This window comes from Parabacteroides sp. AF27-14, from assembly GCF_003635425.1.
Taxonomy (GTDB): domain Bacteria; phylum Bacteroidota; class Bacteroidia; order Bacteroidales; family Tannerellaceae; genus Parabacteroides; species Parabacteroides distasonis.
Map to the genome: position 1 here is coordinate 146,430 of NZ_QTLZ01000008.1, position 57,671 is coordinate 204,100.

At 47.3% G+C, this 57,671-nt stretch carries 41 protein-coding genes and 1 pseudogene (2 of these 42 cut by a window edge); 17 read left to right on the top strand and 25 right to left on the bottom strand.

Annotated elements, in window-relative coordinates; genetic code table 11:
- Positions 1-774: the 5' portion of a putative transporter gene (locus DWY79_RS10645; protein WP_008778112.1), read on the bottom strand. 903 nt of this gene lie to the left of the window's left edge; 774 of the gene's 1,677 nt are visible here — the first part of the coding sequence; the start codon lies at positions 772-774; its stop codon lies beyond the left edge, outside the window.
- 108 nt (positions 775-882) lie between these two features.
- Here DWY79_RS10645 and DWY79_RS10650 point away from each other — a divergent pair, with 108 nt between their 5' ends.
- Positions 883-1,692 (top strand): peptidylprolyl isomerase, encoded by an 810-nt coding sequence (locus DWY79_RS10650; RefSeq protein WP_005866181.1) that lies wholly within the window; start codon positions 883-885, stop codon positions 1,690-1,692.
- Positions 1,693-1,704: 12 nt separating this feature from the next.
- Complete coding sequence (locus tag DWY79_RS10655; protein WP_005866180.1) at positions 1,705-2,094, top strand: hypothetical protein; 390 nt, start codon at positions 1,705-1,707, stop codon at positions 2,092-2,094.
- Here the strand turns inward: DWY79_RS10655 and DWY79_RS10660 are convergent.
- The 4 genes from DWY79_RS10660 to DWY79_RS10675 are packed head-to-tail and all read right to left on the bottom strand — an operon-like array spanning position 2,088 to position 7,247.
- A complete protein-coding gene (locus DWY79_RS10660; RefSeq protein WP_233563965.1) occupies positions 2,088-3,209 on the bottom strand; it encodes a glycoside hydrolase family 43 protein in 1,122 nt (373 codons plus the stop codon). The genes DWY79_RS10655 and DWY79_RS10660 overlap by 7 nt on opposite strands.
- Before the next feature lie 17 nt (positions 3,210-3,226).
- On the bottom strand, positions 3,227-4,831 hold the full coding sequence (locus tag DWY79_RS10665) for an NAD(P)/FAD-dependent oxidoreductase (RefSeq protein WP_008774174.1): 1,605 nt from the start codon (positions 4,829-4,831) through the stop codon (positions 3,227-3,229).
- 13 nt (positions 4,832-4,844) lie between these two features.
- Complete coding sequence (radA, locus tag DWY79_RS10670; protein ID WP_005858247.1) at positions 4,845-6,215, bottom strand: DNA repair protein RadA; 1,371 nt, start codon at positions 6,213-6,215, stop codon at positions 4,845-4,847.
- Between the two features lie 33 nt (positions 6,216-6,248).
- Positions 6,249-7,247, bottom strand: a complete 999-nt coding sequence (locus DWY79_RS10675; protein ID WP_122369332.1) for an isoaspartyl peptidase/L-asparaginase family protein — start codon at positions 7,245-7,247, stop codon at positions 6,249-6,251.
- A gap of 133 nt (positions 7,248-7,380) precedes the next feature.
- On the opposite strand from DWY79_RS10675, the gene DWY79_RS23300 reads away from it, so the two are divergent.
- Positions 7,381-7,515, top strand: coding sequence for a hypothetical protein (locus DWY79_RS23300; RefSeq protein WP_005858250.1), 135 nt, complete (start codon positions 7,381-7,383; stop codon positions 7,513-7,515).
- Between the two features lie 60 nt (positions 7,516-7,575).
- Here DWY79_RS23300 and DWY79_RS10680 read toward each other — a convergent pair whose 3' ends face one another.
- Entirely contained in the window at positions 7,576-9,882 is a 2,307-nt protein-coding gene (locus DWY79_RS10680) for a GH92 family glycosyl hydrolase (protein WP_121962593.1), read from the bottom strand.
- Between the two features lie 137 nt (positions 9,883-10,019).
- Here DWY79_RS10680 and DWY79_RS10685 point away from each other — a divergent pair.
- A pseudogene (locus DWY79_RS10685) lies at positions 10,020-10,469 on the top strand (arginase family protein); the annotation flags it as partial.
- Here DWY79_RS10685 and DWY79_RS10690 read toward each other — a convergent pair.
- Positions 10,466-11,281, bottom strand: coding sequence for an AraC family transcriptional regulator (locus tag DWY79_RS10690; RefSeq protein ID WP_034532280.1), 816 nt, complete (start codon positions 11,279-11,281; stop codon positions 10,466-10,468). The pseudogene DWY79_RS10685 and the gene DWY79_RS10690 sit on opposite strands and share 4 nt — an antisense overlap.
- 163 nt (positions 11,282-11,444) lie before the next feature.
- On the opposite strand from DWY79_RS10690, the gene DWY79_RS10695 reads away from it, so the two are divergent.
- A complete protein-coding gene (locus DWY79_RS10695; protein ID WP_048928369.1) occupies positions 11,445-12,296 on the top strand; it encodes an aldo/keto reductase in 852 nt (283 codons plus the stop codon).
- 78 nt (positions 12,297-12,374) lie between these two features.
- Here DWY79_RS10695 and tatC read toward each other — a convergent pair whose 3' ends face one another.
- Positions 12,375-13,208, bottom strand: coding sequence for a twin-arginine translocase subunit TatC (gene tatC / locus DWY79_RS10700; protein ID WP_008774168.1), 834 nt, complete (start codon positions 13,206-13,208; stop codon positions 12,375-12,377).
- A gap of 6 nt (positions 13,209-13,214) precedes the next feature.
- A complete protein-coding gene (locus tag DWY79_RS10705) occupies positions 13,215-13,409 on the bottom strand; it encodes a twin-arginine translocase TatA/TatE family subunit (RefSeq protein ID WP_005858259.1) in 195 nt (64 codons plus the stop codon).
- 139 nt (positions 13,410-13,548) lie between these two features.
- Between DWY79_RS10705 and fabD the strand changes: the two genes are divergently transcribed.
- Both fabD and DWY79_RS10715 read left to right on the top strand, forming a co-directional pair.
- Positions 13,549-14,430, top strand: coding sequence for an ACP S-malonyltransferase (fabD, locus tag DWY79_RS10710; protein WP_005866160.1), 882 nt, complete (start codon positions 13,549-13,551; stop codon positions 14,428-14,430).
- Between the two features lie 168 nt (positions 14,431-14,598).
- Entirely contained in the window at positions 14,599-15,405 is an 807-nt protein-coding gene (locus tag DWY79_RS10715) for an alpha/beta hydrolase (protein ID WP_044545812.1), read from the top strand.
- A gap of 10 nt (positions 15,406-15,415) precedes the next feature.
- Here the strand turns inward: DWY79_RS10715 and DWY79_RS10720 are convergent, their stop codons facing one another.
- From DWY79_RS10720 to DWY79_RS10760, 10 genes are all read right to left on the bottom strand, one after another.
- Positions 15,416-16,180, bottom strand: a complete 765-nt coding sequence (locus tag DWY79_RS10720; RefSeq protein ID WP_122369333.1) for a DUF6599 family protein — start codon at positions 16,178-16,180, stop codon at positions 15,416-15,418.
- Positions 16,177-17,325, bottom strand: a complete 1,149-nt coding sequence (locus tag DWY79_RS10725; protein WP_122369334.1) for a DUF362 domain-containing protein — start codon at positions 17,323-17,325, stop codon at positions 16,177-16,179. Before DWY79_RS10725 ends, DWY79_RS10720 begins: the two co-directional genes overlap by 4 nt.
- Positions 17,326-17,447: 122 nt before the next feature.
- Positions 17,448-19,367 carry a SusD/RagB family nutrient-binding outer membrane lipoprotein gene (locus DWY79_RS10730; RefSeq protein WP_122369345.1) on the bottom strand — a complete coding sequence of 640 codons (1,920 nt, stop codon included), beginning with the start codon at positions 19,365-19,367 and terminating at the stop codon, positions 17,448-17,450.
- Between the two features lie 41 nt (positions 19,368-19,408).
- Positions 19,409-22,576, bottom strand: coding sequence for a SusC/RagA family TonB-linked outer membrane protein (locus tag DWY79_RS10735; protein ID WP_044545809.1), 3,168 nt, complete (start codon positions 22,574-22,576; stop codon positions 19,409-19,411).
- 404 nt (positions 22,577-22,980) lie between these two features.
- Entirely contained in the window at positions 22,981-24,912 is a 1,932-nt protein-coding gene (locus DWY79_RS10740) for a SusD/RagB family nutrient-binding outer membrane lipoprotein (protein WP_122369335.1), read from the bottom strand.
- 20 nt (positions 24,913-24,932) lie between these two features.
- Positions 24,933-28,103, bottom strand: coding sequence for a SusC/RagA family TonB-linked outer membrane protein (locus tag DWY79_RS10745; RefSeq protein ID WP_005866145.1), 3,171 nt, complete (start codon positions 28,101-28,103; stop codon positions 24,933-24,935).
- A gap of 526 nt (positions 28,104-28,629) precedes the next feature.
- Positions 28,630-29,634, bottom strand: a complete 1,005-nt coding sequence (locus DWY79_RS10750) for a M28 family metallopeptidase (RefSeq protein ID WP_039848584.1) — start codon at positions 29,632-29,634, stop codon at positions 28,630-28,632.
- Between the two features lie 233 nt (positions 29,635-29,867).
- The gene (locus tag DWY79_RS22750) at positions 29,868-30,029 is read right to left on the bottom strand and encodes a hypothetical protein (RefSeq protein WP_005858277.1); all 162 of its coding nucleotides are present in this window, start codon (positions 30,027-30,029) and stop codon (positions 29,868-29,870) included.
- A 186-nt stretch (positions 30,030-30,215) separates the two neighbouring features.
- The gene (locus DWY79_RS10755; protein ID WP_005858279.1) at positions 30,216-30,758 is read right to left on the bottom strand and encodes a carbonic anhydrase; all 543 of its coding nucleotides are present in this window, start codon (positions 30,756-30,758) and stop codon (positions 30,216-30,218) included.
- Positions 30,759-30,792: 34 nt separating this feature from the next.
- Positions 30,793-31,569, bottom strand: coding sequence for a Cof-type HAD-IIB family hydrolase (locus tag DWY79_RS10760; RefSeq protein WP_036610346.1), 777 nt, complete (start codon positions 31,567-31,569; stop codon positions 30,793-30,795).
- A gap of 96 nt (positions 31,570-31,665) precedes the next feature.
- On the opposite strand from DWY79_RS10760, the gene DWY79_RS10765 reads away from it, so the two are divergent.
- Both DWY79_RS10765 and DWY79_RS10770 read left to right on the top strand, forming a co-directional pair.
- A complete protein-coding gene (locus tag DWY79_RS10765) occupies positions 31,666-32,700 on the top strand; it encodes an aldo/keto reductase (RefSeq protein WP_122144168.1) in 1,035 nt (344 codons plus the stop codon).
- A 147-nt stretch (positions 32,701-32,847) separates the two neighbouring features.
- Complete coding sequence (locus tag DWY79_RS10770; RefSeq protein ID WP_122369336.1) at positions 32,848-34,017, top strand: porin; 1,170 nt, start codon at positions 32,848-32,850, stop codon at positions 34,015-34,017.
- A gap of 328 nt (positions 34,018-34,345) precedes the next feature.
- On the opposite strand, the gene nifJ is transcribed toward DWY79_RS10770, so the two are convergent.
- The 3 genes from nifJ to DWY79_RS10785 all read right to left on the bottom strand — a co-directional run bounded on the left by nifJ (position 34,346) and on the right by DWY79_RS10785 (position 40,314).
- Positions 34,346-37,897: a pyruvate:ferredoxin (flavodoxin) oxidoreductase gene (gene nifJ / locus DWY79_RS10775; RefSeq protein WP_005866134.1), complete on the bottom strand. Its 3,552-nt coding sequence runs from the start codon at positions 37,895-37,897 to the stop codon at positions 34,346-34,348.
- Between the two features lie 38 nt (positions 37,898-37,935).
- Positions 37,936-39,114 (bottom strand): ATP-binding protein, encoded by a 1,179-nt coding sequence (locus DWY79_RS10780; RefSeq protein ID WP_008774157.1) that lies wholly within the window; start codon positions 39,112-39,114, stop codon positions 37,936-37,938.
- 180 nt (positions 39,115-39,294) lie between these two features.
- On the bottom strand, positions 39,295-40,314 hold the full coding sequence (locus DWY79_RS10785; RefSeq protein WP_005858291.1) for a branched-chain amino acid aminotransferase: 1,020 nt from the start codon (positions 40,312-40,314) through the stop codon (positions 39,295-39,297).
- Positions 40,315-40,854: 540 nt separating this feature from the next.
- On the opposite strand from DWY79_RS10785, the gene metF reads away from it, so the two are divergent.
- Together metF and DWY79_RS10795 are read left to right on the top strand one after the other, a co-directional pair.
- Positions 40,855-41,808, top strand: a complete 954-nt coding sequence (gene metF, locus DWY79_RS10790; protein WP_122369337.1) for a methylenetetrahydrofolate reductase [NAD(P)H] — start codon at positions 40,855-40,857, stop codon at positions 41,806-41,808.
- A gap of 254 nt (positions 41,809-42,062) precedes the next feature.
- Positions 42,063-43,187: a DNA polymerase III subunit delta gene (locus DWY79_RS10795; protein ID WP_122369338.1), complete on the top strand. Its 1,125-nt coding sequence runs from the start codon at positions 42,063-42,065 to the stop codon at positions 43,185-43,187.
- A 4-nt stretch (positions 43,188-43,191) separates the two neighbouring features.
- Here DWY79_RS10795 and DWY79_RS10800 read toward each other — a convergent pair whose 3' ends face one another.
- Positions 43,192-44,514 (bottom strand): MATE family efflux transporter, encoded by a 1,323-nt coding sequence (locus DWY79_RS10800; RefSeq protein WP_122369339.1) that lies wholly within the window; start codon positions 44,512-44,514, stop codon positions 43,192-43,194.
- Between the two features lie 108 nt (positions 44,515-44,622).
- Between DWY79_RS10800 and DWY79_RS10805 the strand changes: the two genes are divergently transcribed.
- Both DWY79_RS10805 and DWY79_RS10810 read left to right on the top strand, forming a co-directional pair.
- On the top strand, positions 44,623-45,621 hold the full coding sequence (locus DWY79_RS10805) for a hypothetical protein (protein WP_008778107.1): 999 nt from the start codon (positions 44,623-44,625) through the stop codon (positions 45,619-45,621).
- 181 nt (positions 45,622-45,802) lie between these two features.
- Positions 45,803-47,374, top strand: a complete 1,572-nt coding sequence (locus DWY79_RS10810; RefSeq protein ID WP_005866120.1) for a ClC family H(+)/Cl(-) exchange transporter — start codon at positions 45,803-45,805, stop codon at positions 47,372-47,374.
- 81 nt (positions 47,375-47,455) lie between these two features.
- Here DWY79_RS10810 and DWY79_RS10815 read toward each other — a convergent pair whose 3' ends face one another.
- Positions 47,456-48,739 (bottom strand): DcaP family trimeric outer membrane transporter, encoded by a 1,284-nt coding sequence (locus DWY79_RS10815; protein ID WP_005866118.1) that lies wholly within the window; start codon positions 48,737-48,739, stop codon positions 47,456-47,458.
- A 143-nt stretch (positions 48,740-48,882) separates the two neighbouring features.
- Here DWY79_RS10815 and DWY79_RS10820 point away from each other — a divergent pair, with 143 nt between their 5' ends.
- The 4 genes from DWY79_RS10820 to DWY79_RS10835 all read left to right on the top strand — a co-directional run bounded on the left by DWY79_RS10820 (position 48,883) and on the right by DWY79_RS10835 (position 56,369).
- The gene (locus tag DWY79_RS10820) at positions 48,883-49,269 is read left to right on the top strand and encodes a hypothetical protein (protein ID WP_005866116.1); all 387 of its coding nucleotides are present in this window, start codon (positions 48,883-48,885) and stop codon (positions 49,267-49,269) included.
- 237 nt (positions 49,270-49,506) lie between these two features.
- A complete protein-coding gene (locus DWY79_RS10825; protein WP_122369340.1) occupies positions 49,507-53,253 on the top strand; it encodes an efflux RND transporter permease subunit in 3,747 nt (1,248 codons plus the stop codon).
- 19 nt (positions 53,254-53,272) lie between these two features.
- The gene (locus tag DWY79_RS10830; RefSeq protein ID WP_232284059.1) at positions 53,273-54,739 is read left to right on the top strand and encodes a TolC family protein; all 1,467 of its coding nucleotides are present in this window, start codon (positions 53,273-53,275) and stop codon (positions 54,737-54,739) included.
- Between the two features lie 4 nt (positions 54,740-54,743).
- Positions 54,744-56,369: an efflux RND transporter periplasmic adaptor subunit gene (locus DWY79_RS10835; protein ID WP_005866108.1), complete on the top strand. Its 1,626-nt coding sequence runs from the start codon at positions 54,744-54,746 to the stop codon at positions 56,367-56,369.
- 162 nt (positions 56,370-56,531) lie between these two features.
- On the opposite strand, the gene DWY79_RS10840 is transcribed toward DWY79_RS10835, so the two are convergent.
- A protein-coding gene (locus DWY79_RS10840) for a glycoside hydrolase family 30 beta sandwich domain-containing protein (protein WP_005866106.1) crosses the window boundary here: on the bottom strand, positions 56,532-57,671 show its 3' portion. The gene runs 306 nt beyond the window's last position; 1,140 of the gene's 1,446 nt are visible here — the last part of the coding sequence; the start codon falls outside the window, past its right edge — the gene reads right to left on this strand; the stop codon is at positions 56,532-56,534.

Here is a 57,671-nt window from a genome sequence, read left to right on the forward strand (position 1 = left end):
CAAGATCGTACCGGCGGAAGCGATCTCGATCTGCTTGTTATCATTACGCCATACACGGGAAATCACGAAATCCAGATGATCCATCAAACCGGATAACTCCCCTACCGTCTTACCGAAAACCGCAGGGTTCTTTACGACCAGCGAGATCGGTTTCGCCTCATTCGTATGCGAGGCATCCTCCTTATTCAAATCGTCATTCTCCTTATCGAAATTCACACGGAATACGTAACGTACGAAAATGATCGAAAGAATAATACCGATCACGCCCAGCGGATAAGCCACGGCGTAACCCAAGGCGATCGTATTATCAGAAACCCCGTACATATCGGAATAAGCCTGCTGAGCCGCACCTAATCCGGGGGTATTCGTCACCGCCCCCGATAAAATACCCACCATCGTAGGCATCGGAATACCTGTCACGAAATGCAATACCAAAGCCGTAGCCACGCCAAGGAAGACAATTCCACAGGCTAGCATATTCAACGTGATTCCCCCCTGCCTAAAAGACGAGAAGAAACCCGGCCCGACTTGCATACCTACCGAATAAACAAATAAGATCAATCCAAATTCCTTAAAGAAATGAATCACATTGTGGTTAACCGTAAACCCAAAATGCCCTAAAATAATACCTACAAACAACACCAAGGTAATCCCAAGCGAAATCCCAAACACCTTTATCTTTCCCAACTGAATGCCGGCGGCAATCACGAAAGATAGTAAAAGGATAGAATGCCCGATACCTTCTCCCCATAATAAATCGTTTATCCAATCCATGCTAAAATCTTTAAAAATCTTATTACCTATTAATAAAGACGCGAAGTTAGGCATTTACTTTGTGTTTTACAACATAACACCTATATTTACCTTTTAAATTAAAATCTCATGAAAAAGATATATTACATTTTATCAGCATTGTTCCTTTGCGTGGTAGCCACCTCGGCGCAAGAAGCTGGAAAAACGGTAGTTATTAAAACCAATGTAGGTACTATGAAGGCCATCCTGTACGATGATGTGCCTAATCACACCCGTACTTTTATCGAACGGGCGAAACGGGGGGATTTCAACGGGACCTTATTCACCCGTGTCCTGCCGGAGTTTATGATCCAAGGAGGAGCCCCGGATTCCAAGAACGCTCCCGCCGGTGCCAAATGCGGCTTTGGCGATCCTTCCGCCGAGATCCTGCCCGAGATCAACGAGAAATATTTCCATAAGAAAGGAGCCTTGGCCGCTCCCCGCCAACCGGACGATGTCAACCCGCAAAAGAAATCGGACATGTCGCAATTCTTTATCGTGCAGGGGAAGGTCTATAGGGAAACCGAACTGGATACGTTAGAGCGTACCGCCAACTATCCGGCCCGGCAAAAGGCCCTGAAGGAGTTTTACGCGCCGGTCCGTGCCGAGTTGAATATGATAAAGATGAGTAACAAACGGGAATACCAGAAGCGATTGAGAATGATCAACGCCCAGATAGACTCCGTTATTCAAGCAACTCCCGGGCATTTGCTATTTACGGACGAGCAACGGAAGGCTTATACCACCGTAGGCGGTTGCCATCATCTGGACGGCACTTATACGATCTTCGGGGAGCTGACGGAGGGGTTCGACGTTCTGGATCAGATCGCCACCCAGCCGAAAGACCAGAATGACCGTCCGAAGAAAGACATCCGCATCCAAAATATAACGATCGAATAATTCACCACTCCTATGTTAAAGAGAGATTTCATCATGGTACAGATCGAGGAACTGGGCAAAGTGATCGCCCAGATCATCTTCAATCGTAATTCCAACGATGGGGCACGCAAGAACCCCGAGTTAATCCAATCCGTCTACACATCCTTAAAACTGGATAACGATTTCTTGCTGAACACGCCTATCGACGGCATCCGCACTTATCTGGACGGTGATGACTCGTGTGGCCTCCAACGCATGGAACTGGCGACCAAGACCTTGCTGGAAGAAAGTTTCCTTTTGCCGGAGGCGCAAGGTAAAAAACTCCGGGCAAGAGCGAAAGAGCTATTGGAATATATCCAACGCAACGACACTACGTTCTCATTGGAACGAGTGGCGTTGCTGGAAGAGATAAATAACTATTGAATTGATTGCGGATCGGTGGTAGGGCCTTCCACGACTAGAAGGCCCTTCTCATCGATTCGCATTTTATCGATGAATACGACCCGCTCATCCCCTGTCTTCTGGGTACGCCCGTGATAAACGCAATACATTTGTTTTCCGTCCTTCGACCAAGTAACGCTATTATGTCCGGTACCCGTGACGATACCGCCTTTTTCCACGTTCTTCTCCAGCACCGGATTATTAGATGCCTTCTCAAACGGTCCTAACGGATGTTCGGACACGGCATATCCCACCGCATAATTTGCCCCGCCAAAATAATTAGCGGAATACATCATATAATACAAGCCGTTGTGACGTAGCATGAAAGAGCCTTCCGTCCAACGACGTCCGACCTCCCCTTTGGTAACCGAGCGACTTTCCCATTCACTTTGCGCATCATCCAATTTTACGGGTGGACGCAGCAGAAGTACGGGTTCCCCAATCACGTGCGTAAGATCCGGAGCGACCTCCACCCCGTAAATCCAGCTTTCCTCAACGGAGTCGAACATGCCTTTCTTCTTTGCCTCATCGGCGATCTCGCTTTCTACCGGATGCTTATAGCAACAACGGGAATAATAGAGATAGGTACGGCCATCCTCATCCTCGATCAAGTTTCCGTCGATTACAGGATATCCCGGATCGAACAAAGGAGCATCGGCCAATTCCTTAAATGGTCCGGTCGGCTTATCCGACACAGCTACGCCGATACGGAAATTTTCCTCCTCGTTGGTCGGATTCTTCCGCCAATCCGCGCTGAAGAACATATAGAACTTCCCGTCACGCTCGTACACTTCCGGCGCCCAGAAATTAGCGATTGCCCAAGAATCGGGCGTATTGCCCCGATAAACCTGCCCTTCCGACTTCCAATGGATCAAATCATCGGAAGAATAGGCGCAAAAACCGTCTACAGCCCCGGCACCGGTACCATACATATAATAACGTCCGTCCGAGGCCAACAATACGTATGGATCGCCAAACTGGACCGACAAAGGATTACTGTACGTTAATTCCGGCTCTTCCGCAGCAGACTTCTTTCCCGTACAACCCGCATTCAAACACATAAGAACTCCCAGACAAAGGGATATTCCTATTTTCATACCACTTTTCATTTTTCTTATTTATTGGATTCTAAATTATACACTCCTTCCGCACAACGTTCCCCGTCGATGGCGGCGGATACGATTCCTCCCGCATACCCCGCTCCCTCACCGCAAGGGAAAAGACCTTTTACCGTGACGTGTTGATAGGTATCCCGATCACGGAGGATACGAACCGGAGCGGATGTACGGGTCTCTACGCCGATCATGGTTGCCTCGTTGGTCAAGAAGCCTCTAGAGACCTTACCGAAATAACGGAAACCTTCCCGCAGGCGACTGGTCACGAATTCCGGCATCCAAAAATGCAACGGAGAGGCCAGCAGACCCGGCGTATACGAGGAAACCGGTAAATCGAAAGAGTTCTTCTTCCGCATGAAATCATCCATGCGCTGGGCAGGAGCCGTTTGCTTCATGCCTCCGTTTAGCCAGCAGACCTCTTCCAGACGTTCCTGAAAGGCCATCAACGCTAATGGGGAATCCGCATCCACCTTCTCGCCATTCCGAAGATAAAGCTCCTCCTGCCCTACCAGTTCGGAATAATCTTCCGGACGGATCTCTACCACCATCCCTGAGTTAGACCAGCGGGAACCCCGGTTGGAAGGCGACATTCCATTTACCACGACCTGCTTAGGTCCGCTCGCCGCAGGAACCACGAAACCTCCCGGACACATACAGAAGGAATAGACGCCCCGGTTATTCGCTTGCGTCACAAAACTATACTCTGCCGCAGGAAGATATTTCCCACGACCTTCTTTCCGATGATACTGGATTTGGTCGATCAATTCCTGAGGATGTTCCAGACGAACACCGACCGCGATCCCTTTCGCCTCGATCTGGATCTGGCGTTCGTATAAATAGTTATAGACATCACGGGCGGAATGGCCGGTAGCTAAGATAACAGGCCCGTAAAAGCTCTTTCCCGTATTCGTCTCGATGCCGATCACCTCGTTCTCTTTCATGATAAAAGCATCCATACGGGTCTCGAAATGTACCTCACCTCCGCATCGCTTGATTTGCTCCCGGATATTCTCGATCACACGGGGGAGCTTATCCGTTCCGATATGCGGATGGGCATCCGCCAAGATAGAGGGACTGGCCCCAAACTGGCAAAAGATATTCAGTATCTTATCTACCGAGCCTCTTTTCTTGCTACGGGTATACAGCTTTCCATCAGAATAAGCGCCGGCACCGCCCTCACCGAAACTATAATTTGATTCTCCGTTCACCTTATGCTCACGACTGATCAAGGCGATATCTTTCTTGCGTTCCCGCACGTCCTTACCTCGCTCGACGATGATGGGGCGCAAACCTAACTCTATCAAGCGCAAGGCAGCGAACAGACCTCCCGGACCGGCTCCTACGACGATCACAGGTTTCCCTGCCGAGACATCTTTATACTCTATCGATTGATATTCCGGCTCGCTGGGCATCTCGTTCATGAAAACACGCAGTTTCACGTTGACAAATATCGTTCGCTGGCGTGCGTCTATCGAACGTTTCAATACACGTACGGCCCGGATATTTTTCGGAGCCTCACCCGTCTCACGGGCTACAACTTGCCTTAGCGATTGCTCATTAACAGCCTCTTCCGGCAATATCCGGAGTTGTAATTCTTTTATCATTGTTTATTATATATTAACCGAATAGTTGCCGAAAGGCTTCCTCCACTTTCTTTACCTGTACGATTTGAATCTTGCTCTTCGCCGTATCGAAACCTTTTAGATTATTATGCGGAATGATAATCCGGGAGAAACCCAGCTTCTCCGCCTCCAAGATACGTTGCTCAATACGGTTGACCGGACGGATCTCTCCGGACAAGCCTACCTCTCCGGCCATACAAACACCCGGCTCGATGCTGATATCCAAGCTAGAGGAAAGGATGGAGCTGATTACCGCCAAATCGATAGCCGGATCATTCACTTTCAAACCTCCGGCGATATTCAGGAAAACATCTTTCTGGATCAACTTAAAACCCGCCCTTTTCTCCAATACCGCCAATAACATATTCATTCGGCGTAAATCGAATCCGGTGGCGCTACGTTGCGGCGTACCGTAAACCGCCGAGCTGACCAAGGCTTGCGTCTCGATCAAGAAAGGACGTACCCCCTCGATAGCGGCGGCGATGGCGACACCGCTCAGTCCCTCATGATTCTGGGTTAATAATAACTCGGATGGATTGCTGACCTCACGAAGCCCGTTCTGGCGCATCTCGTAAATCCCTAGTTCCGCCGTACTGCCAAAACGGTTCTTGATGCTCCGCAGGATACGATACATATAATGCTGATCGCCCTCAAACTGCAACACCGTATCCACGATATGCTCCAATACCTTCGGACCGGCGATACTGCCTTCCTTATTGATATGGCCGATCAATAAGACCGGGACACCGCTTTCCTTGGCGTATTTCAAGATAGCGGCGCTACACTCACGTACTTGGGAAACACTGCCGGGGGAAGATTCCACGACTTCCGTAAAGATGGTTTGTATGGAATCTATGATCATCAAGTCCGGCTGGATATTGGCCGCTTGCGTAAAAATCTGTTCCAGATGTGTCTCGCATAAGATGAAACAGTTCGGATTATCATGCGATAATCGGTCCGCCCGGAGTTTCAACTGGCGACTGCTCTCCTCGCCCGAGACATATAGGGTTTTCAAGCCTGTCAAGCCCAACACGGTTTGCAAGACCAAGGTGGATTTTCCGATTCCCGGCTCTCCCCCGATCAAGACCAAAGAGCCTTTCACCAAGCCTCCGCCGAGGACCCTGTTTAATTCATCATCTTTTAAATCGATACGGGCCTCCTCTTCCGTCGTTATATCACGCAATAACACCGGACGGATCTTATTGCCCTCCATAATACCGGGAACTGGCCGCTTCACGGCAGGCTCCTTCGTTACGATCTCCTCCACATAGGTGTTCCACTCCCCACAATTCGGGCATTTACCCAGCCATTTCGGGGAATCAGCGCCACAGTTAGAGCAGACATATACGGTTTTTGTTTTCGCCATTCTATCTTGAATTTGGCGTAAAGATACAAAAAACTACTTTTCCCCTACTACAACGATCTTCTTTCCGATACCGCAGCCCTTCTTAATTTCCGGGCTACCTTTCTCCTTATACAAGAATCCGCGGAACATACCGCCACTGTTATAAGGCATGGCGATATTTCCTAGTTTATCCACGGCGATCAAGCCGCCGTTGCCGGCGTTCGTATTCAATTCCGTATGGATGATATAATCTGCCGCTTTCTCTACGCTTTCCTTAAGGTATTTATAGCGGGCACACACATCGAACGCTACCGCATGACGGATAAAATACTCGCCATGCCCCGTACAGGAGACGGCGCAACTGTTATTATCCGCATACGTTCCCGCCCCGATCACGGGCGAATCACCGATACGCCCCCAACGTTTCTTGAACATACCGCCGGTACTGGTCCCGGCCGTTAAGTTTCCTTGTTTATCCAGAACGACACAGCCTACCGTACCGTTCTTCTTACTTTCTTGCTTTAACTTATCGATCCACCCCATCGTCTTGGGCGTAGCGAAATACATATTGTCTTCTACCATTTCCAAGCCTTGTTCCTTGGCGAACTCCTCGGCACCGGCTCCGCTCAGCATGACATGCGGAGATTTTGTCTTTACGGCATAGGCTGCATTGATCGGATGCTTCACGTGTTTTAGGCCAGCTACAGCGCCTGCGCTTAAATCCTTGCCTTCCATGATGGAAGCGTCCAACTCAAAAGTTCCCTCCGCCGTACAAGTAGCACCAATTCCGGCGTTAAACAACGGATTTCCCTCGAAGTAATTGATTACGGCCATCACCGCTTCCGGCCCCTCGCCTCCCGCAGAAAGGACCTTATCTCCAATCATTAAAGCGGAGTCCAATGCGGCGTAATATTGAGCCGACTTAACCGGATCTTCCTCCAATCCGGCCATCGCCCCCGCACCACCATGTACCACGATTACATACTCCCGGTCTTGCGCAAAAGCAATGGATGACACCATCAAAGCCGTCAAGGCTATCATTTGTTTTAACATGCTATTATATTTAATCATTTATACAATGTTCAAAAATAGAACAAATATCTGAATTATCTTAGAGACATAGACTTATTTCCCGATTTTTATCCGTACATTTACTTCGAACGGTAATCTCTTAAATAATAACATTATGGAAGAATACATCGATTCTATCATAAGAGTGGGAAAGATATTGATCGGAAGCATAATGGTCGTGTTCGTACTCTGGTACATCGTAAAGGATATTGTCAAGGCTTATGGGAAAGATTCCCATGAGCCGGATTAAAAAAAGTGCCGTGGCAATATGACCACGGCACTTCTCTTTATTATATCATAGAGAGCTATTTCATTCGTTCGTATACCATACCGGTCCCGGCTGGCTGCCCATGACGAACTCCAATGTCGCCCCGCTCATGATTTGCTCGTGGGTGATATAACTCTTATCATAAGGTTGTCCGTTCAGCTTCACGGATTGGATATAAATATTCTCCGCAGAGACCTCGGGAGCCAAAACCGTAAAGGTCTTGCCATTACCTACATGCATCTTCACTTCCGGGAACAACGGGGAGCCGATCTCATATTGGCCACTGATCGGATCAACCGGGTAGAATCCCATGGCGCTAAACACAAACCAAGCGGACATCTGCCCACAGTCCTCATTACCGCAAATACCGTCCGGGGTATTCAGATACAAATCATGTAATACCTGAGCCACGTATTTCTGAGTCTTCCAAGGCTGGCCGACCTTATTATATAAGTAGATCACATGATGGCTCGGCTCATTTCCATGCGCATATTGACCGATCATGCCTGTACTAAAGATAGGCAATTCCTCATCCGATTTGGGGACATAGGTAAACATACTATCCAATTTCTCGGCGAAACGTTCCTTACTTCCTACCAATCCGATCAAACCGTCCAGATCTTGCGGCACGGACCAGAAATATTGCCAACCATTGCTCTCGCAAATATCTTCCGTATAATCATCGGGGCTGAAATTAGCGGCAAAGTTTCCTTTCTCATCACGAGGCTGCATAAAGGAAGTTGCCGGATTGTACACATTATGATAATTCTGTGAACGTTTAAAGAATTCGTCGGCAATCTCTTTCTTACCCATCTTCTCGGCCATCTTAGCGATGCAATAATCATCGTAGGCATACTCCAAGGTCTTCGATAAAGACCAGTTCTCCCATTTTTTCGGATCGCTATAAGCCGGTACGTAGCCCAACTTCTTATAATCGCCGATACCCCGATAGTCATCCCGGTTGGCTGTCGCTATACAAGCCTCCAGCGCTTTCTCGGCATTGAAATCACCGATACCTTTCAGATAAGCGTCTACGATAACGGGCACCGCATGATAACCGATCATCATATTCGTTTCCCAGCCATAAAGGTTCCATAAAGGCAAAGCCCCGTTCTGCTCATAGAACTTCAAGAAACCCTTGATCATATCATTCGCCCGTTCCGGCTCCGTATACGTAAACAACGGATGGGAGGCACGGTAGGTATCCCATAAAGAGAAAGTAGAGTAATTCGTCCATCCGTCCGCTTTATGGATTTGCTGATCCGGGCCGTAATAAGAACCATCCACGTCGCTATAGATCGTCGGGGCGATCATGGAATGATACAAGGCCGTATAGAATTTCACCATATCGTCCGTATTCCGGCTTTTCACCTCAATCTTGGAAAGCTGTCGGTTCCAATTCGCGCTAGCCTGCGCTTGATAGTAATCGAAATCATCCTTCGGGGCTTCCGCACGCAAATTCTTTCCCGCTCCCTCCATGCTGACGCCAGAGATTCCGGTCGTGACAAGGATTTCCTCATCCTTCTTCGTATTGAAATCGAAACGGGCCACATAGGCCGTACCGATCCAACCTTTTTCCTTGGTCACGATAGAAGTCGTATCCATATGACAAGCCACGAAAGGCTTAGAGAAACGGGTCTCGAAATAAACATGCTGCAAGGGAGACCAGCCTTGGGATAGGCGGTATCCACGAATCGTCGTAGAGTCTACCACCTCGATCTTGGAATCCAAGGTAAAGTCCCAATTCATCGCCTTCTTCAAGTTCAAGAATACCGAAGCCTCGGCCTCCGGGAAGGTATACCGCTGGATACCGCAACGCTCGGTAGCCGTAAGCTCCACGTTAATGTTATAATCCTTCAGCAATACCCGGTAATATCCTGCGGAAGCCGCCTCGTCATTATGCGAGAACGTGGAGTAAATGCCTAACGGCGCAGGGGCCTCTTTATAAGGACGGGTCACGGGCATAAAAGAGATATCGTATAAATCGCCTGCCCCCGTACCGGAAAGGTGCGTATGGCTAAAGCCGGCGATCGTCGTATCCGGATAGAAATACCCCGAGATGCGATCCCAACCCGGCAAACCGTTATCCGGGCTCAATTGTACCATACCAAAAGGAACTTGGGCTCCCGGGTAGGTATTGCCGGTAAAATCCGTACCGATCATGGGGTTCACATACTGCGAGTAATCCGCCTCCTGTTTCTTTTCAGGCGTGCAGGCCACGAGTGCCAGCAAAGAGACCGCCAATATAGACATGTGCTTCATGTTATGCAATTCGTTTTGAGTTTGAGCAAACATACATAAATTATTTCGAAAGAGAAACAGTTTACGGGGAAAACTTTCTATTTTCATCGGGGTGAAAATCTTTTTTCATTATGATGAGAATCTTTTTTCATCAAGGAGAAAATCTTTTTTCATCAAGACGAGAATTCGGTGGAATCCTTTAACTTTGTACAAAAACTACGATAACATGGAAGATAAAACATCAATACCACGCTATGACTCTTACAGCTTGTCTAGGAATGGGTGATGAGGAGATCATCCATCTATTACCCGGAACATTCAAGCCCTCAAATGCGTTGATCGTAGGTCTGCGCTCATAGGACGAGGGTATGAAGGAACGGCAGAAAGAATTAGGTATAAAAGGTTTATCTCCGGAAGAAGTGGCGGCTGATAGTTCGCTTATCCTCGAATGGCTGAAAGGGACAGGTGCTTCCAAGGTTGTCATCCATTTCGATATGGATGTCATTGATCCGGCGGATATGATAGCCGGGGTCGGCGTAGAACCGAACGGGATGAAAATAAACGAGGTAGTACGTGTCATCAATGACATTGCGTCCGAATGCGATCTAGTAGGACTTACCGTCGCCGAACCTATGCCACGGATAGCGATTAAGCTTAGGAATATGTTGAGTCAATTACCACTGTTAAAAGCTTAAGTAATCAGATTGCCGTTCCGGTATTCTGATGGTGAGACTTTCAGCAATCGTTGCACGTAACGGCTGAAAAAAGACAAAGAAGAGAAATTCATATTGTCTGAGATTTCTTTCAATGTCAGGTTCTTGTCTGAAAGCAAGTGGGTAATCCGGGAGATGGTGAAACGGTCTATCCAGTAATTAGCTGTAAATCCGCTTGCTTTCTTACAAACTTCCGTAAGGTATTTAGGCGTAATGCAGAGCCGTGAAGCGTAATAGGATACTTCCCTGTGGTTTCGATAATCCCCCGCTTTTAGCAGATTTATAAATCGCTCCATCAACACGGCATTTTGTTCCGATACAGAAGGAGATTCATAAATTCGTGCATGGAAATCGTAAAGGTCGAGCACGAAAGTTTTAGCCAAACAACCGATTAGTTCGTCATGAAAACGATGCGTATGGTCCGTCAACCGTCTGCGGATAAGTTCAATATCTTCCATAAATATCCGCTGTTCTCGCTCTGTAAGCGACATGATCGGGTTACGGAGTAGTGTCAACTTTCCTATCACGTCATAATCATTTCGAGGGATATTCTTGAATGAAAAACTGTTCGAGATATAAAGTACCGTTACCTGAAAATCGTCGCTTATCTCTATCTTAGATATAAGTTCATTATGAGTAAATATAACGCAATCCCCTTTCCTCATCCGAAACCATTCGCCCGTCATCAGGAATGAAGCTTCACCCTCACGACAAAGCGCATGTGTACAATACCGGTCAAAACTCCCGGAAATCATATCATCGAGGTTGTCAGCAAATAGGATATCCGTATTCATAATCAGTTCTCTTGTTTATAGAGTAAAGATACAGAAAAACACGATATAAAAATAAAATCGAGACTCTACAACCGAAAAAAATGAAAATAGCACCGACTTTTATTTATCGTCATATCCGCTTATCAGACATAACTTTGCGACCACAATTTAAAATAACATTACGATGAACAAAACAGTAAAATTGAACAACGGCGTAGAAATGCCGATCTTGGGTTATGGTGTATATCAAATAGCCCCCGAGGAATGTGAACGTTGCGTATTGGATGCTATCAGCGTAGGCTATCGCTCCATCGACACGGCACAAGCGTACTATAACGAGGAAGGTGTAGGCAAAGCCATAAGTAAATGTGGCGTACCTCGCGATGAATTGTTCATCACCACAAAAATATGGGTGACCAACGCCGGAGAGGAAAAGGCGAAAGCCTCCATCGATGAGTCTCTGCGCAAATTACAGACCGAATATGTTGATCTTCTGCTCATTCACCAGCCTTTTGGCGACTATTATGGAACATATCGTGCCATGGAAGAGGCTTACCGTGCAGGAAAAGCCCGGGCCATCGGCGTAAGTAACTTTTACCCGGACCGTTTTATCGACCTAGCGGAACATGTAAAAATAAAACCCGCAGTGAATCAAGTGGAAACACACGTCTTCAATCAGCAAGTGAAAGCAGAGGAAATCATGCGGGAATATGGTACACAAATCATGTCATGGGCCTCTTTCGCAGAAGGGCGCAATAACTTTTTCACGAACGGGATATTGACGGGAATCGGACAGAAATATAATAAATCCGTGGCGCAAGTCGCCTTGCGCTTCCTCATCCAACGCAACATAGTCGTTATCCCCAAATCCACGCATAAAGAACGGATGGCAGAGAACTTCGACGTATTCAGTTTTGAACTTTCGGAACAGGACATGAATGAAATCGCGAAGTTAGACAAAGCCCAAAGCCTGTTTTTCTCACATTATGATCCGGAATTGGTACGGTTCATATTGAGCCTAGAGAAAAACAGATAAACAAGGCCTACACAAAAAGAGGCGTAATCCATATGGGATCACGCCCCTTTTATATTACATTATTATAACTTTCGGGATTTATTCCTCATTATTATCTTCCTCATTCTCATTCTCCTCGTCTTCTTCCTTTGGGGCTTTCTTCACGAAGAACGCACTCAACTCATACAAACCGTAGAGCGGTAAGAATACGATACTTAACGTAAACGGATCACTACTTGGAGTGATGAACGCCGCACCAACTAACAAGCCGACAACAGCATGCCGTCTGTATTTATGAAAGAACGAGCGGTTTAGCAGCCCTATCTGAGATAATAGCCAAGATACCAATGGCATCTCAAATACGATTCCCATCACGAATATCAACATCAAGAAGTTATCCATGTAAGAATCAAGGGATACCTGTTCCGTAATGGCGGCACTCAACTCGTAAGTCGCCAAGAAACGTAGTGTCATCGGGAACACCAAGAAATAACCCACTGAGCATCCGATAAAGAACATTATCGTTCCGAACAAGAATACCCAACGTACATTTTTCTTCTCATTCTCGTAGAGAGCCGGACTTACGAACTTCCAGATCTCCCACATCAAATAGGGGAAAGTCAATAATAACGCCAGCCAGAAAGAACTTGTCATATGCGTGAAGAACTGGGAAGCCAGTTTGATATTGACAATGTTCACATGGAACGTATCATTACAAAAGTCCGGGAGAAAAGAAAAATGAGAACTAATCTTACACATTTCCCGATAGACGATGAAATCGGAGCTACACGGGGCCATCACGACATTATCGAACAGCCACGGCATTACCGAGAACCCGGCTATAGCAAAAACAAAGAGCGCTAAAACAGAACGAAATAAAGTCCAACGAAGTTCTTCTAGGTGATCCCAGAATGACATTTCTTCTTGTTGCATCTTCCTTTACTTCTTTTCCGTATCGTCTAATTTGATATCGTCTTCCAAACCTTTTACACCGTCCTTGAAATTCTTCACACCCTTACCGATACCTTTCATCAGCTCAGGAATTTTCTTTCCACCGAAAAGTAACAACACAACAATGGCGATGATCACGATCTCGCCAGTACCTAAGTTTCCTAAAAATAGTAATTCATTCATGATATTATAATATTAGTCATTAATATTCTCGTTTCTATGGGGGCAAAGATACAATTTGTAATGAATAGTAGCCTCATTATTCCAAATTTATTACCTTTGCACCGTCTTAAAAAACTGAAATTAGAAAAAAATTAGAAAGATGAAAGCGTACGTATTTCCCGGTCAGGGGGCACAGTTCGTAGGTATGGGCAAAGACCTCTACGATAATAATCCTCTTGCTAAAGAGATGTTTGAGAAGGCTAACGAGATCCTTGGTTTCCGTATCACGGATTTAATGTTTGCCGGAACAGACGAGGATCTGAGACAAACCAAGGTTACTCAACCAGCGATCTTCTTACACTCTGTCATTCTCGCGAAAACATTAGGTGATCAATTCCAGCCGGATATGACCGCAGGTCACTCATTAGGAGAATTCTCTGCCTTGGTAGCTGCCGGAGCATTGTCTTTCGAGGACGGCTTGGTATTAGTTTCCAAACGTGCCATGGCTATGCAAAAGGCTTGCGAGGCAACTCCCTCTACAATGGCCGCCGTATTAGCCTTGCCGGACGCAACGGTTGAGGAAATTTGTGCAAGCATCAAGGACGAGGTAGTGGTTTGCGCTAACTATAATTGCCCGGGCCAATTGGTAATCTCCGGTTCTATCCCCGGTATCGATCAGGCTTGCGAGAAGTTATTGGCCGCAGGCGCTAAGCGTGCCTTGAAGTTGAAAGTAGGTGGAGCGTTCCATTCTCCATTGATGGAACCGGCTCGTACGGAGTTGGCTGCCGCTATCGAGGCTACGACGATCAATAAACCTTCTTGCCCGGTTTACCAGAACGTAAGCACGAAAGCCGAGACTTGCCCGGAAACAATTAAGGCTAACTTGATCGCACAGTTAACCGCCCCGGTACGTTGGACCCAAAGCGTACAAAACATGATCGCCGACGGTGCCACTCATTTCATCGAGTTAGGCCCGGGTGCCGTTCTTCAGGGATTGGTTAAAAAGATTAATAAGGAAATGACTACGGAAGGTATGCAATAATTTACCTTTCAATGTAATAGGATAAAAGTCCGAAAAGGATGGAGAGTGATTTCCCTCGTCTTTTCCGGACTTTTTTATATACGATGATGATTCGAAAAGATCTTGAATGCTAAACTAATCAAAGGCCAACGTTGTTTTATACTATAAACACAATTCAGAATATAGAAAATGGAAACAGTACAACAGAAAAATAGGATTATCCTACTTTGGCCGGATGGAGCGCCCACTAGTAATGGATTGGCCGGCGTAGAATTGGAAGATGCCCCGAATGCCATATCCAATATATCGAATCCTTCCTTATTGGTTTATCCGGCGACGAAGCCGAATGGCAAGGCGATCTTGATGTGTCCGGGTGGCGGACTTTCCAAGATTTCGATCGGACATGAGGGGCGTGATATGGCCGCATGGTTTAATGCGCAAGGTATTACTTATGCCGTATTGAAATACCGGATGCCGAACGGACATAGGGAAGTCCCTCTGGACGATGTTCGCCAAGGTCTCCGCATCCTCCGTAATTACTCGGAAGAGTGGAAGATTACGAAGGTCGGTGTCATGGGTGCCTCCATTGGCGGTTATATCGCCGGGCATGCCGCAATATTCGGGGTAGACGACGCACGTCCGGATTTCCAAATACTCCTTTATCCGGTTATCAGTATGCTACCTCATTTAACGCACCTTAAATCGAGGGAACGGCTATTAGGAGCGAATCCCACGCATGAGGAAGAGGAAGCTTTCTCTCTGGAATTACACGTAAACTCACTGACACCTCCCGCTTTTATAGCGTTGGCTTCGGATGACGAGGCGATTAGCCCGGAGAATAGCGTGCTTTATTATCTCGCTTTGCTAAAGAACAAGGTGTCCGCCTCCTTGCATATTTACCCAAAGGGCGGCCATAGTTTTGGGTTCCGGGACAACTTCGTATACAAACGTCAATGGACTGACGAACTGGAGAAATGGCTAAGCACGATTGAATAAGAGACTCGGGTTAAAACCCGAAGTCTCCGTGATCCTCGTCCGCTGCTTCCTCCTCCGTTCCTTTTATATAAATAAAGTCATCTCCCTGACGGATGCAAGAAGAGACTGGTATTTTCTCACTTAAACGTTTCAAGGCTTCTTGATCTTTCACGTAAATCAAGGCTTGATAATCATCGGCCTTCCTATCTCCGACGAACCAGACTCCCGTGAACGGGCAATCTTCCAGCAATTCAGCCAAAGACGTACTGGCGCTTGAGACAGAGATTGGACCTCGCAAATATTTCACCGCACCCGAATAAGGGGAACGAATCCCAAGTATCTCCGGAATTTGAGGAGCCTCCTTACCATCCATCGGTAAATAAAGACGGATCAATTCGTCTACCGCATCCTTAGCGGCCGAGGAATCGGAAGAGAAAACCACCGATACATACTTATTCCCTACCACGGCTTGTAACTGATAGGGAGATAAACAATCAATACATCCCAAGGCATCAGTCCGTTCGCATTTAAATATATGCAAAGAGTAAATACCAAACGCATCCTCGGGGCTAGGCATCTCGTAAATCTCTAGGGTATAATCCTCTCCTTTGTAAACGACATCTCTTGCCGTTAACCGGGAAACGCCATACTCCAAAAACTGCTCGGCCCCTCCATTCATGAAACCATAAAGCCCGGAACCGGTAAATACACGCTCCCGCTTTACCTGTACCCCATCCTGTGCCCATAACAGAACCGGAAAGCAAAGAAAGAGACAACAACGTATCAAACCTCTCATAAATCAATCTCCTTTAAATCCACTTTACTTCGGTCGGCAATCCCGAGCTTTATCTCTTCCGCCAATTCCAAGAAACGCCGGCTACCGGGCTTTTCCTGTTTTTGTATCCCCTCCTCGATCCGCTTAGCGAGTACCATATCGAAACCGACACTATCCACGGCTACCGCATCCGAGCCGAGCAGCAACGCATTGTATTGGCAAATGAACCGGGGATTGGCCTCCGGGCCACCCTCAAAACAGCCTTTCAGCGCATCCACGATGTTCAATACCACCTTATCACGAAGAGGCGGGAAAGCACAAGCATAAGCGCAGGTCTCATGCCATAATTCTTTATGAAGCCTGCTCGTATTCGAGATAGATCCGAACGCTAGGTTCTTCATGCAGGAAGTGATCGAGACTCCGGCGTTTTTCAATACAGGGATATTGATGATCTTAGTCACCATTTCCGTACAGATCTTAGAGAAATAAGACTCCTCTCCCGAGTTAATCATATAGGGCATCGTGTAGGCATCGTATTCCTCCACTATAGCCGCCCGGAAATATTGGCTGCGGTCGATACGGTTCTCTCCGTAATACTTTCCATCGGCATCGATATAACTACCGTTCTCGTCTTGATATTCCGTTCCAAGTATACGGATACCGGGATAATTCTCCTCCGTAAAGCCGGACTCTTTTAAATCGACCTCACGACGGTCCCAAATAATAAGATTCTTCCGGGGAATACCTGCCTCCTCCAATTGCTTGATAACGGATTGGGTGACCGCATGTGAAGTAGACAAGAGCTTTCCCGCTATCGGATTTACTTTCAAGCCAATGACATCTTCCGGCCCGACGAAGCGCAGCCAAGCCGCTTTCAGATCACTCTCGCCGGTCAGATATAACATTCCGGATTTAAGCATCTCGTAGGCTACAGCCTCAGATGGTTTACCATCCACGACACAATGGGCGGAATTCATCTTGACTACTTTTCCGGGGTATTTACCCGGCATAGAATATTCGTTACGAGGAATAGCCAATGCCTGTTTCACATTGGTTTGGGGCTTCATTTTCTCCGAAGCCAAAGAAGAGGCCGCTTTCGCCACGGGAGTAAGCGCCGCCCCTACACCGCCTAAAGCGATAGATCGAAAGAAGTTACGTCTTTTCATGGGGATATAGGTTCACATTATATTCGTACCAAAGATAGTGAAATATATCCATAAAAAACGGTGCCACACAAGTAAATGCGTGACACCGAAAAAGTATATATAAAACAGACCAAGCAGGTTCGCTATTTAGCGTTCCACCAAAGTGGAGTAGTCGTCAAGTCCGGGCCGCCCAAAAGCTGGAGAGCTTGCGCATAACCCGCTTGATTATTCGTTTGGATATTCGCCGGATAACGATAACGTTTCGGGTAGAAATCCCAACGGCATTCCTTAGAGGTAGCGACCGTCAAAGGAACTTGATTCAATGGATTGTAATCCTTCTCTACCGCTTGGTTCTCGAAGAAAGGAAGACCTAAACGACGATGATCGCTCCAAGCCTCTTCCGGCAACCAAGGAACTTGCGCTATATATTTCTGGGTGATAATCTTCGTCAGAGCGTCATTATTATAAGCGCCATTCCGGTAGATCGAGTTATGGGGATATTCATACGTACGGCTTTTTACCTCCTTCGTATATGGGTCCGTATAACGGATCGTATACGATTTCGCCTCTGTCGTATGGTCGAAAGCGACGGAAGTACCTACACGGTTGTATTTCTGAGACGATAGGTAATCACCGACTTGGCTCAATAAGCCATGATACTCAAAACTAGCCGTAACACCAGACTCATAATTGGATTTAGCCGTTCCCGGAACTTTCCAGCCTTTCACCGCAGCCTCCGCCAATAAGAAGTAACTTTCCCACGGGCCGAAGAAGACACGCTTATTGGTGCTCATTCGATATTGTTTCGATATAGAGGGATAATTATAATTCTTACCTGTCAGCTCACTTACCAGACCGGCTTTCACGTCCCATTCTCCGGCGACCCAAGTGCCCCACGTATATTTCGGATCGATCGTCAACATATTCTGGGTATTATCCGCCGGATTCTTCAAGTGAACCGGCTTCACCTCGCTGGCCGCACCGATATAATCGGAATAAACCACACCATCATCCCAGCCCACTACACTAAACAACTTCGGGGCACGGGGATCTACATATTGAGGTATACCGTCGAAATAGAAACCGGCGCACGGATCATTCGTCGTCAGCGGGAAGTGCTGGTTCAAATATAAACCTTGATAATCGTATGGATTCTTCAAATGGCTTTTTAAGGAGTCCGGCAACGGAAATTCCTGTCCACCCAAACCAACTACCAAGTTCTTAAACGTCACGGACATCGCCTGCCCATTCCAAGGACGAGACATCACGCTCGTCAGCTCATCCCAACCCTCTTTCTCCTGCACGGAAGCGATATCGGTTGGCTCGGAAATAAATGTCTTAGAGGCGGCATCCTCAAATTCCGCTTTCGCTAAGGCAGGATCGACAGCCGAGATACGCATCGCCAAACGCATACGCAAGGAGTTGGCGTACTTCTTCCATTTCGCAACATTTCCCGCATAGAAAGCATCCTCGTTAGCCATAGCGGACATATCCAAGGAGGGGTCTAACGCAGACTCAGCTTCCCGTAATTCTTTCAATATAAATTGATAGATAGCCTCTACACTATCGTACTCAGCCGGTACACCGGAGAAAGCGGCCAACGCAGGGATCGGCCCGAAACCGTCAGCTACTTCCGAGTTCAAATAAGCACGCCAGATACGGGACATCTGGATCACGTTCTTATAATAAGGATAGGTATCCGCCTCGCCATTGGCAACCATCTGCTCTCCTAACTGGATCGCTTTGGTCACTTGATTCAGCCAACCTACGGCGTAATCATTACTCAAGTAGATCGTACTATAATCATTGTTATCCGTACCGATCGTAAAACCACTTCCCCTATTGAAACGGGAAGCACGGTCCCAGTACAAGATAAAGATACGCTCGGCTATCTCTGGGTTCATCTGGTCTCCCATGATAGAGGCATTCAGGAACCATTGGGGCTTCACCTTATCCTCTCCCACAAGATTCGGGTCCTCATTGATCTCCTGAAAGTCATTACAGGAAGAAAGAAGAGCAGCCACCGATACCAATCCGGTAAAAAGTATATTTCTTGTTTTCATCTTCATCATTTTTATCGTAATTCAAATTATCATGTATTCCATTAGAATCCCACGGTTACGTTAAACGTATAGGAACGGCTGGTCGGCGCGGCTCCATTCTCGAATCCGGTAGCGTTGGTATTCGTGGCGGCAACGGACTCGGGGTCGATACCCGGCAAGTTATAATGGATCATCCAAACATTGTTACAAGTAGCGGATAGACGTACACGCTGGAAAGGCGTTTTCTTCAACATCTGTCGATTGAACTCGTAGCCAAAGGTGATATTACGCAAACGGACATTGGTGGCGCTATAGGTATAAACCTCTGGTAAACCATAATTTCCGGTAGACCCAATACGCTCCCAATAGTTCTGGGGAGTGACGGCGACCGTATTCTCCGCATAACCACTGCCTTGTTGAACCACGGTATTCGGTACCACGAATTCGGCACGATCACCATTCACCACTGTTCCGGCGGCGTTACCCCGGGTATACAGGTTGGAGGCTGTCGCCGAATAGATGCTACCACCGATACGGAAGTCTATCAAGAAGCTCAGGTTAAAACCTTTATAAGAGAAATTATTGGTCCAACCCATCATCCAATCCGGACTCTGGTTTCCTACTTTCGACTTCTCGGTAGAGATCAAAGGCAAACCGTCATCACCTACGACGATCTTTCCATAGTGAGGACTATTCTCATCGGTCACACGCATAAAGGTCTGCCCGTAGATCTCACCATAATAACCACCTACCGGAGCTACGATCTGGATAGCGTCAAACGTCTTTATATCATATAGATTCACGCCCTCGTATAATTCTTTGATCTTATTCCGGTTCAAGGAGAACTGCGCCGTAGAGCTCCAGCTCAATCCGGCGGGATTGTCTAGAATCGTACCGTTCAAGGAGATCTCCAAACCCTCGTTCTGAATGTTACCCGCATTAATCTTACGGGAAGCATAGCCGGAGAACGGGTCCATCGGTAAATCCAGTAACTGGCGGGTAGCGTTGGACTTATACCAAGCGGCATCCAAGCCTAACCGGTTATTAAAGAAACGGATATCGAAACCGGCCTCCCATGATTTAATCAACTCACTACGTACGTCCGAGTCGTAAAGTACCTTACCCGGTTTCGCCGTCGTATTCCCGTTGGGGTCCTTGCCTACAGAGTAGAAGTTATATAATTGATACGGGTCCAAGTCGTTACCTACCTCAGCGAAGGAGGCACGTACCTTAGCGAAAGAGAACCAATCCGGCATGCTTCCGCCAATCTTCGGCAACATATCGGAGATCACCGCGGAGAAGCTGACAGACGGATAGAAATAAGAGCGGTTGGCTTTCGACATCGTAGACGACCAATCGTTACGTGCCGTAACATCCAAGAACAGATAACCATCCCAGTTCAACTGCAACGACCCGTACAAGGAATTCATACGACGGCGGATCAACTCGGAAGTGACTGTTGGCTTATTCACGCCATTATTCAGCGAGAACAAGTTCGGCACCAACAACTCTCCGGCAGAAGCGTTCATCTTATTACGCTGCTGGAGCATCAAGTTACCACCGAAAGTAACGAAGCCTCCCAGCCGATCGATCAAGTTATCCTTCCGGGCCGTAGCCAAGAAACTGAAGTTATTCTCATAGAAGGTCTCCGATCCCTCGGTATACAGACCTCTCGGACTGGTATTACCACCGGCATATACTTTCTCGCTCTTCGTCGTGGTATAATAATCCGTACCACCTCTCAACTCAATATCGAACCAATCGGTCGGGGCATATTTCAAGGAGATATTTCCTAACAAACGGTTACGGGTATCCTCGTTCTGGCGATAACGGGTCACCCAATAAGGGTTCTCCTGCGGATTCTTGGAGGCGTCATACCAAATCATATTGCCTTGCTCATCCACGTCATCCTCAAACTCACGGATATTCAAGGAACGAGGCAGGTTATAGATCGTATTGAAAGCGTTCGAGGGATTCACGCCCTGAATCGGGCGGTTATGTGCGTTTTGATTGATATAATTCACCTTGGCATCTACTTTCCACTTTTCCGCCTCATCTAGGAAAGTAGTGGCACGCAAGGTAATATTCGTCTTGTTTAGTTTTGAGCGTGGGGTGATGCTAGCATCGTCGGAACGGTTTACGGAGGCGAATACCGCCGTACCCTTTATGTTCTGCTGGAAGCTGACACCCTCGTTAAAGGAGGTTCCGGTACGGAAAAAAGCGTCGATATTATCATATGTATGCAGAGGGATTTGGTTGCCTCTCCAATCGGTTACCATTTGTCCCGTGGCTTTCGGTCCCCAGCTAAGGCGGGATTGGTTATCGTAAACGCCCACGGAGCCTTGTCCGAAGTCGTTCTGTAAATCAGGTTTCAGGAAAATCGTCTCGGCGGTGATACCGGCGTTGATCGTAATACCGAGTCCCTCGTTCTTACGTCCGGACTTGGTAGTGATCAAGATCACGCCGTTACCGGCACGTGAGCCATAAAGGGCGGCGGCGGAAGCACCCTTCAATACCGTCATGGACTCGATATCTTCCGGGTTGATATCCGAAAGACCGTTACCCATATCCGCTCCGGAGTTACCCCATACATCATCCACGCCACCGGTGAAGTTATCCATCGGGGTACCGTCTACGACAATCAAGGGCTGGTTGCTACCCGTCAATGAGTTATTACCACGAAGTACGATCTTAGAAGACCCTCCTACGCCATTGCTTGAACGAACGATCTGCAAACCGGAAACCTTACCGGAAAGGGAGTTCGCCAAGTTCGGCTCACGGGAGGCCAAGAGGTCATCCCCTTTCAACTCCTGCATGGCATAACCCAAGGCTTTCTTATCCCGTTTCATACCCAAGGCGGTCACCACCACCTCATCGAGTTTCTGGGTATCTTCCACGAGTTTAACCGTAATCTCGGACTGGCCGGTATACGGGATGTCTTGCGAGGTATAACCGATAAACGATATCTGTATGATATCCCCTTTCTTCACGTTATCCAAAGTAAAATGCCCGTCCAAGTCGGTCATAGTACCATTGGTAGTTCCTTTCACGATTACGGACGCCCCGGTAACGGGTCCTAAGGCATCCTCAACTATTCCCGACACCTTTGCGTTTTGCTGTGAAATGTCAACCCTCGGAATCCCGGACATAGGCGTGGCGTATAAGTTTCCCGAGAACCCAAGCGCCCCTACCAACAGGATTAAGCTGACTGGTCTGAATCTTTTCAACATAACTACTGTTTTTTGTTTATTTTGATAGACAATGTTTTAGTTTTTGCGTCAACGAATGTCATTTATCCTGTATAAACATAAAAAGGGCAGATATGTTTTGAGTTTAACATATACAAGAGTAACCGGAGAGAGATGAGTATCACTCCGGTATCTCAGTAAACCAGGAAGGTCGTGAGTTTAGTGACAAGTGATTTTAGGAATGGACAATATATATACTGCGTTGCCCCAATAATATATACTGCGTTGGTCAAGTAAGATATACTACGTTTATTAGAATGCCCATCATAAGCACCTTTCGACCGCAGTCGGCAGGGGCTTACGATGGGCATTGTTAGATGCTTATAATAGCGGTCGGCACAAATACACAAAAACAGGGGCTTTTGACACACCCTCTTTCATATAAATCAATGTTTAGCCCACCATAGCGGAGTAGAAATTAAATCAGCTCCACCCAATAGCTCAACAGCTTTCATATAACTATCCTTACTATTGATTTCCATATTCGCTGGATAGCGCAGACGTTCTTGATAGAATTCCCACTTACATTCCTTACAGTTAGCACGAGTAAGAGGCAACTCGTTACTAGAAACGTTATAATCTATCTCAACAGCTTGATTCTCAAAGAAAGGCAAACCTAAACGACGATGATCAGACCATGCCTCTAAAGGTAACCAAGGAACCTGTGCCAAGTATTTTTGCGAGATTATCTTTGTCAGCTTATCATTATTGACCGTACCATTCTTATAAATAGAATTTTTCGGATAAGCATAAGTAGTAGTCTTTTTCTCACCAGTATAACCATCTACATATTCAGCCGTATAAGACTTTGCTTCCGCCGTATGATCAAAAGCGACAGAAGTACCTACACGGTTATATTCCGTAGAACTCAAATAATCATTTAAGAACTCAGATACACCGTGATATTCAAAGCTAGCTGCTATACCAGCCTCATAATGAGATTTCGCACTACCAGACACGTTCCAACCATACAACGCAGCTTCAGCCAATAAGAACTCCGTCTCCCACGGCCCAAACCATACACGCTTATTCGTACTTTCACGATATATCTTGGATAAAGAAGGATAAGTCTTACTTGCTCCTGTCAATTCGCTGGTTAGCGCTGAGTATTTATCCCATTTTCCAGCAACCCAAGTATTCCAAGTATATTTCACGTTCAACTCCAAATATGTCTTATTGTTATCCTCAACATTTCCAGTAGCAGGATCCGCTAAACGAGCCTTATCAGCCAAACCGATATTAGAGAAATAAACAGTACCATCATCATATCCCGGAATATGAAACAACTTAGTAGCACGAGGATCAATCTTTGAAGGAAGAGCATCAAAGAAATAGCCTGCAGCCGGATCATTCGTAGAAACCGGTAAGTGTTTTTCTAATCGAAGGCCTAGATAATTACGAGCATCTTTCAATACCACATCCTCTTTTATCGCCGCAGGAACTTGGAAATCGATTCCTCCTAGGCCAATCATCATATTATTAATGGTGACCGAAATGGGTTGGGCATTCCAAGGACGAGACATCACACCATCAAGATCAGTCCAACCGCCTTTTTCTTGCACCTGAGCAATTTCATCTTGCGTAGTAATAAAATTATTCGTCGAAGCGGCATCCTCAAAAGCAGCCTTTGCTTTAGCTTGATCTACAGCAGATAAACGCATAGCGTAGCGCAAGCGTAATGAGTTCGCATACTTTATCCATTTAGAGGCATCACCATCATAGAAAGCATCCGTTTTCTCTGATGTAATAGCGCTCATATCCGCATTTACATCTATCTTGCCAGCGGCATCTTTCAATTCAGAAATAATAAAATCATAAATATCTTCTATACTCTTATATTCTACGATACCATCAAAAGCGTTTGCCGGAGGCACAGGACCAAAGTTATCAGCCAATTCAGAGATGACATAAGCCCGCCAAATACGAGACATCTGTAGCAAATTGTTCTCATAAGGATACTCCGGATTGGCGGCACGTTCCGTACCAATTTTCACGGCCATATTAACATTGTTCAGCCATCCCACTCCATAATCAACGCCAAAGTAGTCCGTATTATAATCATTATAATTCGCACCTGTAGCTAAACCACTACGACGTTCAAAACGAGCCGCACTTTTCCATTGATACACGAACACACGCTCTGCGATATGCGGGTTCTGCTGTGCCCCCATGATTGATTTATTCAGTAGATAAGATACTTTGATCGCACTTTCATCTACGGCATTCGGGTCTTTATTTATTTCCTCAAAGTCGTTACATGCAGTAAATAAAACGGCTAATGAAGCTAACCCTATTATTGTTCTTTTTAATGTTTTCATACTTAAAATCATCTTTCTTATTAGAAACCAACTGTTACATTAAATGTGAAAGAGCGAGAAGTCGGAGCTGCCCCATTCTCAAAACCAGTAGCATTGGAATTTGTAGCCGAAATAGATTCCGGATCAATACCTTCCAAATGATTTACAATCATCCAAACGTTATTCGCCACGAATGATACACGTACTTTCTGTAATGGGGTTTTCTCTAACCATTTTTTCTCAAAATCATAACCAACGGTAATATTACGTAGACGAATATTAGTAGCATCATATAAAAATGCCTCACCCACACCGATATTACCTCCGGCAGCACGTCCCCAGTACAATTCAGGAGTAACAGCATTAGAATTTGCCGTATAACCACCATTTCCATCAGAAGTCACTGAATTCGGAACTACAAATTCCTCACGGGTTCCATTTATAACGGTACCTGCGGCATTACCTGCCTTGTACAAATTAGCAGTGGTCGCTGAGTAAATATTTCCACCAATACGAGCATCAATCAAAAAGCTCAAAGAAATATTTTTATAAGAGAACGAGTTAGTCCATCCCAACATACAATCAGGCTGTTGATTCCCCAGATAATAATCATCTGAAGTAACTAATGGTAAACCTTGAGCATCTACAATAATTTTACCAGCATGTTCCCCACTTTCAACACGTTGGAATTTTTTACCATAAATATCGCCATAATAACTACCCGTACGGGCTACAATCTTTAAATCATCAAAAGTCTTGATGCCATATTCATTTACTCCTTCATACAAATCTATGATTTTATTTTTATTGAAGGAAGCATTCAATGTTGTTTCCCAATTTAAGCCTCTAGGATTCTGCAAAATAGTACCATAAAGCATTAATTCCACACCTGAATTTTGAATATTACCTGCATTGATCTTACGTTTGGAATAACCAGAAAATGGATCCATTGCCAAATCTAGCAATTGGCGGGTAGCATTAGATTTGTACCAAGCCGCATCAATACCTAATCGATTATTGAAAAACTTCAAATCAATACCGGCTTCCCAAGATTTAATCAACTCTGAACGTACAGAAGAATCATATAAAGTAGTTCCTAGAGCTGCAGTTGGGTTACCATTTGGATCTTTATCAACCTTGAATACAGTATACAATTGATATGGATCAAGGTCATTACCTACTTCCGCATAAGAAGCACGAACCTTAGCGAAACTCATCCATTCCGGCATTGTACCGCCAACCTTTTCCACCATATCTGAAATAACACCAGATAAGCTAACCGAAGGATAAAAATAAGATTGGTTTTCTTTACTCATAGTGGAAGACCAGTCATTACGAGCCGTAATATCCATAAACAGCCAGCCATCCCAGTTCATTTGCAAAGAACCGTAAATAGAATTCATCTTGCGCTGTACATCTTCAGATGTATGCGTCATATTATTCTTGTCAGCGGCATTAGACATCGCAAATAGATTCGGGATCAATAAATCACCCGTACCAGCCTCTAATTTCTTACGGCGTTGCATCATCAAGTTTCCACCCACGGTCACAAAACCACCAAACTTGCTAAAAAGGTTATCTTTCTTAAAGGTAGTCAAGAAACTATAGTTGTTCTCATAAAAAGTCTCCGACTTCTCAGAGTAACGCCCTTTCGGATTCACATTACCACCAGAATATACCTTATTTGTAGTCGTAGTCGTATAATAGTCCGTACCGCCTTTTAGCTCGAGGTTCCACCAGTCCGTTATCTTATAAGAAAGAGAAATTGTACCTAACAAACGATTACGAGAGTCTTGATTTGTTCTATAATCTTTAATCCAATACGGATTTTCTTGGGGAGTACTCTCGGTATCCCACCAAATCATATTTCCATTTTCGTCCAAACAGTTCTCCAGATCCCTAATATCCAGCGATCGTGGTAAATTATAGATCGTACTAAAGGCATTCGATTGGTTAATACCTTGGATTGGACGATTCTTTGCGTTATTATTTAAATAGTTGGCTTTTGCATCTAATTTCCATCTTTTATCCGGACCGAACTCGCTTGTTCCACGCAAAGTAAGAGACGTTTTATTTAATGATGCACCCGGAACGATGCCCTTATCATCAGAGCGATTAATTGAGGCGAATACCGCCGTCCCATCATAGCTCTGCTGAAAAGATACACCTTCATTGAATGAAGTTCCTTTCTGGAAATAAGCATCTATATTATCATAAGTATACATCTGGACTTTCTGCCCATCCCAGCGATCAATTGTTACGGAACCATCGGCAACAGGCCCCCAGCTTGAACGGTCTTTCACATTATATATGCCATTTGTACCCTGACCATACGTATTCTGTAATTCTGGTTTCAAAAACATGCTTTCCACTGTAACTCCGGCATTTACAGTAATACCTAATCCACTTTGCTTTTTACCCGATTTCGTCGTAATCAAAATTACGCCATTACCTGCACGAGAACCATATAACGCGGCGGCTGAAGCTCCTTTCAACACGTTCATGGATTCGATATCTTCCGGGTTGATATCTGACAAACCATTACCCATATCCACGCCGCTATTACCCCAAGCATCATCAACTCCTCCAGTAAAGTTATCCATTGGAATACCATCGACAACAATCAACGGCTGATTAGATCCAGTTAATGAATTATTACCACGCAATACAATTTTTGAAGAACCGCCAGGGCCACTACTAGAACGAACTACCTGCAAACCCGATACTTTACCAGATAACGCATTCGCAATATTACTTTCCCGTGCATTTACAAGTTCGTCTCCTTTCAATTCTTGCGTAGCATATCCCAACGCTTTCTTCTCACGCTTGATACCCAAGGCCGTAACCACGACCTCATCCAATTTCTGGGTGTCTTCCGCTAATTTGATAACGCCTACCGGCTTACCGGTATACGTAAGCTCCATGGTGGAGTAACCAATGAATGAGATTTGGATTACATCACCATTCTTGACGCCATCCAAGGTGAAATTACCGTCCATATCGGTAATCGTTCCATTAGACGTTCCTTTCACGACAACTGACGCTCCGGTCACTGGGCCGAAATCATCTTCCACTGTACCTGTTACTTTCCCGTTTTGCTGGGAGATAGAGGTACCTTGCTCAACAGGTGCGATGTTGGCATACATGCTTCCCGAGAAGCATAACGCACCCGCACATAGAATTAAGCTGACAGGTTTAAAGTTTTTCAACATAACTGATGGTTTTATTAATAAATAATTAGACAATGTCTTGGCGAAACATTTGTCTTTTAAAATTATTCACATACATACACTCACTCCTGAGTTCTAGCGTAATTAAGTTCAAATAAAAAATGGGCTAACTATCGGAGTCCTACATGAACTTTTCTTAAGTAGAAGTTGTTTTATTTAGTTGGCGCCAAAATACCTAGCACATTTTATATCGGAGGCAAAGATATGAAATATTCATTACATTGTGTTATTATAATTAAATAAATCCTCCCTTATTTTTTATGTTTTACAATATAAAATTAGAAATATAAACGATTTTAAGTTAAAATCGACTTGAGTTCATGTAGAACTAAGTATCCGCGGTAAGATATGAAATTACAGTAATTCAAGCGTTTTTTCAGAATATAAAAGCAAGCCAGCTTCATCGGCAAAGTAAGTTAATTAAAATGCCAAAGTAAGTTAACTTACTTCGCCGATGAAGTTAACTTACTTTTATTAGATATCTTCTATTGAAAAAGACGTATAATCTCTAAAAATCTTTCTCATTCGCCATATACCACATATTAAGGAACGAGGCCTTCGTGATATTCACCACCTTGTCCCAATTAATCCGGTCGGCATGGTCGCTCGGTTGATGGTAATCCGGATGCCCGTCGGTATGATACCAGATAATAGGGATACCTATCTTAGCGAAGGAACCGTTATCACTCCCTCCTACCGGGTTATCCCACGGACGATAATCCGGTGCCAGATTCAAGTTGTATTTCTTGATATCGTTCTTCAGCCAATCGCCGAAAGCAGGGTGCGCCTCTGTATAGAAATAAACCACATGGGTAGGCTTCGCCTCGTTATTGTTACGGCCGATCATATCGAAATTCAAATATCCTTTCACGTTCTTTATCTCTGGAAAAGACTGAACGAAGGCTTTCGATCCGAGAAGCCCTTTCTCCTCACCGTCCCAGAAAGCGAATATAACGGTTCGCTCCGGTTGCTGGCCCGTGGCAAGGAAAGCCCTCGCTATCTGCAAAACGGCAGAGACTCCGGAGGCGTTATCGTCCGCCCCGTTATAGACCTGGTCGCCATCCAGCATCGGGTCGATACCCAGATGGTCATAGTGAGCGCCGACGATCACGATCTCACTCGGGTTCTTGCCCTCTATCTTACCCAAGATATTATTCAAGGAAAGTTTCTGGAAAACACCAGTTTGCTTGATAGCCGCTATGGAATCCGGCTGCACCTGCCAGCGGGCCCCTCTCTTCTGGCGTTCCATATGGTAAGCCTCAAACGGATGGTAATAAGAGTCTCCTACAGGGTCGATACCCAATGATTTCAAGTTCGCCACGATATAATCGCCCGCTATACGGCCTCCACGGAAACCGGCCTCACGGCCCTCCAGATCATCATCGGCCAAGAAACCGATATGCGCCTCGGCGGTCGATCTATTTATCACGTCCAAACCTTTCTTCTCCGGACTTTCCGCCCAAAGAGCCGTACTTAATGCCAGCGACATTAAGAGTAATCCTGCTTTTTTCATCGTTTTTGTGTTCAAATGATTATTGTTTTAGCTTTTTCATCTACAAATATAAGTAATTTCCCTGATACGCGAAGGAGAAGGAAAAGAAAGGGCACAAAAAAAAGGCTCACCCGGCCGTATCGCCAAAGGTAATCCTCATTTCCTATCTCTCACCATTCCGTTTTGAACGGAGGTAAGAGATGACATCTAATTTATTTCTTACTTTATTCTTTACTTAAAAAAGACGCGGTCTTTTAGTTCTTATCCGCATCTACACTCATTTCGCTCATAAGGCGACGGATCTCAGCGTTTAATCGCTGACTCATGGCACCATTGCCAGCTGACTGGTAACGATCTGCTTGATAACGCAACATCGCTAAAGCACGAAGGCTTTTCTCATTTTCTCTCATCATCATAATCTTTTTGTTTTACGCTTCCCACGCTTGGAAAGCCAGTTAATAAATAATCCTAAAACGATCTTTCTTTCTTAATTCGTTACAAAGATAACCATTTTATCCGAAACAATGTTGTAGAACATAATAAAATATTTCATTTTTTCGATTATTTATGACTTGTGCAAATAAGTCTAAATACGCCGGGGATTACTCCACCGGCGTTAATTCACCTGTAACAGAGTCTATTACAAACCCTCTTACCGTTATATCCGACGGAATCAGCGGATGATTCCGAATTTGCTCCACGGTCTCGTGCACGGAAGCCTCGGAGGTCTCGAATCCCCGCAACCACGACTCGAAGTTTATACCGCAATATCGGATCATATCTATTCGTTCCTGCGGAATTCCCCGCTCTTTCATCTTTTCGATCATCTCGGAGCTATTCATGTGCTTGGCTCCGCAATCGGTATGCCCGATTATCATTACCTCTACAACCCCAAGCTCGTAAATCGCCACCATCAAGCTCCGGATAACGCTTCCGAAGGGGTGGGATATGATCGCCCCCGCGTTCTTTATAATTTTCACGTCTCCATTCTTGATGCCCAAGGAGGCGGGTAGCAACTCGGTCAGCCGGGTATCCATGCAAGACACGATGGCGATCTTCTTATCGGGATATTTATTCGTGATATACTTCTCATACCCCTTGTTCTTTACGAACTCACGATTATAGCTTACCAATTCATCAATCATAGCGTTTGTGATTTAGCGTTATTAAACTGTTTATTTATATAACATCGAAATGTCTTAAAGCGTTCATGACACCATCGTCATCTACGGAGTCGGTCACGTAATCCGCCGCCTCTTTCACCTCGTCGCCGGCGTTACCCATGGCTACCCCGATCCCGGCGTGGCGAAGCATGGCCATATCGTTGCCTCCATCGCCAAAAGCCATCGTCTCGTGGAGCGAGATCCCGTAATGCTCGATGATCTTATCGATCCCTACCGCCTTACTGCTCCCCCGCGGCACGACATCCGCAAATAGCGGGTTCCAGCGAGTAGCCTCGCAATGCGGCAAGACGGACATGATACGTTCTTCATGGCCGGGAGAGAAAAAGGCTATCAGCTGGTATACTTCCTTACCCCCGTTGCCACGCAAAGGACGCAAGGGAGGATGAGGGAAGTCTAGCATGTCGTAAAGCTGTCGCACAGAATCATCCACGTAGTTCTGGTAAATCCCATCTTCCTCCACCAAGGCGCACGGGAACGCCTCCTCATTCTCTTGATAGCGGATCAACGCCTCTATATCCTCCGACGGGATATTATGTTTATAGATAACCTTATCTTTTCCGGCCAAGCAATATCCTCCGTTCAAGGTAACATAGCCATCGAACTCTTGCGTCCCGAGGTTATTGATAGATTGCAACTGGCGGCCGGTAGCGATGAAAACCTTGATTCCCTTTTCTCGCAACAGGTCCAAGGCCCGGACCGTGGAGTCCGGTAGTTTATGCGTCTTGAAACTTACCAACGTACCGTCAATGTCAAAAAATACTGCCTTAATCATACTTATACCTATTATCTTCTTTTAATGACAAAGATACACTTTATTTGTTACATTTGTATTTTCATTTCCTTCATCAAATAATAGATATAGTTTTTTATGGAATACAGACAACTAGGAGGTTCCGGATTATACGTTCCGGCACTTTGTTTAGGTACGGCTACTTTTGGTGGCACGAATGGTTTTGAAGGTTGGGGGCATACCGAGGTGGAAGAGGCTACCCGTATGGTCAATCTTTGCTTGGACGCCGGGGTGAATCTATTCGATACGGCGGATGTCTACTCCAACGGTCTTTCCGAGGAAATCTTGGGAAAGGCGATCCACGGATTGAGGAATCGCCTCTTGATCTCCACGAAGGCGACTTTCAACCTAAGCCCGGAGAGCCGTAACGCCATCGGTTCTTCCCGTTTCCATCTGATACAGGCGTGCGAGGCGAGCCTAAGACGATTGAACACGGATCATATCGACATTTATCATATGCACGGTTTCGACGCAAATACCCCGGTAGAGGAGACACTCCGAGCCTTGGACGACTTGGTGACGAGCGGGAAGGTCCGTTATATCGCTTGCTCGAACTTCTCCGGCTGGCACTTAATGAAGTCGCTTTCCGTATCGGAGCGGTATGGATGGAGCCGGTACGTGGCCCAACAGGTTTATTACTCCTTGTTGAACCGGGATTTTGAGTGGGAACTTATGCCGCTAGGCATCGACCAGAAGGTGGGCGCCATTATCTGGAGCCCTTTATCCGCCGGACGTCTGGGCGGGAAGTACCGCCGGAATAACCCGATCCCGACGGACGGGCGTGTCGCTCGCGGAGGAAGCCCGATACCCGACGAGGCTACTTCTTACGAACGCCTGTACGACATCGTGGAGGTATTGGAACAGGTAGCCGAGGAGACCGGGCATAGCGTAGCCCAATGCGCCTTGAACTGGTTATTGCAACGGCCTACCGTAAGCAGCCTTATCATAGGAGCCCGCACGGAAGAGCAGCTAAGGCAGAACCTAGAGGCCGTAGGCTGGAACCTCAGCCCGGAGCAGGTGAAGCGCCTCGATATGGCAAGCCAGACGACCCCGATCTACCCGTATTGGCATCAAGCGCAGTTCCCGGAATTGAATTCTCAATTGAGATTCTAGACGGACGCTGGCGAAAGCGTATACACCTCGGGATGCGGATAGCACGAAAGTCCGCATCCCCTACCCCCCCATTTTCATCCCCTTAAACGTATCTTGGTTAAGACGTTTTTTATACTTTTGTAGTCTGTTACCAACTAAATCTATCGTATGAAGAAACATTTTCTACTTTTCTTGCTTTGTCTAGCCACGAACGCCAGCCTGACGGCCCAAGAGACCCTTCGGGAGAATAACGGGGAACCTACACTCGTGGAACGATTATCGAACGGAGAGATCAAGATCAATAGCGCCGAGATGAACTTCCAGCTTTTCACCTCGGCCAACGCTGAGTTTGTCGGAAAGGAGCTAGACGGTATGAACTTCAAGCTGAACCGTGTCCGGCTGGAGATCAAGGGGGATGTAGGCAAGTGGCTGGGGTATCATTACCGGCAGTCGTTCAACAAATACTCCGATCCCTATTCGCTCGACAACCTCTCCTCCTCGCTCGAGCTGGCTTACGTGAACCTAAAGGCACGGCATAATCTCAATTTCACGATCGGCAAGCAGTTCGTTAATTTCGGGGGATACGAGTATTACGTCAATTCCATCCGGGTACGAGAGTTTAGCGAGTTCAATAATTTACTGACCGCCTACCAAGCCGGTATCTCGGGCAACTGGCAAGTCAACCCGGACCACGAGCTTTGTTTCCAGATCGTGAATAACCGCAACGGTAACGATGAGGACATCTACCCTACCGGACTTCCCGAGGGTACCGCCAAGGCCAAGATACCCTTTATGTACACGGTCAACTGGAATAGCTATTATCTGGACAAGGCCTTGCAACTGCGTTATGCCACCGCCGTCGGACAGCAGACCCGCAAGCGCTACTCCTACTATTTCACCTGTGGCAATACCTATGAGAAAGGCCCGTTGCTAACGTACCTCGACGTTATGTACACCCGCCAAGGGATCGACCAACATGGGGTCGTCAGCCGTCTGCCCGGCACGCCTCATACCGCCATGAACACCGAATACCTATCGATTATCGGCGACGTGGATTACCGTGTCCACCCCCAATGGAACGTTTACGTGAAAGGGGCGTACGAGACCGCCCGGGTGTATAAGAGCAACGGTGATTTCCGGAAAGGGATGTACCGCCGTTCGTGGAATGCGCAGAGTAGCGTGGAATTCTTCCCCTTCAAGCAACTCGACCTTTTCGTATTCGTCCTATACACCTACCGGGGCGTTATCCTAGAGAAAGCCGCCACGCGAATGGGAGCCATAGAGCCGGATACACACCGTATATCGCTGGGGCTGGTCTATTCGATCCCGGTCTTCTGAGAAACCGCACATACGGTAGCGCAGGCTTGCAGATATGGTAGTACAGACTTGTAGATACGTTCGTGCAAACTCGCAGATACGCTTGTGTAAATTTGCAGATACGTTCGTGCAAACGTGTAGATACGTTAGTACGGACTTGTAGATACGGTAGCGCGGGCTGACACATAAGGAAGTACAGGCCTGCACATACGGTAGTACAGGCCTGCACATACGGTAGTACAGGTCCGTATTGCCTTATGTGCAGCTTCCCCCATCCACCCCATAAAAAAAGCGGTGCCTTCCGTTTCCGGAGACACCGCCCTCATTCTATAATAAAAGACCTGTTATATTAAGCCTCTACATCCCAATTCTCGGCAGCCATACGTTTGTAGCTACGCAGACGCCATTTAGCGTTCTCCTCGGCGGCGGCAAACAACTCAGCGGCCTCAGCCGGATATTGTTTAGCTACGGAAGCGAAACGAACCTCACCCTTCAAGAAGTCTTGGAACTTGCTCCAATCCGGCTCCTTGCTATCCAAGGTGAACGGATTCTTGCCCTCTGCCTCCAAAGCCGGGTTGTAACGCCACAAGTGCCAGTAACCGCATGCTACGGCTTCTTTCTCCTCAGCTTGCGACTTACCCATACCCTTCTTCAAACCGTGGTTGATACAAGGAGCGTAAGCGATGATCAAGGAAGGACCGTCGTAAGCCTCGGCCTCGCGGATCGCCTTCAATGTCTGGGCTTGGTCGGCGCCCATAGCGATCTGAGCCACATATACGTAACCATAAGTAGTAGCCATCAAGCCAAGGTCTTTCTTACGTACCCTCTTACCGGAAGCGGCGAACTTAGCGATAGCGCCCACCGGAGTAGCCTTAGAAGACTGACCACCCGTGTTAGAGTAAACCTCGGTATCCAATACCATGATATTTACGTTCTTGCCGGAAGCGATCACGTGATCCAAACCACCGTAACCGATATCGTAAGAAGCACCGTCACCACCGATAATCCATTGAGAACGTTTTACCAAGAAGTGAGACAATTCCTTGATCTGAGCGCAAACCGGACAACCCTCCTTGATGCCTTGCTCAACGAATGCCATGATTTGCGGAGCCAATTCCTTCGTCTTCTCGGCGTCGTTCTGGTTAGCGATCCAAGCGGCGGCTATTTCCTTGGCCTCAGCCGGAGCATGCTCACCCACGGTGATCTGTTGCAACAAGCCTTCCAAACGTTTACGCATCTTCTCGTTCGCCAATTCCATACCCAAGCCGAACTCGCAGAAGTCCTCGAACAAAGAGTTTGCCCAAGCAGGACCTTGACCCTTCTCGTTCGTTGTATAAGGAGTGGAAGGAACAGAACCGGAGTAGATAGAAGAACATCCGGTAGCGTTAGCCACCATCTCGCGGTCGCCGAACAACTGGGTGATCAACTTCACGTACGGAGTCTCGCCACAACCGGAGCAAGCGCCTGAGAATTCAAACAACGGAGTAGCGAACTGTGAGTTCTTCACGTTAGACTTCACGTCTACCAAGTTTTGCTTAGAAGAAACGTTAGCTACGCAGTAGTTCCAGTTATCGGCCTCAGCCAACTGGCCTTCCAGCGGAACCATAGACAATGCCTTGTTGCCCTTGAATCCCGGACAGATATCGGCGCAGTTACCGCAACCCAGGCAGTCGAGAACGTCTACCTGCATACGGAACTTCATACCTTTCATAGCGGCCGGAGCCTTCACGTCCAACATAGCGAAGCTGGCGCCCTTCTGCTCCTCATCGTTCAATACGAACGGACGGATAGAAGCGTGAGGACAAACATAAGCGCATTGGTTACACTGGATACAGTTCGCCTCATTCCAAACCGGAACGAAAGCGGCCACGCCACGTTTCTCGTATTTAGCGGTTCCTTGCGCCCAAGTACCATCCTCGATGCCCTTGAATGCGGAAACCTTCAATAAGTCGCCATCCTGAGCGTTGATCGGACGAACTACCTCGTTGATGAAAGCGGGATCGTTGTTTACGACAGCCTCATCATCCGGAAGGTTAGCCCAAGCGGGATCAACCGTCAATTGGTTGTACTCGCCACCACGGTCTACAGCCGCATAGTTCTTGTTAACTACGTCCTCGCCCTTCTTACCGTAAGACTTAACGATGAATTTCTTCATCTGCTCGATAGCCAAGTCTACAGGGATAACACCCGTGATACGGAAGAAAGCGGACTGAAGGATCGTATTGGTACGGTTACCTAAACCGATCTCCAAGGCGATCTGTGTGGCGTTGATATAATATACAGTGATATTCTTCTGAGCGAAGTAACGTTTTACCTTATTAGGCAAGTGCTTAGCCAACTCCTCAGCGCCCCAAACGGTATTCAACAAGAAGGTACCGTTCTCACGCAAACCACGAGTCACGTCGTACATGCGCAAATAAGCCTGAACGTGGCAAGCCACGAAGTTCGGGGTATTCACCAAATAAGTAGAACGGATCGGATGATCACCGAAACGCAGGTGAGAACAAGTGAAACCACCGGATTTCTTAGAGTCGTAAGAGAAATAAGCCTGACAGTATTTATCCGTGTTATCACCGATAATCTTCACCGAGTTCTTGTTAGCGCCTACCGTACCGTCGGCACCCAAACCGTAGAACTTAGCCTCGAACATACCCTCACCGCCCAAGGCGATCTCTTCCTTCTGAGGCAGAGAAGTGAAAGTAACGTCATCCACGATACCGATCGTGAATTGGTTCTTCGGCATCGGCAACGCCAAGTTCTCGAATACGGACAGGATCTGAGCCGGAGTCGTATCCTTAGAACCCAGACCATAACGGCCACCTACGATAACCGGAGCGTCCTCCTGACCATAGAAGCAGTCTTTTACGTCCAGATACAACGGCTCACCGTTAGCACCCGGCTCTTTCGTGCGATCCAATACGGCGATACGCTTAGCGGTCTTAGGCACGGCAGCCAAGAAATGCTTAGCGGAGAACGGACGATACAAGTGAACGGATACCAAACCTACCTTCTCGCCCTTAGCGATCAAGTGATCGATAGCCTCACGAGCGGCCTCCGTAACAGAACCCATGGCGATGATCACGCGCTCAGCGTCCTCAGCTCCGTAATAATCGAACAAACCGTATTTACGGCCTGTGATCTTGGAAACCTCGTTCATATATTCTTCTACGATAGCGGGAACTGCCTCGTAGTACGTGTTGGAAGATTCTCTGTGTTGGAAGAAATGATCCGGGTTCTCGGCCATACCGCGAGCGACCGGTCTCTCCGGGTTCAAGGCACGGGCACGGAACTCAGCCAAGGCCTTCTGGTCGATAAGCGGAGCCAAGTCCTCATTCTCCAAAGCCTCGATCTTCTGGATCTCGTGAGAGGTACGGAAACCGTCGAAGAAGTTCACGAACGGCACACGAGACTTGATCGTAGCCAAGTGAGCGACACCGGCTAAGTCCATAACCTCCTGTACGGAACCCTCAGCCAACATAGCGAAACCTGTCTGACGAGCAGACATCACGTCTTGATGGTCACCGAAGATACACAACGCATGAGAAGCCAATGTACGAGCGGATACGTGGAAAACGCAAGGAAGCAATTCACCGGCGATCTTGTACATATTAGGGATCATAAGCAACAAACCTTGAGAAGCAGTGTAGGTTGTTGTCAAGGCACCAGCTTGCAATGAACCGTGAACAGCACCTGCGGCACCACCCTCTGATTGCATTTCCTGTACCATTACAGTCTCGCCGAAAATATTCTTACGTCCGGCTGCAGCCCATTCATCTACATATTCAGCCATTGTAGACGACGGAGTGATGGGGTAAATCGCGGCTACCTCGCTGAACATATACGAGATATGAGCAGCGGCCTGGTTACCATCACAGGTTAAAAATTTCTTCTGTTTTGTCATAGACCTATAAAACTATTAGTATTAAAAAATATCCTTACTTAATATAAAAAACCGAACAACCAAAGCGGGATCATGTTCCCCTCCCCGATCTCGGTCTTATCGACAGCATAGTACATATCCGGATTGTTCTTCACTTTCATGTTTTCCTCGATCCGGAAATTATACATCGTATTCACCAGAAAGTGGGCGTTCTTGATTCCTTCATTCAGCTTATTGTCTTTCAATAGTTGGTTATAAAAGAACGACTCACGCACCGCCCCGGCATTTACCTCCATCGGACGGATGGGGTACATCAGGTTCGAGTTATACATATATACCTTGGAGGGTTTCTTCGGAAAGGATTCGCCCACCGGATACAGCATATTCATCAAACGGGCATCTGTCAAATACTTGATATAGTTCATCACGGTGGCCCGGGATGTCTCGATATCCTTGCTCAACTGACTCACGTTTGGGGTACAAGGAGCGCTCGTAGCCAATAAGTAGAGTAGTTTGCGTAGCTTTGGCAGGTAGCTTTGTTCGATTTGTTTTATGTATAACACGTCCACCTCTAGCATCATGTTCATGGTCTTCAGCAGGTTCTCGGAGAAGTTGCGCTTTTCCAAGAAGAACGGATAAAAACCATGATGTAGATAATCTTGGAAATAAGCCATCGGCCTTACGACCGAGCAAATACGTTTGGCGATTTCCTGATGATTCTCTAATACCTCATCGAACGTGTACGCAGGAAACTGGTTCCCCGACATCAAGTTCAAGAACTCACGGAACGAGAACCCCCTAAGGTTATACGATACCACCTTGCCGGACAGGTCCGGATTCTCCTCTTTCAGACGCATTACCGACGAACCGGAGAAAACGATCTTCAAGTCCTCGAAATTATCATAGCAATACCGCAACTCTCTCGACCAGTTGGAATACTTAAATACTTGGTCTATCAACAACACCTTTCCGCCTTTAGCCCGAAACTCGGCGGCGAAATCAACGAGTGTACGCTCCGTAAAATAGAAATGATTTAAATTAATGTATAAGCATTCCTTATTATCGGCACCAAAATATTCACGGGCATAGTCTAACAAGAAAGTGGTCTTTCCGACTCCTCGCGAACCTTTAACACCGATCAACCGATCCTCCCAATTGATCTCATCCATCAATCCCCTTCGTACCGGAGAATACAGATGCTCTACCAGATATTTATGTGTTTTAAAGAATGCTTCCACCTACATAATTGGTAATTGAAAATTTGGAATTACCGATGCAAAGATAAACATCTTTTCTCATTTGCAATGCGGAGATTGCAATTTTATTGCAAAAAGTAAAGTTCAAACTAACAATTGCCTATCAACGTATTCTGTCTCGTAAAGACGGAGCGCACTCCAGTCCTTACGAAACAAAAGATATTATTCAATGATCGAGATCCATCCGTAAGTATCCGGCTCGTCACCATACTGGATGGCACGTAGCTTATGATATAGTTTCTCGCAAACAGGACCCGGTTTGCCGTCTTTGGCGATAACAAAAGATTTGTTCTCATCCAAATCGTCGATTTGTGAGATCGGGGCGATAACCGCGGCGGTACCACACTCGGCAGCCTCGTCGAACGTAGCGATCTCCTCGAAAGGAACCGGACGACGCTCTACCGTCAAGCCCATATCCTCGGCCAATTGCTGCAAGCTCTTGTTCGTGATCGAGGGCAAGATCGAGTGGGATTGCGGAGTGATATAGCTATTGCCACGGATTCCGAAGAAGTTAGCCGGACCGCACTCATCCAGATATTTCTTTTCTTTCGGATCCAGATACAATACGGCGGCGTATCCCTTGGAATGAGCGATCTCGCCGGCTACCAAGCTAGCGGCATAGTTACCACCGACCTTGATTGTACCTGTCCCGTTAGGAGCCGCACGGTCGTACTCACGGAGCACGCACACCTTCGAGGGCTGGAATCCACCCTTGAAATACGGACCTACCGGAGTGACAAATATCATAAACATATATTCGGGAGCCGGCTTCACACCCACCTGAGCGCCCAAGCCGATCATCAACGGACGAATATATAAAGCGGCACCGCTCTCATAAGGAGGAACAAAACGCTCGTTCAATTTCACGACCTTACGTACAGCTTCCTCGAACATCTCTACAGGCAACTCAGCCATCTTGATACCCCGGCTGGAAGATTGCATACGTTTAGCGTTCTCATCCATACGGAATACACGGATCTTACCGTCTTTTCCACGGAAGGCCTTCAAGCCCTCGAAAGACTCTTGTCCGTAATGCAAGCAAGTAGCGGCCATGTGAATATTGATAATCTCGGATGAAGAAACTTCCAACTCACCCCATTTGCCGTCACGATAGTAGCATCTTACATTGTAGTCTGTCTTGATATAACCAAATCCCAGCTCAGACCAATTTAAATTTTCCATATCTATACAATTTGCTGTAATTAGTTTAAAATTAACAAATTACACTGTTAATAATATCGCTCAAAAGCAAAAACGCCCATAGCCGTCGCTATGGGAGATTTTGTGTACCGCAAATATACGCTAATTTATATATAGTTCGGCCTATAAACTAAAAAAAGCAAGCGGAAGGCCACGGCTTTTTCATTTAACATTTCGTTAAAGTGGGGTTTCTTGTAAATTTTAACATGCGCTTTTGTTTTCGGTGGAAGGATTCCGGAAAACTCGTACGACCTTTCCGGAAAACACGTACGACTTTTTCCAAAAACATGTACGTGTTTTCGCAGAAAGATTATCCTGTTTTTTAAATACTGATTATCAGATTCTTATACACAATTTTCTCTCGTAAACTTATTGTGCGGAATTTCACTTGAGATTCATGCATTCCGGCCTGCCGAAACGGATGGGTAAATGAAAGAGCCGTGGCATGGATATATACAAATAGCGGATTAAAATCTATGTTACCAAGATTTTTGCTACATTCGCGTCAAAAATAATTAAAATATGAAAGTCATTGATCTGATAAGGCATAGTAAGAGTACCGCTTTTTCTTTCGAGATATTACCGCCGCTGAAAGGTAACAGTATCCAGAAGGTGTATAATGTAATTGACAAGTTGAAGGAATTCGACCCTAAATACATAAATATCACCTCCCACCATAGCGAGTTCGTCTATAAAACCTTACCAGACGGAAGTTTCCAGAAAGTAAACATCCGTAAACGTCCGGGCTCCGTAGCGATCGCTTCGGCTATCCAGAATAAATACGGTATTCCTGCCGTACCCCATATTATATGTAAAGGCTTTACGAAAGACGAGACGGAATACGCTTTGATCGATTTGAACTTCCTTGGCGTAAACAACCTCTTAATATTAAGGGGAGATATAAAGACCTTAGAGGCCTCCCAGCAAAACCCGGAGTTATACCACGATCACGCGACTGATTTACAGCAGCAGGTAAATCATTTCAACGAAGGTATCGCGTTAGACGGTTCCAAGATAGACGGTATAGAGACTCCCTTCTCGTACGGCATGGCTTGCTATCCGGAGAAGCACGAGGAAGCGCCCAATATGGAATCTGATATCTATTACTTAAAGGAGAAAGTAAAAAATGGCGCTGAATATCTGGTAACCCAAATGTTCTTCGATAATGAAAAATATTATGCGTTCGTGGATCGTTGCCGTGCGGAAGGCATCACGGTTCCCATCATCCCCGGTATCAAACCGATCGTTTTCAAGAACCAATTAACGGTTCTTCCGAAGATATTCCGTGCGGATATCCCGGAGCCTTTCGCAACAGAATTACGTAAATGTAAAGATGATGCGGAAGCGAAAGAGGTGGGTGTGGAATGGTGTATACAGCAGTGCAAGGATCTGATCGCTCATGGCGTACCGAGCTTACATTTCTACACAATGATGGCCTCGGATAGCGTTTACAAAATAGCGAAAGAAATTTATTGAAATACAATAGGGGTTTTTATACGCTGAGTTGTCTAATAGAAGTACACGATTGAACAATCATGTACTAAGTATGGTTATTTTTAAAATTCTAAGGTAATGAAATACATATTCTTTATTGGACTTGACTTGGTATTGTATCCGTTCTTAGTTTTACTCTACATATGTCAATTGATATTTACAAAACCTCGCGCTTTTTGATATCTGAATACTTTTCCGTAACTTCGTTCATTATTCTATAGAAAAGGAAATATCTCATGTATTTTAAAGATATCATCGGGCAAGAGGAAGTGAAGGAACGGTTGAGACAATCGGCTCGGACGGGGATCGTACCCCATGCACAGTTATTCACAGAGCAAGGGGGAGCCGGGGCGTTTCCGCTGGCTTTGGCTTACGCCCGTTATCTGAATTGTACGAACCGGACGGACACGGACGCTTGTGGACGTTGCCCGTCATGCCTCAAATATGACGAATTGGCACATCCCGATTTACATTTTGTATTCCCGATCGTAGCCAAGAAAGAGAAAAAGAAAGAGGTCTGCGATGATTATCTCAGTGAATGGCGTGGGTTCCTCAAAGAACATCCCTATTTCAATATGGATGAATGGCTGGATTATATCGAGGCCGGAAACTCACAAGCCATCATCTATTCCAAGGAAAGCGATGAGATTATCCATAAACTGAGCCTAAAGATTTATGAGGCGGAATATCGTATCTTGATAGTTTGGTTGCCGGAGAAACTGCATCCTACTTGTGCCAATAAGCTTCTGAAAATCATAGAGGAGCCTCCTATGAGAACGGTTATCCTTATGGTATCCGAGACTCCGGATCTTATCCTCGGGACCATCCAATCCCGTGCGCAACGCATCCACATCCGTCCCATTGAGACCGATGCGATCATGAATGCCATGGTATCCCGTTTCGGGCTTTCGCCCGACGACGCTAAACACGTCGCTCACCTCTCCTCCGGAAGTTTTATCAAGGCGATGGAGGCGATTAGCTTGGGCGAGGAAAACAAATTCTTTCTGGAGCAATTCAAGGCCATGATGCGAAACTCATGGGCACGAAACGTAAAAGGCATGAAAGCGATGGCAGACGTCATGGCAGGGATCGGACGGGAGCGACAGAAAAACTTCCTCTCCTATTGCCAGCATTTGATCCGGGAGAACTTCATGTACCGGTTCCAATCACCCGAACTTAATTATATGAATCTAGACGAGGCAAGCTTCTCAGTTAAGTTCTCACCTTTCGTGAACGAACGAAACGTGATCGATTTGATGGAAGAATTGGCGAAAGCGGAACGCCATATCACACAGAACGTGAATGCCAAGATGGTCTTTTTTGATTTATCCTTACGAATTACCGTACTAATCAAAAGATAAGTCTTCAGATTTTCTTGTTACGCCAATTTCCTTTCCACAGATAGAAGAAAGAAGAAAGGATCATGATATTATATACATACTCCGTAGTCCAGCAAACCGCCACGTCCGCACGCAACCATACAGCGACATACAATATATATAATACGTACACGAATATGCTAGCCATATCGATTTCCAGCGCACGGCGGGTATTGCCTGTCCCCGATACGCTAAAGAAATAAATAAAACCGGGAACAGCGAAGAGATAAGAAGACAGCATCACCCACAACGAGGAGATCGAGCTAGCGATCAAGTCCGGGTTATCCGTATAAATACGCAATACGGTAGACGGGAACATAGCGATCAAGATACCGATCGGTAGCACGAACGCATAGCATAGCCCGATCATCCTCCGGCAAAGCGGAAGCACCCGGTCCGACTCCCCGGCACCGATCAAGTTACTTACCAGCGAGCTGTTCGTGGAGGCGAAAGCATTCACGAACATAAACAGGAACGAGGAGATGCTACGTACCACATTCGTAATCGCCAACGGCCGCTCACCCAGATGCTCCATAGCGATAAAGAAGATAAACCATCCCCCAAAAGCGATCCCATGCTGGATCATCACCCAGATAGAGACACTCAGTATTTGTCCCAGCATCCTAAAATCCACTCTCGTAAAACGGAACAGACCATATTTTTTATAATCTATCTTCTTCCAAGTATAAATCACGAAGAACAATACGGAAACAGCTTCCGAGATCGAGGAAGCGATAGCGGCACCCGCTATCCCCAAAGCGGGGAACCCGAACTTACCGAATATCAAGATATAGTTCAAGACCACGTTGGTAAGCACCATCACCACCGAATTGGCCGTCAAGATCTTCGTATTCGTCGTACTCACGTAAAACGCACGGAACATCACCGCTATAAAAGAGAAGAAGAACCCGTACACCCGCCAGTCCAGATAGCTCATCGTCGCTCGATACACCTCTTCCGAACCGATCATCCGGTGGAGCAGATGGGGCGTAAGCAGATTAGAGGCCGTAAACAACACCGCCGCCAGCAAAAAAAGGAATAGCCCGCCTTGCGTGAAAACCTCGCCGATCCGTTTATACTCCCCCTCACCGTTACGACGTGCCATCAGCACCTGAGCGCCTACACTGAAACCAAAGCCCAGCATATAAATCACGAGATAATAGACTCCTGCCAAGGCGGAGGCACCTAGCTCGACCTCGCCGACACGTCCCAGATAAGCGGTATCCGTCAATCCGATCATATGCTCCATGAGCAAGCTGATTAATACCGGATACGTGATCTTTAGAATTTGTTTGTTCGTATATCGCATGATGAATCTTAAATAAAAGGGAGGCAAAGGTAGTAATAAGATGCCAGTCACACAATATTACCCCATGCGATCCGTTTCTTATCATATTACATTATTATACGAAGAGATATGGTTACAAAACTCATCATGGCCTGTATTTTGTCCGCTACGCTATTGAGCTGCAACGGGCAAAACACAAATACGATCAACTACGCTACCGTCGAACCCCTGCATATCAATCGTTTTGACAAGGATTTATTCCGGCTGATCGATACGGAAGATACCACCTTGCAACCCGAACTAATCAAACAATACCCGGAAATGCTGGATATCATCGGGAAAGGCATATTAAACCTGCAAACCATCGAGACTCCCGGCTTCTTCGAGAAAATGCGGAATTATTACTCGGAGCCTACCTTGAAAGGCTTGTATCGTGACGCTATCACCCAATATGATTCCGTGGAGGATATCGAGAAATCCTTGGGATACGGATTCGCCTATCTAAAGGAGAATTTCCCCTCGATGCAGATCCCTGCTATCTATATGCATGTATCCGGTTTCAACCAGAACGTATTGGTAGGCGATAGCCTGCTTTCCCTTTCCATCGATAAGTATATGGGAAAGGACTATCCCTTGTATCAAGATTTCTTCTATGACTCCCAGAAATTGAAAATGCAACGTGGACTCGTGGTCCCGGATTATCTGGCGGGGTGGCTCATGTCCGAATATCCTTTCGCGGGAAAAGAGAACGTATTGCTGGACCGGATGATTTACGAGGGAAAAATCAAATACCTGCTCTCGCAAGCCCTAGGCGTTCCCGATGCCGCCGAGCTAATGGGATACACCGAACAGGCCTACAACTGGTGCAAGGACAACGAAGGAACAATCTGGAAAGCAATCATCGAGCGCAAGCATCTTTATACCCCGGATCAACTGACAACTTCCCAGTATTTCGAGGATACCCCGGCCATTTTCCCCGAGAACGACGCTCCCGGGAATATCGGGACTTGGATAGGCTGGCAGATCATCAACCAGTACATGAAGGAGACGGGATCTACCCCGGAGGCGTTGATGCAAAACAACGACGCCCAAGAAATCCTAACCGCCTCAAAGTACAAACCCCTATAAACAGGAAAACCGCCCTATTCTCACGAACAAGACGGATAACCTAATCTAACTTAATTCTAATACCATGAAAAACACTATATCTTAATAACAAGGCTTTTTAAAAAAGGTTCAATGGAATGAGATTTTAAACCTCTTATTTACCTCGGTTGTTGTAACAGGAAACGAAAACAAGGTGAGTCCGATGGATAATGATCTCTTAGATATAACAAAATTGAGGCGCTGGCGGATCTGGAAATTGAAACTTATTGACGCCAGACTTTATTTTGTAAGCATTTTCGTGGGATTGCTGACCGGGTTGGTAGCGGTACCTTATCACTATCTGCTCCAGCAGTTATTCAATAGCCGGAAACTTTTTTTCGACGGTCATTACCCTTGGTATTTCCATGTCTTGTTCTTCTTCACGCTATGGGGTATATTGCTTTGCGTGAATTGGATGGTCAAGAAGATGCCGCTGATTACCGGTGGGGGCATTCCCCAGACACGGGCGGTTATCAATGGCAGGATCACTTATAAAAACCCGTTGACACAATTAATCGCCAAGTTCACGGGAGGGATATTAGCGATCAGCGCCGGCCTGTCCCTTGGTCGTGAGGGACCGTGCGTACAGATCGGATCTTACGTGGGGAATATCATTTCCAAATGGGGACACGTATTGGCTGGAGAGCGCAAGCAACTTTTGGCTGCCGGCGCAGGTGCCGGATTGGCCGCCGCTTTCGCCGCTCCCCTCGCTTCCTCACTTTTGGTGATCGAGTCCATCGAACGGTTCGACGCTCCCAAGACCGCCATTACCACCTTGCTGGCAGGGGTCGTGGCGGGAGGCGTAGCGAGCTTGATTTTCCCCTTCAACCCCTACTCGCAGATTAGCGCTATTGCCCCGCAGGCTACTTTTATAGATCAACTGAAGTTGTTCTTATTTCTGGCCGTGGTTATTTCCGTCTTCGGGAAAATTTACTCGATGTTTACCCTTTGGTGCAAGGATTTCTTTACCAGACTGAAGCATCCTCCTTATATGAAGATGTTGTACCTGCTTATCATAGCGTATACGATCTCATTGACGGAGATCGATTTGACAGGAGGAGGCGAGCAATTCCTTATCATGCAAGCGATGCATGGATATCACCCCGTTTTATGGATAGCGGCGATGATGCTCATCCACTTGATATTCACGTCTCTCTCTTTCTCCTCCGGACTGCCGGGAGGGAATTTCATCCCTACACTAGTTACCGGGGGATTGTTCGGGCAGATCATCGCCTTATTATTGGTGAAGTATGGTTTCATTGAAACGGAGAGCATCAGCTATATCATGTTAATCAGCATGGTAGGTTTCTTGGTGGCGGTAGTCCGGACACCGCTGACGGGTATCGTCTTGATTACGGAGATAACCGGGCATCTGGATGTATTCTACCCCTCTATCATTGTCGGCGGGCTTACGTATTACTTCACGGAAATGCTACAGATAAAGCCCTTTAACGTGGTTCTCTACGACGAGATGATCTCGACTCCAGCCTTCCGTACCGAAGGGCGTTCCAGCCTGTTCGTAGAGATCATGACAGGTGCCTATTTCGACGGGAAGGAGGTAGATCACCTCACCCTCCCCCAACGTTGTATCATCAAGACTATTCACCGGGATCGCAAGGACTTGGCTCCCGCCGGACAGACTCTTATCCCCGGTGATCAAGTTGAGATCGAGATCGATTCGCAGGATATCGAGAAGCTGTATGAGCCGCTGATTAGCATGGCGAACATCTATTAATCGCAGACCTGCCAATCGCCTCGAAAAGAAATGCCACACCAAGAATCCCCCGGTGTGGCACATCAACAAAACGCTACATTATCAGAAGTTATATTGAGCGGAAACATTAAGTCGGTTGGCGTGGCGGGTCATATCGTTGAAATCGGTACGCCAGCCTCTCAAATACTCGGCGCCGACTTGCAGATTAGCGTTCACGTTCCAGAAAATGTTGGCTACCAAGTATTGACCGTAGCGGTATTGATCCGACGGGGTAACCGGGTAATCATTCTCGCTGTATAAACGAGTCTGGCTATAGGTGCTGGAGACGAATACCTTCGGCGTGATATTATACTGCAAGCCAGCGTACCAACCCATCATCGGAAGCACTTGCATCTTGCCTTTGGCCTCGGGGTCCGGAACCAGATCCACGTCCAGATTACTGATATCATTCAAGAACTGGCTGATCCCCCGGCCGTAAGTAGCCTGACCGTAGAAGTTCAGCTTGCTCGTCACATTGAACGTAGAGGCGGCAAACACGCCCCATCCGGCCTTAGACTCGGCCCGTTGCGCCACCAAGTTCTCATACGTCATATTACGTACGATACCAGCTACACGGATATGGCTGCTCTTATTCCAAGCGTATTGGATATAGGCAGGGAAGTTCGGCATACGTTGGTTACTGATATTCACGCTTTGGTTCGTGATGCCATCCACCACTGGCATCTCGATACCTACACCCGCTTTCCATCCCTTACCGAAAGCACGCTCATAGCGTAACAGGGTGGCACGGCTGAAAACCTGTCCGGCAGGCCCCGCATAATCGATCGAGGGCGGAAGGGCGGCCAGATCCATGAAGGTACTATAATCGTAACCCATCGTGAAACCAAGGAAAGACACATAGGCGTTCTGGAGCTCGAAGACCTTGCTGCCTCCCCGGAAGTTACCCGCCGTATACACGACGAAATCCCCGAGGTGTTTGGTACGACCCACTAATTTCAAGAATATCGTACTGGTAGTAGCGTCCATCTGGAACTGGTTACGGACGTAGTTCTGCCCACCATTCGGGATCATGGACGGATAGAAATCGACATCATCCGAGATCCCGCCGAAATCATACTCCGCCGTAGCCTTCACGTAACCGCCGATACCCAAGGCGAAACGTCCCTTACGATCGGTCAATACGAAGCGGGGGGCTTTCGGGTCGTGGAAACGAGGGCTCTGCGTCTCATTCATTATCCTCACGATTTCATCACCTGCCTTGTCTTGGCTGACAAGGACTATCGAATTTGGCACGTCATCCTCGATGACCACCTTTTGAGCCTTAGCGGGAGCCGATAAGAATCCCATACCTAGCAGTAATACTGCTCCTTGTACAAATAGTCTCATAAATGTGTTTTGTTTAGATTAATTACCTACCTTGAACAAGGCTATAAAGAAAAGGTTCTGATTTTAACAACCCTACGAGCACTTTTTCCACCCTATTGCCCGTTCAAAAAATATTCATATATTTGCGGAATATATTACTTGGGATGAGAAGATTTTTATTGTTCATACTCGCTGTTCTTTACCTCGGGGTTTCCTCCGGGTTTGCGCTGAATTACCATTATTGTATGGGTAAGTTGGCGGAGGTGAGTTTGCAGTATCTTGACACTTGCCCCAGTTGCGGTGAGGCGGGCACGTCCCATAAGTGCTGCTCTACCAAGACGGAATATGTTAAGTTATCCGTCGATCAGGATGTGGCGAATACGCTCGTGCAATTGTCCGCTCCTGTCGCTGTAGTTTTATTGTTCGATCTACTCGACTCCTATAAGATCGCCGGGCGAGACGAGACAACACGTTCCAATCCCTTTATTAATCCACCCAAGGAGAATAGCGCTATCCCGTTATTCGTCCATCATTGTACTTTTTTGATTTAGCGTATAGGCTTCCTTTTTAAAAGGCGATTTACGTCTGTTTACGCACGAGTACCGGCGTAATCTATTGCGAGTACTGGAGTAATCCACCGCAAGTACTGGAGTAATCCATTGCAAATACTGGAGTAATCCATTGCGAGTACTGGCGTAAAGCATCACGAGTACTCATGTGATCGCTTGCCTTCAAAGACGAACAAATAAGCGTTCTCATATGTTTTCAAATCATAAAAGCTCATTCAAATGTTAAACAGAATCATTCGTTACTTCCTTGAGAACAGGGTGGTAACCTTACTTTTACTAGTGCTGATTATCGTATGGGGCATCTCCACGTCCCCCTTCAATTGGCACGGGGGGATCATTCCCCGGAATCCGATTCCGGTAGACGCCATCCCCGATATCGGCGATAACCAGCAGATCGTGGCCACGGAATGGATGGGCCGCTCGCCGAAGGATATACAGGACCAGATCACTTATCCGCTGACCACCTCTCTTTTAGGTATCCCGGGAGTGAAGACGATCCGTAGTTCCTCCATGTTCGGGATGTCCTTCATATACATTATCTTCGATGACGATATAGAGTTCTACTGGAGCCGTTCCCGTATATTGGAGAAGCTGAACTCCCTGCCTCCGGGAACCTTGCCGGAAGGCGTGCAGCCTACCTTGGGACCGGACGCTACCGCCCTCGGGCAGATCTATTGGTATACGCTGGAAGGACGGGACCCCAAGACCGGTAAACCTACCGGAGGCTGGAACGCCGAGGAGTTGCGTACGATACAGGATTTCTACGTCAAGTACACCTTATCCTCCGCCGAGGGGGTATCCGAGGTTGCCTCGGCGGGCGGCTTCGTGAAGGAGTACCAGATCGAGTTGAACCCAGATGCCATGTACGCCTTCAACGTCTCCGTGATGGATATCATGAGCGCCATCAAGAAGAGCAACCTCGATATCGGCGCCGAGACGATGGAGATCAACAAGGTGGAGTACCTGATCCGGGGCTTGGGGTATATCAAGAATGTAAAAGATATAGAGAATGCCGTCGTCACCGTTCGGGAAGGCGTGCCGGTTCGCATATCGGACGTGGCGTTCGTGAATATCGGCCCCGGAACCCGACGGGGAGGGCTGGACAAGGAGGGTGTGGAGGCCGTGGGCGGAGTGGTCGTAGCCCGCTATGGCTCCAACCCCTTGGAGGTTATCAATAACGTAAAGGCGAAGATCAAGGAGATGGAACCGGGATTGCCCCAGAAGGTACTGGCGGACGGGACGGTCTCCAAGGTAACCGTCGTGCCGTTCTACGACCGTACGGGGCTTATCAAGGAGACGATCGGGACGTTGGAGACCGCCCTCTCCCACGAGATATTGATCTGCGTGATCGTTATCATCGTGCTGGTGCTCAACCTAAGGGCCTCTATCGTTATCGCCAGCATGTTACCGATAGCGGTGCTCGCCACGTTCATCATCATGCGTTATACGGGGATAGCGGCGAATATCGTGGCTTTATCGGGTATAGCGATCGCCATTGGCGTGATGGTGGATGTAGGGGTCGTCTTCGTGGAAAGTATCATCCGTTACCGGGAGATGCCCGAGAACAGGCATATACAGGGGGGAAAGGCGTTTGTCAACCTTATTTATAAGGCGGTAAGCGAGGTGTCCGGGGCGATCAGCACGGCGATGATCACGACGATCGTCAGCTTCCTCCCCGTCTTCACCATGGAGGCGCAGGAAGGGAAGATGTTCTCGCCCTTGGCCTACACCAAGACGTATGCTTTGGCTTCCGCCTTCGTGCTGGGATTGATCTTGCTTCCTTCCCTATCGTATTGGTTGTTCTCGATAAAGATCCATTCAAGGCAGATACGGAAAATACTGAATTACCTGTTGATCGTGGCCGGAATCGCCTTACTTATTATCTATGGCAGTATTCCCGCTATCGGGCTAACGGCAGTCGGGTTGAATAATCTATTGTCCGGGTATTGGAAGAAGCCTCAGATGAGCACTTATATCAATATCGGTATCACCCTCTTTGTCTCGATCTATTACCTGTCCGAGGAATGGTTGCCGATGGGGCCGCAAAAAGGGATGCTCGCCAATATCCTGTTCGTGGCGGGTTGCGTAGCCATCATCCTAAGCATCCTGTGGCTGCTCGTTATGTATTATGAGAGGATATTGCGCTGGTGCTTGGATAACCGCTGGAAATTCATGTTGATTCCGGGAGCTACCATCGTATTCGGTTTCTGGATATGGAGAGGCATCGGACAGGAGTTTATGCCTAGCCTGAACGAAGGTTCTTTCCTACTGATGCCGACTAGCATGCCGCATTCCGGTATCGAGCAAAACCTTGATTATATAGAGGCGCTCGACAAACGGCTGGCCTCTATCCCCGAGGTGGAGACCGCCATCGGTAAATGGGGCCGTGTAAACTCCGCCCTCGATCCAGCGCCGGTACAGATGTTCGAGAATACGATCAACTACCGTCCGGAATATATCCTGAATGAGGACGGGAAAAGGGAACGTTTCAAGGTAAACCGGCAAGGGGAGTATCTCCTAAAAGATGGAGGCGTATATAACCCCAAAGACGGTTTCCGGCTGATTCCCTCAGACAGCCTGATCCCAGACGCTAAAGGCGATTACTTCCGCCAATGGCGACCGGAGATCAAGAACACGAACGATATCTGGCAACAGATCGTGAACGTCACCCATCTTCCGGGATTGACTTCCGCCCCGAAGCTGCAGCCTATCGAGGCCCGTCTCGTCATGTTATCCACCGGTATGCGTGCCCCGATGGGTATCAAGGTGTATGGCCCGGATCTGGAGACGATCGAGAAAGCCGGAAAGGCGATCGAGAAGGCATTGAAAGAGGTACCCTCCGTTATCCCCTCTTCCGTATTTTACGACCGTGCGGTAGGCGCCCCTTATCTGGAGATCGAACTGAACCGTGAGAATATGGCCCGTTACGGCGTAAACGTGGAGGACTTGCAAGAGATATTAAGTGCCGCTGTCGGTGGCATGGTACTGACCCGCACCGTGGAAGGCAGGGAACGTTTCCCGGTGCGCCTACGCTACGCTCGTGAGCTTCGAGATAATCCAGAGGCGCTAGGTATGATCCTCGTACCGACCGCCACTGGGGCGCAAGTCCCGCTTAAAGAGCTTGCCGATATCAACTATACCCGTGGAGCGCAGATGATCCAAAGCGAGAACACTTTCTTGGTAGGCTACGTCATCTTCGACAAACTGGCGGGGAAGGCGGAAGTGGATGTCGTGAAAGAGGCTTCCCGCATCCTTGAGCAACAAATAAAGGAGGGAGGGTTGAACCTTGATCCCGGCGTATCCTATAAGTTCGCCGGCAATTACGAGCAGCAGGAGCGTGCCACCAGCCGGCTGATGATCGTCGTTCCCCTCGCCTTGTTGATCGTCCTGCTGGTTCTATACTTTCAATTCAAGACGGTCACTGCCTCACTGATCCATTTCTCCGGGGTGTTCGTGGCCTTCGCCGGAGGTTTTATCTTGCTATGGCTTTACGGACAGGATTGGTTCATGAACTTCTCCATCGCCGGAGAGAATATGCGGGATCTTTTCCAGATGCACACGATCAATCTGAGCGTGGCAGTCTGGGTCGGTTTCATCGCCTTGTTCGGTGTGGCTACGGATGATGGGGTATTGATGGGAACCTACATCCATCATGTATTCCTCGAGCGAGACCCCCGCACCAAGCACGATATCCGGGAAGCGGTAGTAGCCGCCGGACTGAAACGGGTACGCCCTGCGGCCATGACTACAGCCACTACCCTGATCGCTTTGCTCCCCGTACTTACCTCTACCGGTAAGGGGGCGGATATCATGGTACCGATGGCTATCCCTACGTTCGGAGGAATGCTGATCCAGAGTATGACCATGTTTGTCGTTCCCGTCCTGCAATGCTGGTGGCGGGAGAACGCTATAAAGAAAGAACAAAAGAATAAAATTCAAGAGGAGGTAACGACTTATGAGATATAAAAGAATCAGATCAATCATCATGGCAGGTGTACTGGGGATGCTAAACGTCCTTTTCGCTTACTCCCAGCCGGCCGATAGTTTAGGCTATTATCTGGAACTGGCGGCACGTAACAATCCGCAGATCAACGCCGACTTCTCCCTGTATAAGGCATCTTTGGAGAAAGTCCCGCAAGCCGGAGCCTATCCGGACCCGGAACTGGAGATCGGTTTCTTCCTGAAACCGATGGAGATCTTGTCCGGAAAGCAAATAGCGGATTTCACCTTGATGCAAATGTTCCCTTGGTTCGGTACCCGGAAGGCGGCCCGCAACGAGGCGACCGAGATGGCCCGGATGGCTTACGAACAATTCCGTAACAGTCGCAACAACCTGTATTACGAGGTGAAGAGTCAATGGTACCAGCTTTGCAATATCAGCGAGCAATATAAAAATACGCAGGCGAACCTTCGTCTGCTAGACCAGTTGGAACAGTTGGCATTGAACCGCTTCTCCGCTCCGTCGGCGAAGGCGGGCGGTTCCTCCGTCCTACCCTCCCCCGTATCTTCTGCTCCATCGACTCCTCCCGCCGTATCCGGTGGAGGTATGTCGGGTATGGGAGGCAGTAGCATGGGAAGCCCTACGGTACAAAGCACGGGAGCATCCGGTAGTACGATGTCCGGAATGTCCGGCGGTAGCCCTATGGGTGGAGGCTCTATGGGAAGTGGCAACTCCATGGGCGGAATGTCGGACGTACTGCGAATCCAGATGGAGAAGGTAGAACTGGAGAATACGCTAGCCTCCTTGTTATCGCAACGGAAAACGGCCGAGGCTGCTTTTAATACGTTGCTCAATCAGTCGCTAGCTACCCCGATTTCCGTCCCCGACTCGTTGGAACGGCTTCCTCTCTCATGGAGTGAGTCGATGGCTCTTGACAACGTCATCTCCAACAACCCCATGCTTACCATGCTGGAGGCGGAAGGAAACGCTTACCGAGCCAAGGCGGAGATGGACAAGAAAATGAGTTACCCCATGCTAGGTATCGGCCTCCAGTATTCCTTGATCGGGAAGAAACCAGAGGATATGTCTATGGGCTCTATGTCCGGTATGAACGGAAAGGATATGTTCATGCCCATGCTAAAGATCAGCCTTCCTATCTTCCGTAAGAAATATAACGCACAGCAACGGGAAAGCAAGCATTATTGGAAATCCAGCGAGTTGAAGTACGAGAACACGATGAACCAACTGCAAGCCGAGTATATCCGTATTACCCAGCAATTGGAAGATGCCGCACGGAAAATCGATTTGTACCAGAAACAATACGATCTATCGTTGGCCACCTACCAACTGATCGTCCGGGAATTCTCGACAGGAAGTACGACCTTGACCGACGTGATCCAAGTGGAGCGACAAATGTTGGACTATCACTTGAAGAAAAGCGAAGCGATAGCGGAATATAATACCCAAATCGCCGGAATCGAGAAATTAATATCCACCTCTGTAAACGAATAAGAAAATGAAAAATATAAATGAAACCGTAAAATCCAAGTACCTGATATATATCCTGTTCCTAGCGGGCGGCCTCTTGTTGGGCTGGCTTCTGTTCCATAACTCCGATACCGACAGCCATACGTCACAAGCGAGCGAGACCGGCACGGAAGTTCACGACCCTACGCATGGCCACGACCTCCAACAGAACGAGGCCGGCGAGTGGACTTGTTCCATGCATCCCCAAATTCGCCAAGACAAGCCGGGTAAATGCCCTATCTGCGCCATGGATTTGATCCCCGTACGTAAGAGCTCCTTCTCCGACAAGGCCATCGATCCCAACGCCATTCAGCTTTCGGAAGAAGCAGCAGCCTTAGCGGACGTACAAACCTCCAAGGTATCCCGCCAGAATCCGGTCAAGCAAGTCCGTTTATACGGCAAGATCGTACCGGACGAGCGTAGCCTGCAATCTCAAACAGCCCATGTAAGCGGACGCATCGAGAGCTTGAACGTTGATTTCACGGGTGAGACGGTGCGTGCCGGACAGACCCTCGCTACCCTCTACTCCCCAGAGCTTTTCACCGCCCAGCAAGAATTGTTGGAAGCGATCCGCATGGGACAATCTCAATTGATACAGGCCGCCCGTGAAAAACTATATTTATGGAAGATGACAGATGCCCAGATCGCCGCTATCGAGAAGTCCGGCTCTATCTCCCCGGTTGTAGAGATCAAGTCGAACACGAGCGGTATCGTCCTGTCCAAGCGGGTAAGCCAAGGTGATTATGTATCCCAAGGAGCTATCCTTTTCGACGTGGCGAACCTCACGAAGGTATGGGCCTTGTTCGACGCTTTCGAGGTGGATCTCCCTTTCCTTAGCAAAGGTGATCCGGTGGAATTTACCCTGCAAGCGCTACCCGGCAAGAAGTTCTCGGGTAAGATCTCTTTCATCGACCCGATCTTGAACACGACGACCCGTACCGCCAAGGTCCGTGTAGAGGTACCGAACGCCTCTTTGGAGCTCAAGCCCGAGATGTACGCCACGGCAAACGTAAGCGCCCCGCTCCGCAACTATAAGAACGAGATCGTCGTACCGCAAACCGCTGTGCTCTGGACGGGTAAACGTGCTATCGTGTACGTAAAGCAACCGGATACGAATACCCCCGCTTTCTTGATGCGTGAAGTGGAGCTAGGCCCTTCCCTTGGTAACTCTTATGTTATCTTGAATGGCTTGCGAGAAGGTGAGGAAATCGTAACCAACGGAGTCTTCGCCATAGACGCCAGCGCACAGCTGGAGGGAAAAACTTCCATGATGAATAACGGCGACGAGCCCGCCAAGCCTATGATTGGGCATGAGGGGCATATGATGCATGCGCAAAGCGCCACGGGGGTAGCCTCCGAGCATGCCATGTTCGGTGTCAAAGGCTCTTGCGATATGTGCAAGGAACGTATCGAGAAAGCGGCAAAAGGGGTAAATGGTGTGTTATCCGCTCATTGGGACAAAGATACCCAGATGATCCATCTCCAGTACGATCCCCAAAAGACCTCCCCGAAAGCGATCAGCAAGGCGATCGCTAAAGTAGGCCATGACACGGATATGGATAAGGCGGATAAAGCCGTATATGATAAGCTACCGGCTTGTTGCCACTATAGATAAAGTATTGGACATTCGGGGGTGTGTCAAAAGTGTGAACATGGCACGCAGATAACGCTGATTGAGCAGATGACCGCAGATTTATGACATGAAAATCAATATATTATCTGCGTAAATCTGCTAAATCTGCGTGCCATAATACCAACTTTTAACACCCCCTCCTTATTAGTAAAGATTCCAACGGAAAGAAGCGACTGCTTTAGCGGGAACCTCATAGGTAAACGAACGTTCGCCACTGTTTACCGTTATATTTTTAGTCCCGTCCGTATTATTTAGTAATACGAGCGCTTCCGTTCCATCTAAATTCTCGAAGGCGGAATACATAATCCCATCAGCCGTATACCCTTTAGAGCCGATCCGTACTGCCCCCGGTTTCACCACAGAGGATAAATGACCGATAATATAATAATGAGAATTCCGGGTAATCGTCTTATAATCCGAGCGATCGATATCCACGGCACCATAACAAGTCTGGCAACCACCCTCTCGGTTCGGTCCCCGCTCGTTGTCCAGCATCAAGTTCCATACGATAACTGCCTTACACCAGTTATTCACCGTACCCAAGGCCGTCTCCTCCATATCTTCCATCAAGCGTTTCTCTAAGTTACGTCCATCATTCCACATGCCGATAGAAGTTTCCGTAAATATTAATTCTTTATCGGGGAACTTGCCGTTTACGTTATTCAACTCCTCCCGGTCGCCCCCGTAATTATGGTAAGCGGCACCTGTCAGGAAAGAAGCGGCATTCTCATCCTCGTAGATTTTCATCGGATAGCCTTGCTGCTCCAACATATTATCGTAATTGTAATTATGGTCGAAAGCGTAGATCTTCGTCTTGAGGCCAGTCTCTTTCAGTTTAGGGCCTAGAGCGTCACGCACGAAAGAGAGTTGCTCCTCCCATCCCATAAATAAGGAAGCGGAATTTCCTCGGTTCAAAGGTTCGTTTTGGGGAGTTATCGCCTCGATAGGAATCCCCTCGGCCTCCATCGCCTGTATCCATTTCACGAAATAGGTAGCGTAATCTTGATAATAGGCGGGATTCAGCTGTCCGCTAGTCCATGACTCGAACGGGCGCAAATCCATTAAGTTATCCACCTTCATCCATCTTGGACAAGTCCAAGGCGATCCCAAGATTTTTATAGAAGGGCTGATCGCCAAGATCTCCTTCAAGATCGGTATCACATACTCCTTCTCCTCGCTCTGCAAGGCGAAATTCTCGACACCCTTCGTGTCACAACAAGTATACTCACTTAAAGAAAAGTCCGAGCAGCCAATCGAGATACGGATATAGCTATACCCCATCCC

Excerpts from the sequence above, each read along its gene's own strand:
- DWY79_RS10650 (WP_005866181.1), top strand. The coding sequence starts at position 883 with ATGAAAAAGATATATTACATTTTATCAGCATTGTTCCTTTGCGTGGTA.
- DWY79_RS10655 (WP_005866180.1), top strand. The coding sequence starts at position 1,705 with ATGTTAAAGAGAGATTTCATCATGGTACAGATCGAGGAACTGGGCAAA.
- DWY79_RS10660 (WP_233563965.1), bottom strand. The coding sequence starts at position 3,209 with ATGAAAATAGGAATATCCCTTTGTCTGGGAGTTCTTATGTGTTTGAAT.
- DWY79_RS10665 (WP_008774174.1), bottom strand. The coding sequence starts at position 4,831 with ATGATAAAAGAATTACAACTCCGGATATTGCCGGAAGAGGCTGTTAAT.
- radA (WP_005858247.1), bottom strand. The coding sequence starts at position 6,215 with ATGGCGAAAACAAAAACCGTATATGTCTGCTCTAACTGTGGCGCTGAT.
- DWY79_RS10675 (WP_122369332.1), bottom strand. The coding sequence starts at position 7,247 with ATGTTAAAACAAATGATAGCCTTGACGGCTTTGATGGTGTCATCCATT.
- DWY79_RS23300 (WP_005858250.1), top strand. The coding sequence starts at position 7,381 with ATGGAAGAATACATCGATTCTATCATAAGAGTGGGAAAGATATTGATC.
- DWY79_RS10680 (WP_121962593.1), bottom strand. The coding sequence starts at position 9,882 with ATGAAAATAGAAAGTTTTCCCCGTAAACTGTTTCTCTTTCGAAATAAT.
- DWY79_RS10690 (WP_034532280.1), bottom strand. The coding sequence starts at position 11,281 with ATGAATACGGATATCCTATTTGCTGACAACCTCGATGATATGATTTCC.
- DWY79_RS10695 (WP_048928369.1), top strand. The coding sequence starts at position 11,445 with ATGAACAAAACAGTAAAATTGAACAACGGCGTAGAAATGCCGATCTTG.
- tatC (WP_008774168.1), bottom strand. The coding sequence starts at position 13,208 with ATGCAACAAGAAGAAATGTCATTCTGGGATCACCTAGAAGAACTTCGT.
- DWY79_RS10705 (WP_005858259.1), bottom strand. The coding sequence starts at position 13,409 with ATGAATGAATTACTATTTTTAGGAAACTTAGGTACTGGCGAGATCGTG.
- fabD (WP_005866160.1), top strand. The coding sequence starts at position 13,549 with ATGAAAGCGTACGTATTTCCCGGTCAGGGGGCACAGTTCGTAGGTATG.
- DWY79_RS10715 (WP_044545812.1), top strand. The coding sequence starts at position 14,599 with ATGGAAACAGTACAACAGAAAAATAGGATTATCCTACTTTGGCCGGAT.
- DWY79_RS10720 (WP_122369333.1), bottom strand. The coding sequence starts at position 16,180 with ATGAGAGGTTTGATACGTTGTTGTCTCTTTCTTTGCTTTCCGGTTCTG.
- DWY79_RS10725 (WP_122369334.1), bottom strand. The coding sequence starts at position 17,325 with ATGAAAAGACGTAACTTCTTTCGATCTATCGCTTTAGGCGGTGTAGGG.
- DWY79_RS10730 (WP_122369345.1), bottom strand. The coding sequence starts at position 19,367 with ATGAAAACAAGAAATATACTTTTTACCGGATTGGTATCGGTGGCTGCT.
- DWY79_RS10735 (WP_044545809.1), bottom strand. The coding sequence starts at position 22,576 with ATGTTGAAAAGATTCAGACCAGTCAGCTTAATCCTGTTGGTAGGGGCG.
- DWY79_RS10740 (WP_122369335.1), bottom strand. The coding sequence starts at position 24,912 with ATGAAAACATTAAAAAGAACAATAATAGGGTTAGCTTCATTAGCCGTT.
- DWY79_RS10745 (WP_005866145.1), bottom strand. The coding sequence starts at position 28,103 with ATGTTGAAAAACTTTAAACCTGTCAGCTTAATTCTATGTGCGGGTGCG.
- DWY79_RS10750 (WP_039848584.1), bottom strand. The coding sequence starts at position 29,634 with ATGAAAAAAGCAGGATTACTCTTAATGTCGCTGGCATTAAGTACGGCT.
- DWY79_RS22750 (WP_005858277.1), bottom strand. The coding sequence starts at position 30,029 with ATGATGATGAGAGAAAATGAGAAAAGCCTTCGTGCTTTAGCGATGTTG.
- DWY79_RS10755 (WP_005858279.1), bottom strand. The coding sequence starts at position 30,758 with ATGATTGATGAATTGGTAAGCTATAATCGTGAGTTCGTAAAGAACAAG.
- DWY79_RS10760 (WP_036610346.1), bottom strand. The coding sequence starts at position 31,569 with ATGATTAAGGCAGTATTTTTTGACATTGACGGTACGTTGGTAAGTTTC.
- DWY79_RS10765 (WP_122144168.1), top strand. The coding sequence starts at position 31,666 with ATGGAATACAGACAACTAGGAGGTTCCGGATTATACGTTCCGGCACTT.
- DWY79_RS10770 (WP_122369336.1), top strand. The coding sequence starts at position 32,848 with ATGAAGAAACATTTTCTACTTTTCTTGCTTTGTCTAGCCACGAACGCC.
- nifJ (WP_005866134.1), bottom strand. The coding sequence starts at position 37,897 with ATGACAAAACAGAAGAAATTTTTAACCTGTGATGGTAACCAGGCCGCT.
- DWY79_RS10785 (WP_005858291.1), bottom strand. The coding sequence starts at position 40,314 with ATGGAAAATTTAAATTGGTCTGAGCTGGGATTTGGTTATATCAAGACA.
- metF (WP_122369337.1), top strand. The coding sequence starts at position 40,855 with ATGAAAGTCATTGATCTGATAAGGCATAGTAAGAGTACCGCTTTTTCT.
- DWY79_RS10795 (WP_122369338.1), top strand. The coding sequence starts at position 42,063 with ATGTATTTTAAAGATATCATCGGGCAAGAGGAAGTGAAGGAACGGTTG.
- DWY79_RS10800 (WP_122369339.1), bottom strand. The coding sequence starts at position 44,514 with ATGCGATATACGAACAAACAAATTCTAAAGATCACGTATCCGGTATTA.
- DWY79_RS10805 (WP_008778107.1), top strand. The coding sequence starts at position 44,623 with ATGGTTACAAAACTCATCATGGCCTGTATTTTGTCCGCTACGCTATTG.
- DWY79_RS10810 (WP_005866120.1), top strand. The coding sequence starts at position 45,803 with ATGGATAATGATCTCTTAGATATAACAAAATTGAGGCGCTGGCGGATC.
- DWY79_RS10815 (WP_005866118.1), bottom strand. The coding sequence starts at position 48,739 with ATGAGACTATTTGTACAAGGAGCAGTATTACTGCTAGGTATGGGATTC.
- DWY79_RS10820 (WP_005866116.1), top strand. The coding sequence starts at position 48,883 with ATGAGAAGATTTTTATTGTTCATACTCGCTGTTCTTTACCTCGGGGTT.
- DWY79_RS10825 (WP_122369340.1), top strand. The coding sequence starts at position 49,507 with ATGTTAAACAGAATCATTCGTTACTTCCTTGAGAACAGGGTGGTAACC.
- DWY79_RS10830 (WP_232284059.1), top strand. The coding sequence starts at position 53,273 with ATGGCAGGTGTACTGGGGATGCTAAACGTCCTTTTCGCTTACTCCCAG.
- DWY79_RS10835 (WP_005866108.1), top strand. The coding sequence starts at position 54,744 with ATGAAAAATATAAATGAAACCGTAAAATCCAAGTACCTGATATATATC.